At 71.6% G+C, this 57,671-nt stretch carries 46 protein-coding genes, 1 pseudogene and 1 riboswitch (1 of these 48 cut by a window edge); of the genes and pseudogenes, 21 read left to right on the forward strand and 26 right to left on the reverse strand.

Annotation, left to right across the window (positions count from 1 at the left end):
* Positions 1–45: 45 nt before the first annotated feature.
* Together mraZ and C8E87_RS06810 are read right to left on the reverse strand one after the other, a co-directional pair.
* Entirely contained in the window at positions 46–477 is a 432-nt protein-coding gene (gene mraZ / locus C8E87_RS06805) for a division/cell wall cluster transcriptional repressor MraZ (RefSeq protein WP_133872290.1), read from the reverse strand.
* A gap of 832 nt (positions 478–1,309) precedes the next feature.
* Complete coding sequence (locus C8E87_RS06810; RefSeq protein ID WP_133872291.1) at positions 1,310–2,128, reverse strand: C40 family peptidase; 819 nt, start codon at positions 2,126–2,128, stop codon at positions 1,310–1,312.
* 6 nt (positions 2,129–2,134) lie between these two features.
* Positions 2,135–2,313: riboswitch (cyclic di-AMP (ydaO/yuaA leader) on the reverse strand.
* 459 nt (positions 2,314–2,772) lie between these two features.
* Here C8E87_RS06810 and C8E87_RS06815 point away from each other — a divergent pair.
* The 3 genes from C8E87_RS06815 to C8E87_RS06825 are packed head-to-tail and all read left to right on the forward strand — an operon-like array spanning position 2,773 to position 5,470.
* The gene (locus C8E87_RS06815; RefSeq protein ID WP_133876671.1) at positions 2,773–3,993 is read left to right on the forward strand and encodes a MurT ligase domain-containing protein; all 1,221 of its coding nucleotides are present in this window, start codon (positions 2,773–2,775) and stop codon (positions 3,991–3,993) included.
* Positions 3,983–4,696 (forward strand): type 1 glutamine amidotransferase, encoded by a 714-nt coding sequence (locus C8E87_RS06820; RefSeq protein ID WP_133872292.1) that lies wholly within the window; start codon positions 3,983–3,985, stop codon positions 4,694–4,696. The genes C8E87_RS06815 and C8E87_RS06820 overlap by 11 nt, the downstream gene beginning before the upstream one ends.
* A 36-nt stretch (positions 4,697–4,732) precedes the next feature.
* Positions 4,733–5,470, forward strand: coding sequence for a TVP38/TMEM64 family protein (locus C8E87_RS06825; protein ID WP_133872293.1), 738 nt, complete (start codon positions 4,733–4,735; stop codon positions 5,468–5,470).
* A gap of 60 nt (positions 5,471–5,530) precedes the next feature.
* On the opposite strand, the gene leuS is transcribed toward C8E87_RS06825, so the two are convergent.
* Both leuS and C8E87_RS06835 read right to left on the reverse strand, forming a co-directional pair.
* Positions 5,531–8,335: a leucine--tRNA ligase gene (leuS, locus tag C8E87_RS06830; protein ID WP_239080602.1), complete on the reverse strand. Its 2,805-nt coding sequence runs from the start codon at positions 8,333–8,335 to the stop codon at positions 5,531–5,533.
* A 186-nt stretch (positions 8,336–8,521) separates the two neighbouring features.
* Positions 8,522–11,395 carry a M36 family metallopeptidase gene (locus tag C8E87_RS06835; protein WP_239080603.1) on the reverse strand — a complete coding sequence of 958 codons (2,874 nt, stop codon included), beginning with the start codon at positions 11,393–11,395 and terminating at the stop codon, positions 8,522–8,524.
* Between the two features lie 312 nt (positions 11,396–11,707).
* On the opposite strand from C8E87_RS06835, the gene C8E87_RS06840 reads away from it, so the two are divergent.
* Genes C8E87_RS06840 through C8E87_RS06850 form a run of 3 tightly spaced genes read left to right on the forward strand, consistent with a single transcriptional unit; the run spans position 11,708 to position 16,490 of the window.
* A complete protein-coding gene (locus C8E87_RS06840; protein ID WP_133872295.1) occupies positions 11,708–12,757 on the forward strand; it encodes an AAA family ATPase in 1,050 nt (349 codons plus the stop codon).
* Positions 12,758–12,759: 2 nt separating this feature from the next.
* Positions 12,760–14,058: a DUF58 domain-containing protein gene (locus C8E87_RS06845; RefSeq protein WP_133872296.1), complete on the forward strand. Its 1,299-nt coding sequence runs from the start codon at positions 12,760–12,762 to the stop codon at positions 14,056–14,058.
* On the forward strand, positions 14,055–16,490 hold the full coding sequence (locus C8E87_RS06850) for a transglutaminaseTgpA domain-containing protein (protein ID WP_133872297.1): 2,436 nt from the start codon (positions 14,055–14,057) through the stop codon (positions 16,488–16,490). The genes C8E87_RS06845 and C8E87_RS06850 overlap by 4 nt, the downstream gene beginning before the upstream one ends.
* A gap of 364 nt (positions 16,491–16,854) precedes the next feature.
* Here the strand turns inward: C8E87_RS06850 and C8E87_RS06855 are convergent, their stop codons facing one another.
* From C8E87_RS06855 to C8E87_RS06925, 13 genes and pseudogenes are all read right to left on the reverse strand, one after another.
* Positions 16,855–17,244 (reverse strand): SCO2097 family morphological protein, encoded by a 390-nt coding sequence (locus tag C8E87_RS06855; RefSeq protein WP_133872298.1) that lies wholly within the window; start codon positions 17,242–17,244, stop codon positions 16,855–16,857.
* Between the two features lie 100 nt (positions 17,245–17,344).
* A complete protein-coding gene (dinB, locus tag C8E87_RS06860; protein ID WP_133872299.1) occupies positions 17,345–18,640 on the reverse strand; it encodes a DNA polymerase IV in 1,296 nt (431 codons plus the stop codon).
* Between the two features lie 252 nt (positions 18,641–18,892).
* Positions 18,893–20,074: an alkaline phosphatase family protein gene (locus tag C8E87_RS06865; protein ID WP_133872300.1), complete on the reverse strand. Its 1,182-nt coding sequence runs from the start codon at positions 20,072–20,074 to the stop codon at positions 18,893–18,895.
* A 78-nt stretch (positions 20,075–20,152) separates the two neighbouring features.
* Positions 20,153–20,893: a class I SAM-dependent methyltransferase gene (locus tag C8E87_RS06870; RefSeq protein WP_203720923.1), complete on the reverse strand. Its 741-nt coding sequence runs from the start codon at positions 20,891–20,893 to the stop codon at positions 20,153–20,155.
* A 20-nt stretch (positions 20,894–20,913) separates the two neighbouring features.
* A complete protein-coding gene (locus C8E87_RS06875; RefSeq protein ID WP_133872301.1) occupies positions 20,914–21,309 on the reverse strand; it encodes an SSI family serine proteinase inhibitor in 396 nt (131 codons plus the stop codon).
* A gap of 32 nt (positions 21,310–21,341) precedes the next feature.
* Positions 21,342–24,671 carry an error-prone DNA polymerase gene (locus tag C8E87_RS06880; RefSeq protein WP_133872302.1) on the reverse strand — a complete coding sequence of 1,110 codons (3,330 nt, stop codon included), beginning with the start codon at positions 24,669–24,671 and terminating at the stop codon, positions 21,342–21,344.
* 8 nt (positions 24,672–24,679) lie between these two features.
* Positions 24,680–26,947, reverse strand: coding sequence for a DNA polymerase Y family protein (locus C8E87_RS45355; RefSeq protein ID WP_239080604.1), 2,268 nt, complete (start codon positions 26,945–26,947; stop codon positions 24,680–24,682).
* A gap of 637 nt (positions 26,948–27,584) precedes the next feature.
* Positions 27,585–28,352, reverse strand: a pseudogene (imuA', locus tag C8E87_RS06900) (DnaE2-dependent mutagenesis accessory factor ImuA'); the annotation flags it as partial.
* Between the two features lie 560 nt (positions 28,353–28,912).
* Complete coding sequence (locus C8E87_RS06905) at positions 28,913–29,386, reverse strand: SAV_6107 family HEPN domain-containing protein (protein WP_133872303.1); 474 nt, start codon at positions 29,384–29,386, stop codon at positions 28,913–28,915.
* A gap of 1,180 nt (positions 29,387–30,566) precedes the next feature.
* Positions 30,567–31,547: an NAD(P)-dependent alcohol dehydrogenase gene (locus tag C8E87_RS06910; RefSeq protein WP_133872304.1), complete on the reverse strand. Its 981-nt coding sequence runs from the start codon at positions 31,545–31,547 to the stop codon at positions 30,567–30,569.
* 101 nt (positions 31,548–31,648) lie between these two features.
* On the reverse strand, positions 31,649–32,317 hold the full coding sequence (locus C8E87_RS06915; RefSeq protein WP_133872305.1) for a response regulator: 669 nt from the start codon (positions 32,315–32,317) through the stop codon (positions 31,649–31,651).
* Positions 32,318–33,424, reverse strand: coding sequence for a sensor histidine kinase (locus tag C8E87_RS06920; protein ID WP_133872306.1), 1,107 nt, complete (start codon positions 33,422–33,424; stop codon positions 32,318–32,320).
* A gap of 39 nt (positions 33,425–33,463) precedes the next feature.
* Positions 33,464–34,327 carry a bifunctional helix-turn-helix transcriptional regulator/GNAT family N-acetyltransferase gene (locus C8E87_RS06925; RefSeq protein ID WP_133872307.1) on the reverse strand — a complete coding sequence of 288 codons (864 nt, stop codon included), beginning with the start codon at positions 34,325–34,327 and terminating at the stop codon, positions 33,464–33,466.
* A gap of 35 nt (positions 34,328–34,362) precedes the next feature.
* Between C8E87_RS06925 and C8E87_RS06930 the strand changes: the two genes are divergently transcribed.
* From C8E87_RS06930 to C8E87_RS06960, 7 genes are read left to right on the forward strand one after another with little or no spacing between them, the layout of a single operon-like run.
* On the forward strand, positions 34,363–35,154 hold the full coding sequence (locus C8E87_RS06930; RefSeq protein WP_203720924.1) for an SDR family NAD(P)-dependent oxidoreductase: 792 nt from the start codon (positions 34,363–34,365) through the stop codon (positions 35,152–35,154).
* A gap of 44 nt (positions 35,155–35,198) precedes the next feature.
* A complete protein-coding gene (locus tag C8E87_RS06935; protein WP_133872308.1) occupies positions 35,199–35,687 on the forward strand; it encodes a YbaK/EbsC family protein in 489 nt (162 codons plus the stop codon).
* Complete coding sequence (locus C8E87_RS06940) at positions 35,687–36,406, forward strand: monooxygenase (protein ID WP_133872309.1); 720 nt, start codon at positions 35,687–35,689, stop codon at positions 36,404–36,406. Before C8E87_RS06935 ends, C8E87_RS06940 begins: the two co-directional genes overlap by 1 nt.
* Positions 36,403–36,981 carry a GNAT family N-acetyltransferase gene (locus C8E87_RS06945; protein WP_133872310.1) on the forward strand — a complete coding sequence of 193 codons (579 nt, stop codon included), beginning with the start codon at positions 36,403–36,405 and terminating at the stop codon, positions 36,979–36,981. The genes C8E87_RS06940 and C8E87_RS06945 overlap by 4 nt, the downstream gene beginning before the upstream one ends.
* On the forward strand, positions 36,968–37,807 hold the full coding sequence (locus tag C8E87_RS06950; RefSeq protein WP_133872311.1) for a carotenoid biosynthesis protein: 840 nt from the start codon (positions 36,968–36,970) through the stop codon (positions 37,805–37,807). The genes C8E87_RS06945 and C8E87_RS06950 overlap by 14 nt, the downstream gene beginning before the upstream one ends.
* Complete coding sequence (locus tag C8E87_RS06955; protein WP_133872312.1) at positions 37,804–39,000, forward strand: glycosyltransferase family 2 protein; 1,197 nt, start codon at positions 37,804–37,806, stop codon at positions 38,998–39,000. The genes C8E87_RS06950 and C8E87_RS06955 overlap by 4 nt, the downstream gene beginning before the upstream one ends.
* A gap of 37 nt (positions 39,001–39,037) precedes the next feature.
* Entirely contained in the window at positions 39,038–40,468 is a 1,431-nt protein-coding gene (locus tag C8E87_RS06960; protein WP_133872313.1) for a phytoene desaturase family protein, read from the forward strand.
* A gap of 181 nt (positions 40,469–40,649) precedes the next feature.
* Here the strand turns inward: C8E87_RS06960 and C8E87_RS06965 are convergent, their stop codons facing one another.
* From C8E87_RS06965 to C8E87_RS06975, 3 genes are all read right to left on the reverse strand, one after another.
* Complete coding sequence (locus C8E87_RS06965) at positions 40,650–42,371, reverse strand: substrate-binding domain-containing protein (RefSeq protein ID WP_133872314.1); 1,722 nt, start codon at positions 42,369–42,371, stop codon at positions 40,650–40,652.
* A gap of 138 nt (positions 42,372–42,509) precedes the next feature.
* Positions 42,510–43,049 carry a hypothetical protein gene (locus tag C8E87_RS06970; protein WP_133872315.1) on the reverse strand — a complete coding sequence of 180 codons (540 nt, stop codon included), beginning with the start codon at positions 43,047–43,049 and terminating at the stop codon, positions 42,510–42,512.
* A 114-nt stretch (positions 43,050–43,163) separates the two neighbouring features.
* Entirely contained in the window at positions 43,164–44,087 is a 924-nt protein-coding gene (locus C8E87_RS06975; RefSeq protein ID WP_203720928.1) for a LysR family transcriptional regulator, read from the reverse strand.
* A gap of 72 nt (positions 44,088–44,159) precedes the next feature.
* Here C8E87_RS06975 and C8E87_RS06980 point away from each other — a divergent pair, with 72 nt between their 5' ends.
* The 3 genes from C8E87_RS06980 to C8E87_RS06990 are packed head-to-tail and all read left to right on the forward strand — an operon-like array spanning position 44,160 to position 47,583.
* Positions 44,160–44,888, forward strand: coding sequence for a succinate dehydrogenase cytochrome b subunit (locus C8E87_RS06980; protein ID WP_133872317.1), 729 nt, complete (start codon positions 44,160–44,162; stop codon positions 44,886–44,888).
* A 2-nt stretch (positions 44,889–44,890) separates the two neighbouring features.
* A complete protein-coding gene (locus C8E87_RS06985; protein WP_133872318.1) occupies positions 44,891–46,837 on the forward strand; it encodes a fumarate reductase/succinate dehydrogenase flavoprotein subunit in 1,947 nt (648 codons plus the stop codon).
* Positions 46,837–47,583 (forward strand): succinate dehydrogenase/fumarate reductase iron-sulfur subunit, encoded by a 747-nt coding sequence (locus tag C8E87_RS06990; protein ID WP_133872319.1) that lies wholly within the window; start codon positions 46,837–46,839, stop codon positions 47,581–47,583. The genes C8E87_RS06985 and C8E87_RS06990 overlap by 1 nt, the downstream gene beginning before the upstream one ends.
* A 181-nt stretch (positions 47,584–47,764) precedes the next feature.
* On the opposite strand, the gene C8E87_RS06995 is transcribed toward C8E87_RS06990, so the two are convergent.
* Genes C8E87_RS06995 through pknB form a run of 4 tightly spaced genes read right to left on the reverse strand, consistent with a single transcriptional unit; the run spans position 47,765 to position 52,385 of the window.
* A complete protein-coding gene (locus tag C8E87_RS06995; RefSeq protein ID WP_133872320.1) occupies positions 47,765–49,027 on the reverse strand; it encodes an MFS transporter in 1,263 nt (420 codons plus the stop codon).
* A gap of 58 nt (positions 49,028–49,085) precedes the next feature.
* Positions 49,086–49,556: a hypothetical protein gene (locus C8E87_RS07000; protein WP_133872321.1), complete on the reverse strand. Its 471-nt coding sequence runs from the start codon at positions 49,554–49,556 to the stop codon at positions 49,086–49,088.
* Between the two features lie 31 nt (positions 49,557–49,587).
* On the reverse strand, positions 49,588–50,448 hold the full coding sequence (locus C8E87_RS07005) for a deoxyribonuclease IV (RefSeq protein WP_438866016.1): 861 nt from the start codon (positions 50,446–50,448) through the stop codon (positions 49,588–49,590).
* Complete coding sequence (pknB, locus tag C8E87_RS07010) at positions 50,439–52,385, reverse strand: Stk1 family PASTA domain-containing Ser/Thr kinase (protein WP_133872322.1); 1,947 nt, start codon at positions 52,383–52,385, stop codon at positions 50,439–50,441. Before pknB ends, C8E87_RS07005 begins: the two co-directional genes overlap by 10 nt.
* A 159-nt stretch (positions 52,386–52,544) precedes the next feature.
* On the opposite strand from pknB, the gene C8E87_RS07015 reads away from it, so the two are divergent.
* Together C8E87_RS07015 and C8E87_RS07020 are read left to right on the forward strand one after the other, a co-directional pair.
* Positions 52,545–53,198, forward strand: coding sequence for a hypothetical protein (locus C8E87_RS07015; RefSeq protein WP_133872323.1), 654 nt, complete (start codon positions 52,545–52,547; stop codon positions 53,196–53,198).
* Between the two features lie 89 nt (positions 53,199–53,287).
* Positions 53,288–53,638: an Rv2175c family DNA-binding protein gene (locus C8E87_RS07020; RefSeq protein ID WP_133872324.1), complete on the forward strand. Its 351-nt coding sequence runs from the start codon at positions 53,288–53,290 to the stop codon at positions 53,636–53,638.
* On the opposite strand, the gene C8E87_RS07025 is transcribed toward C8E87_RS07020, so the two are convergent.
* On the reverse strand, positions 53,635–54,690 hold the full coding sequence (locus tag C8E87_RS07025) for a polyprenyl synthetase family protein (RefSeq protein ID WP_133876676.1): 1,056 nt from the start codon (positions 54,688–54,690) through the stop codon (positions 53,635–53,637). The two genes, C8E87_RS07020 and C8E87_RS07025, sit on opposite strands and share 4 nt — an antisense overlap.
* A 50-nt stretch (positions 54,691–54,740) precedes the next feature.
* Here C8E87_RS07025 and metF point away from each other — a divergent pair, with 50 nt between their 5' ends.
* The 3 genes from metF (at position 54,741) to C8E87_RS07040 (ending at position 57,176) form a co-directional block, all read left to right on the forward strand.
* Entirely contained in the window at positions 54,741–55,658 is a 918-nt protein-coding gene (gene metF / locus C8E87_RS07030; protein WP_133872325.1) for a methylenetetrahydrofolate reductase [NAD(P)H], read from the forward strand.
* Positions 55,659–55,660: 2 nt separating this feature from the next.
* Positions 55,661–56,317: a CDP-alcohol phosphatidyltransferase family protein gene (locus C8E87_RS07035; protein WP_133872326.1), complete on the forward strand. Its 657-nt coding sequence runs from the start codon at positions 55,661–55,663 to the stop codon at positions 56,315–56,317.
* 391 nt (positions 56,318–56,708) lie between these two features.
* Positions 56,709–57,176, forward strand: coding sequence for a MarR family winged helix-turn-helix transcriptional regulator (locus C8E87_RS07040; RefSeq protein WP_133872327.1), 468 nt, complete (start codon positions 56,709–56,711; stop codon positions 57,174–57,176).
* A gap of 384 nt (positions 57,177–57,560) precedes the next feature.
* On the opposite strand, the gene C8E87_RS07045 is transcribed toward C8E87_RS07040, so the two are convergent.
* Positions 57,561–57,671, reverse strand: the final stretch of a protein-coding gene (locus C8E87_RS07045) for an MFS transporter (RefSeq protein WP_341771730.1). It continues 1,452 nt past the right edge of the window; only the last 111 of its 1,563 coding nucleotides appear in the window; the start codon falls outside the window, past its right edge; its stop codon occupies positions 57,561–57,563.

Here is a 57,671-nt window from a genome sequence, read left to right on the forward strand (position 1 = left end):
AAGCGGCAGCGCCCGGGCCTTCGCGGGCCCGTCCGGGTGCCGTGCCTACAGTCCGCCGGGCAGCACCCCCTCTTCGATGTCGGCGAACTCGTCTTCGCTCGCCGCGAGGTAGTCCTCCCAGGACTGCTTGTCCCAGATCTCCACACGAGTGCTCGCGCCGATGACGACGAGCTCTCGATCGAGGGCCGCATATGCCCGGAGGTGACCCGGGATGGTGACCCGCCCCTGCTTGTCCGGGACCTCGTCGTGCGCGCTGGCGAAGAAGACCCGGCTGTAAGCCCGGGCCGCCTTGTTCGTCACCGGCGCCTCCCGCAGCTGGCCGGCGATGCGCTGGAACTCGGGCATCGGAAACACGTACAAGCAGCGCTCTTGCCCCTTGGTGATCACGACACCTCCCGCCAGCTCATCACGGAACTTCGCCGGAAGGATCAGCCGCCCCTTGTCGTCGAGGCGCGGAGTATGCGTGCCGAGAAACATCGGCCCCTTACCCCCTGCCCCGGGCGGTTCGCGGTCCGCCTGTCAACTCGGGCCGGCAGGCCCCTCAGGTCTGGTTCGACTTCGGCCCTGCCACTGCACTCCACTCTACTCCACTTCCCTCCACCCGCAAGCCGAATGAGCAGGGTCGCGAACCCGATTCGCACACGAAACCCCAGCTCAACGAGGTGGTCACGAAGTGGAGGGCAAGGGCATGATCAACGAGGTCCGGTTTCCGACATCCTCCCGGCCACCCTGTCAAGAACCACCCTGAACACGCCCAAAACCCCCAGACGGCCACGTTGTCAACCCCCACCGGGGAGGAAAGTGGAGCTCTCAGGGGGCTGCGGCCGGAGCGGCAATCCGGCGCCAACGCTGCAAGTACGGGCAGAGCTCGGCACAGACGTGGACCGGGTACAGAGGAACGCCGGGCCGCGTGGGGCGGCCCGGCGTTCCGGGGACGAGCTGCAAGCCAAGCGCCGGCCGCAGAGGCGGGCCGCGGGGATGAGCGACCGGGACAGGCCAGCCGTGGGGATTACGGTTCCGGGGCAGAGCCAACCCCGGGGATGTGACTCACGGCAGGCCGGCCATGGGGCTCCGGCTCAATGATCGGGAGCCGTGCGGAGGAGACCAGTCCGCAGGGCGGGACCGGGTGGGGGCACCGGGGATGTCCCGGCCGGAACGGGTCCATGACGGGGCGGGACCGCTCGGCAGATCCGGACCCCACGCGTACGGAACAAGGAGCGTGACCCGACCGGGCAGGAGTGACCCGCGACCGCCTCGGGGGAACGAGCAAGCGGGACGCACCCGAACCGGGCGCGTCCCGCTCAACTCGTCAGACCAGGCGGCGAACCACGTAGTTCGAGCCGTACATCTTGCGCTTGGACACCCGCGCGCCGGTGTGCGGGGAGTCGTACATGTATCCGCTGCCGGCGTAGATGCCGACGTGGCTACCGTACGAGCCGCTACGGAAGACGATCAGGTCGCCGATCTGCTTCTTGCCCTTGGCGATCGACTTGCCGTACTTCTGCTGCGAGTTGGCCTTGTGCGGCAGCTTCTTGCCGACGGCCTTCTTGTAGACCCACATCGTGTAGCCCGAGCAGTCGAACCGGCTGGGGCCGGCCGCGCCGAACTTGTACAGCGAGCCGACGTGCTTCTTCGCCTCGTTGATGATCTTCGTGCGGGCCGGGACCGACTTCGGCTTGACGGTGACCGAGAACTTGCCGCCGGCCACCGCCTTGTAGGTCGGGGTGCCCACGTAATAGGCGCGAACCGCGCCGCTCACGTGGGGTTCACCGGTAAGCGTGACGCTGCCGGTCTTGCCCAGCGCCTTGGCCGACAGGTTGACCCACTTGCTCTTGCGGAGCGCCTGCAGGCGGACGGTCCCCGAAGTGATCACCTTGCCGTTGGCCGGGTTGATGTACTTCGCGGTGACCTTGATCTTGCCGCCGTACGTGACGGATCGCGTGGAGATGGAGCTGCGGACCGACGGCTTGACCTTCGCCTTGGCGGCAGCCGCCGCGGTGACGATCGGGGCCGCGCCGGCGGGCGAGGGGGCGATCAGCTGGCCTGCGCAGAGGCAGAGACCCAGCGACAGTGCGATGGCGCCGGCGCCGATCGAACGGCGGCCACGGCTCGAACTGTGTTCGTGCACGGTAGAGATGTCCCTCCGGCACGCCTGCGAGGTTAGCTGTCGGGTTCGGGCGGGAAGGTGTGCCCGGTCGCTCACGCGACTTCACCCCAAGGTTCTCCGTGCTCGCCATCGGAGCGGATGGCGCGGAGTGGACCGGTGATGGTTCCCCCGTCCCTGCCCCCGTATGCCTTCGTTGGTTGTAACTGGTGCGGGTGGTCGCTTCGACCGGCCCGGGGCAGGGCTCGGCGTGAACCAGGTCGTCGCGAGCCGGGCAGCGGGTGCTCCCGGCCAGACCTTGCTACACCGATTCCGGGCGGCCCGGGGGAACCGATTCAGTAACAGAGCGTGTTTGGCACAGAGAGTGGTGTCCGATTTGTTACCAGGAGCTGAGAAATGCCATTACGGCTCGTAAGTGCCGAATTACCGAGCGTCTAAGGTTACGGGTGAATCAGAACACATATTTCTTCACGACCATTCGGGTGACGCAGGCCGCAATTTCACTCTTCCGCCGTTCAAACCTTTCTCACCGGCCAAAATGGTTTCCGCCGAATGGTTGATCTCAATGCGACTCCGGATCCGGCCGTACGGGTGCCGGGAACCGGACTCTCGGCAACTCGACGTGACAGCCGGGTCCGGTACCCTCGTCTTCCGTGACGGACGGGAAGATGCCTCTGCGGGCCAAGGTCGCGACCTCGGTGTCGAAAACGGCGGCCGCGCTCTCCAGGGCCGCGGGCCGCGGCGACGGCTCGGTCATCGGCGGCTGGATCGGCCTCAAGATCGATCCCGACCTGCTGCGCAACCTCGCCGCCGGACGCGCGATCGCGCTGATCTCGGGCACCAACGGCAAGACCACCACGACCCGGCTGGCCGCCGCCGCGCTCGGCGTGCTCGGCCCGGTCGCCACCAACGGCTTCGGCGCCAACATGCCCACCGGGCACACGTCGGCCCTGGCCAAGGCGGGTTCGACGCCGTTCGCGGTGCTCGAGGTCGACGAGCACTACCTGGCCCGGGTGATCGACGAGACCAACCCGCGCGTGGTGGCGCTGCTCAACCTCTCGCGCGACCAGCTCGACCGGGCCAAAGAGGTCGCGATGATGGCCCAGATGTGGCGCACCGCGCTGGCCGGGCACCCCGACATCTCGGTGGTGGCCAACGCCGACGACCCGATGGTGGTCTGGGCGGCCCGCGGCGCGTCGCACCTCACCTGGTTCAGCGCCGGCCAGCGCTGGACGGACGACTCGTGGGTGTGCCCCGAGAGCGGTGATCCGATCGAGCGCGCCAACGGCGACTGGTGGTGCACCGGCTGCTCGCTGCGCCGCCCGCAGGCCCAGTGGCGCGTCGAGGACGACGGCGTCATCGACCCGCGCGGCGACTGGCACCTGGTCAAGCTGCAGCTGCCCGGCACGGTCAACCTGGGCAACGCGGCCACCGCGCTGGCCGTGGCAGCCGAGTTCGGCGTACGCCCGATCGAGGCGCTCCCCCGGCTCGCCACGGTGGCCTCGGTCGCCGGCCGGTACGCGCAGGTCGACCGCGAGGGCCGCAACATCCGCCTGCTGCTGGCCAAGAACCCGGCCAGCTGGCTGGAGGCGTTCGACATGGCCGAGCAGGCGCCGACCCTGCTCTCCATCAACGCCCGCGACCCCGACGGTTTCGACACCTCCTGGCTGTACGACGTCGACTTCTCGCCGCTGCACGACCGGCCGGTGCTGATCACCGGCGAGCGGGCCTTCGACCTCGCCGTACGCCTCGAGGTGAACGGAATCGCCTTCCGGCACGTGTTGAGTTTCGAGGAGGCGATCCGGTCGGTGCCGCCGGGCCGCCTCGAGGTGATCGCCAACTACACGGCGTTCCAGGACATCCGAGCGGAGTTGGACCGTGTCAACTGAGAGCGTCCTGCGCATCGTCTGGATCTATCCGGACCTGCTCTCCACGTACGGCGACCGGGGCAACCTGCTGATCCTGGCCCGGCGCGCGGCCATGCGCGGTATCCCGGTCGAGACCTACTCGGTGCGTTCCGACCAGCCCATGCCCTCGACCGCCGACATCTACCTGATCGGCGGCGGCGAGGACGGCCCGCAGGCCCTCGCGGCCCAGCGCCTGATCAACGACGGCGGTCTGCACCGCGCGGTCAACCAGGGCGCGGCCGTCCTGGCGATCTGCGCCGGTTACCAGCTGTTCGGTCACTCGTTCTTCGCCAAGGGAGCCAAGTGCCCCGGCCTGGGCCTGCTCGACCTGCATTCCGACCGCGGCGAGACCCGTGCGGTGGGTGAGATCAGGGGTGACATCGACCCGCGGCTGGGCCTGCCCCCGCTGTCCGGTTTCGAAAATCACGGCGGCCGCACGCATCTGGGCCCCGGAGCTGCTCCCCTGGCCCGGGTGACGGCCGGGGTGGGCAACGACGGGCAGACCGAGGGGGCCTGGCACGGGAAGATCCTGGGTACGTACTCTCACGGCCCCGCGCTGGCCCGCAACCCAGCTATAGCCGATCTGCTACTGCGTTGGGCGATCGGCGCGGATAGCCTTTCACCGGTCGACGACACCTGGCCCGAAAAACTTCGTGCCGAGCGACTCGCCGCAGCCGGCGCCTGACACTTGACCCGACAAAGCAAGGGACGGTACGCCTGCATGACTGACATCCTGATCGCCCCGCGGGGCGTGAACCTCGCGGATCCTCAGGTTTCTCAGACCCAGCAGATCCCGGCCGGCGACAAGCCCTCGATGGGGTGGAAGCGCCGCCTTGTCCGGTTCGGCATCCTTGGCGGCGTCGTCGGCGGCGTGGGTGTGGCCGCAGCCACGCTCCCGCTGTCGCAGATCGCCGGCCAGGTCGCTGCCGTCGGCCCGGCCGCCGCGGTCGCCATCGCGGTGATCGGTGGCCTCCTGCTCTCGGTGCTCGTGCCCCGCACAGCGATCACGCTGGCGTGCGGCGCGCTGCTCGGCGCGGCCACCGGCGCTGCCACGGCCCTGGCCGCCGCCGTGATCGCCGCCACCGCCACCTACTACGCCGGCCGCTGGGTCGGCCGGGGCGCGCTCTCCGCACGTTCCGGGGGCCGGCTCGAGCGTCTCGACGGCTGGCTCAACCGTCGTGGCCTGCTGGCCGTGCTGCTCGTCCGGTTCCTGCCGCTGGCCCCGTTCGGCCTGATCGGCTACGCCTACGGCACCACCAGCGTCTGCCGCAAGCGTTACCTGCTCGGCACCACGCTGGCCTCGATCCCGTCCGCGGTGTCGTACGCGGTGATCGGCGCCGCCGTGGTCCGGCCGGGCGAGATGAGCCCGCTGTCGCTGGCCCCGGCCGCGATCGGGTTCACGCTGACGACCGCGATCGTCCTCTGGTGGAAGCACTCGGGTCGCAAAGCCGCCGCCTGACAAACAGCAGAAGGCCCACCACCCGGCGTACGGGCGGTGGGCCTTCTGCTGTGCGGAGGCTCAGACGACGACGCTGACCAGCCGGCCGGCCACCACGATGACCTTGCGGGGCTCGCGACCGGCCAGCACCTCGGCCACCGCGGCCAGCGCCCGCTCGCGCACCTCGGCCTCGGGTGCGGCCGGCGGCACCTCGACGCGGGCCTTGACCTTGCCGTTGACCTGCACCGGGTACGTGATCGACTCGGCCACCAGCTGCGCCGGGTCGGCCACCGGGAAGTCGGCGTAGGCCAGCGAGCCCGAGTGCCCCAGCTTGGTCCACAGCTCCTCGGCCAGGTGCGGGGCGAACGGCGACAGCATCAGCAACAGCGGCTCGACCGCCTCGCGCGACACCGCGGGCAGCGGCGTCAGCGTGTTGGTCAGCTCGATCAGCTTCGCGATGGCGGTGTTGAAGCGCAGCTCGTCCAGGTCTTCCCGGACGCCCGCGATCGTGCGGTGCAGCGTCTTGCGCACCGCCGGCTCCAAGGGCTCGTCGGAGACGCGTGCCGCCCCGGTCTCCTCGTCGACGACCAGGCGCCACACCCGCTGCAGGAAGCGCTGCGACCCCACCACGGCCCGCGTGTCCCACGGGCGTGAGACGTCCAGCGGGCCCATCGCCATCTCGTAGACCCGGAACGTGTCGGCGCCGTACTGCTCGCACATCTCGTCGGGCGTGACGACGTTCTTCAGCGACTTGCCCATCTTGCCGTACTCGCGGACGACCTCCTGACCGTCGTAGAAGTACTTGCCGTCGCGTTCGACCACCTCCTCGGCCGGCACCACGACACCGCGGGCGTCACGGAACGCGTACGCCTGGATGTAGCCCTGGTTGAACAGCCGGCGGAACGGCTCGAACGACGAGACGTGGCCCAGGTCGTACAGGACCTTGTGCCAGAACCGGGCGTACAGCAGGTGCAGGACGGCGTGCTCGACGCCGCCGACGTACAGGTCGACGCCGCCGCAGTCGCCGTCGCGCCGCGGGCCCATCCAGTACGCCTCGTTGTCCGGGTCGACCAGGGCGTGAGCGTTCTTCGGGTCCAGGTAGCGCAGCTCGTACCAGCAGGAGCCGGCCCACTGCGGCATGGTGTTGGTCTCGCGGGTGTACGACTTCAGGCCGTCGCCCAGGTCCAGCTCGACGTTGACCCAGTCCTTCTTGCGCGACAGCGGGGTCTCGGGCTCGCTGTCGGCGTCGTCCGGGTCGAAGGTGCGCGGCGAGAAGTCGTCGACGTCGGGCAGCACGACCGGCAGCATCGACTCGGGCAGCGCGACCGGCAGCCCGGTCTCGTCGTAGACGATCGGGAACGGCTCGCCCCAGTAGCGCTGCCGGCTGAACAGCCAGTCACGCAGACGGAACGTGGTGGCGCCCTTGCCGTGCCCGTGCTGCTCCAGCCAGGCGATGATCTCGGCCTTGGCCTCGATGACGCCCTTGCCGTTCAGCCAGTCGCTGTTGATCGCCGCGCCCTCGCCGGTGTACGCGCCCTCGAATCCCTCCGGGGCCTGCACCGTACGGATGATCGGCAGCTCGAAGACCTCGGCGAACTCCCAGTCACGCACGTCCTGCCCGGGCACCGCCATGATCGCGCCGGTGCCGTAGCCGGCCAGCACGTAATCGGCGATGAAAACCGGGATGCTCGCGCCGTTGACCGGGTTGGTCGCGTACGCGCCGATGAAGACGCCGGTCTTCTCCTTGCCCTCGGTGCGCTGCTCCTCGGTCTTCGCGGCGGCCTCGGCCCGGTAGGCCCGGATCGCCGCGGCGGGCGTGTCGTACCCGCCTGACCATTTCGGATTCGTCCCGTCCGGCCAGGCCGCCGGAGCGATCTTCTCGACCAGCTCGTGCTCGGGCGCCAGCACCATGTAGGTGGCCCCGAACAGCGTGTCCGGCCGCGTGGTGAAGACGGTGATCTTGTCGGCGCCGACCGCGAAGTCGACGTGCGCGCCACGGGACCGGCCGATCCAGTTGCGCTGCATCAGCTTGACCGGTTCCGGCCAGTCCAGCGTGTCCAGGTCCTCGACCAGGCGATCCCCGTACGCGGTGATCCGCATCATCCACTGCTTCAGGCTGCGCTGGAACACGGGGTAGTTGCCGCGCTCGCTGCGGCCCTCGGGCGTGACCTCCTCGTTGGCCAGCACGGTGCCCAGGCCGGGGCACCAGTTGACCGGGGCCTCGCTGACGTAGGCCAGGCGGTGGTCGTCGATCAGCTTGCGGCGCTCGACCGGCGACAGCTCGGCCCAGGGCCTGCCGTCCGGGGTGGGCTTCGTCCCTTCCTCGTACGCGGCGATCAGCGCGCCGATCGGGCGGGCCTTGCGCACCGACGGGTCGAACCACGAGTTGAAGACCTGCAGGAAGATCCACTGCGTCCACCGGTAGTAGTCCGGGTCGGTGGTCGCGAACGAGCGGCGGTCGTCGTAGGCCAGTCCCAGCCGGCGCAGCTGGGTCTTGTAACGCTCGACGTTGGCCGCCGTGGTCACCGCCGGGTGCGTGCCGGTCTGCACCGCGTACTGCTCGGCGGGCAGGCCGAACGCGTCGAAGCCCATCGGGTGCAGCACGTTGAAGCCGGCCATCCGCTTGTAGCGGGTGTAGCTGTCGGTGCCGATATAGCCGAGCGGGTGCCCGACGTGCAGTCCCGCACCGGACGGGTACGGGAACATGTCCTGCACGTGCAGCTTTGGCGCGCCGGCCCGGGGGTGCGAGGGGTCGGCCAGCTCGCCGGCCGGGTTGGGCGCCTGGAACGTCCCGTTCTCGGCCCAGTAGGCCTGCCAGCGCGGCTCGATCTCATTGGCCAGCGCGGCGGTGTAACGGAACTTCGGGGTCTCTGACTCGCTGCTCATCGTCGGCATCCGTCTTCGTGAGGTCTCGGTGGCTGGACATGAAAAAACCCCTCACGCAGGAGGGGTCGCCGTGCTGTACGCCTAAAGACGTTCGCAGCACGGCCGGCTAAGAAGCAGGAAATGCCGAGCCATGCGTTGCATGATACCGGTCGCCGCCCGAGAGCGGCGACCGGTATTGGATGCGCCTTACGCCGCCGGTCCGTAGACCGCCAGTTCGGTGCTGTCGAGGAACACGCAGCCGCTGACCGTCGGCGGCTGGCCGGCCGGGCAGAGGCCCGCGTCCTGGCCCTGCGAGGTCAGCATCGTGTACCGGACGAACTGGATGCCGTCGCCGGTGCCCGCGGCCAGCGCGACCGGGGTGGGCGTGGCGGCGCCGACCGGGAAGGTGCCGCTCGCGGCGAGCGCCCAGGTCGTGCCGTCGACCGAGGTCTCGACGCGGTAGCCACCGGTGCCGGCGGTCTCGTCGTCACCACAGGTGGCCGACGGGTTGATCACCAGTTCGGAGACGTCGACCGCGCCGGAGAGCCGGATCACGGCGTTCTGTCCGGCCTCGGTCTCGGGCAGGACCGAGCCCCAGCCCGAGATCTGCGACTGGTCGATCAGCTGGGCCGGGCCACACCCGTACGCGGTGTAGTCGTCACCGGTGAAGCTGACGATCCCGGCGCCGCCCGAGGAGGCGGCCCAGTCCTTGCGGACCGTCCAGTTCTCGGTCTTGGCGCCGGAGTTGATCGACAGCGTCTTGACGACGATGTCGTAACCCGCGCCCCGGGCGAAGACCTTCGCGTACGTGCCCGGAATGATCCCCGAGATCGTGTACGTGCCGTCCGCGGCGGTGGTGGCCCGGTAGTCGCCGGCGAAGCCGGAGGCGTGACCGCCGAACGCGACGGTCAGGCCGGCCACGTTCGCGCCGGTGTCGGTGTCGGTCACCTTGCCCTTGAGGGTGCCCCGCGGCGAGTTGGCCGACGGCGGCATCGAGAAGTCCTCGACCGGCTGGGCGTCGTCCCCGTCGATCGAGGCGGCGAAGTACCCCATGCCCCGCTTGGCGAAGACCTTCCAGATCGTCTTGGCGTTCTTGCCCTTGTTGACGACCAGGTCGGCGGCGAGGATCGAGTTGCGCATGTCCAGGAAGGACGGGTTGGCCGGCGAGAGCTCCATGCCGCGCGTCACGATCGACTGCGTGGTCTTGCTGCCGAGCGCCTGACGCAGGTCCCACAGGGTCTGCGCCCAGATCTCACCGTCGGCGTGCACCTCCGGGCCACCGGCATAGATCTTGCCGTAGTCGCCGTAGGTGAAGCCGCCCGGACCGGCGCCCGGGGTGCCCGCGCACTGCGTCGCGGTCGAGCCGACCGGGCAGTCCAGGGCCTCGTAACGGATCGTGCCGCCGGCGGTCCAGTGCTTGCCGACCAGCATCTCGCCCGGCTTGGCGGTGTCCTTCTCGAGGCCCTCGGCGGCCAGGTAGTCCAGGGCGTAGAAGTCGCTCCACGCCTCACCCATCGCGCCGCCCTGCTGGTTGCTGAGCGTCGAGTTGCCGTTCGCGTCGACGACCAGGCGGTTGGACAGGCCGTGGGTGTACTCGTGGTAGACCACGTCGGCCTCGTCGCCGGTGTTGGCCGCGACCGAGCCGGGACCGGGATTCAGCAGGTACATCTGCATGATCGGCGGGATGCCGTCAGGCGGGGTGTTCATGTTGGCGTTGTCGCTGTGCTCGCCGTCGGGCAGGCCGTCGGCGGTGTTCGCGCCGTCCATCGCCTGCCCCTGCACGGCGTCGCCGTCGCGCGCCTCGAAGTTGCCGGCCGCCCGGGTGAAGCCGATCGGGGCGGACTTCAGATGGTCGTGGAAGGTGCCCAGGAAGGCGAAGAGCTGCACCGCGTTCTGCTTGCGGTTGGTCTGCCACGAGTTCGGCGTCTCCGGGTCCCACGAGCACGGGTACGCGTCCGAGCAGAGACCACCGACCTCGTCGTTGAAGTCGACGAACGGGTAGTTCCAGGAACGCACGCCGGAGGGGCCGACCTCTTCGGTGGCGTCGGCCAGGTCGTTGTCGTTGACGTCCGACCACACGTGCGCGACGTTGCCGCTCAGGACGCGCGCGTTGTTGGGGAGCCAGCCCTTGGCGGCCAGGTCGACCGGCTGCTGCTTCCCGCCCTTGGCCGCGCCCGGGTAGTTCTGCCACACGTCGGCACGGTCGTTGGCGATCGTGCTCTTGCGGTAGAGCACCTCGCCGGTGGCCGCGTCGACCACGTGCACGTAGCCCTCGTCGACGACGATCGTCTGCCAGGCCAGGCGCGGGCCCGTGGCGGTCTGGAACCAGACCTGCTTGACGTTGCCCTTGTCGCTGAACGTGGTCTTGCCGGCCTCGGTCTTGGTGACCTTGGCGGTGGACGAGCCGAACACATCCTTGACCGCGGCTGCGCGGGCAGCGGTGGCGGACAGCTTGGCGCCGCCGGCGCTCGACGGCAGCGACTTGAGCGGCGAACCGTCGACCTGCACCAGACGGCCGTCCTTGGTGACGTGCGCCTTGAGGCCGTTGCCGAAGACCGGCACACCGTCGGCCACCTGCACCCAGCTCAGGTGGTGGGCGCCCTCGATGTCGACGTAGTCCTGCCGCAACTCGAGCGTGGCCAGGTCGGCCGCGTCGATGCCGAACACCTCGGGGTGGGCCTTGATGTAGTCGAACGCGATCTTCGCCGGCTTCGTCCTGCTCGGCCCGGTGAGGAAGCCGTCGAGCTTCGCCACCCGGCGCGGGGTGCCGGTCGCCTTGTCGATGTCGACGATGCCCTGGATGCCCAGCGAGTCACGCAGCGTCTTGACCGCGTTCCCCGTGGGCGCCGGGACGACGGCGCGGCTCAGGGTCGCGGTCGGCTGCGCCTCGGCGCGGGCGACCAGGTTCTGGCGGCTGTCGTAGTCGGCTCGCCTCTGCTGCTTACTGTCGGTTGCCCCGGTGACTGCGCCGGGTAGCGGCGCGGCCTGCGCCTGCGCGGGCAACAACGCCGCCAGCAGGACGATGCCGGCGGCCGCCGCCCCGACCCGCCGGGTCGCGGACGGTACGGATAACGGTCTCAATTCAGCCCCTCTCGGCCGGGCTCAGATGCGGCCGCGAGCAGGGAAAAGGCCCGCCGACCGGCACCTCACTCGTGTGGCCCGTCGATGGCTGATGCTCTTGAACATCGGCAAATATAACTAGGGCGATGTCTGATTCTTTACCTATCTGATACTCATGTCCGGTTGACGGTTGTCGAATCAGGCCGATGGCCGACATCGGCGAGTTGCTGTGATCGGGCTAACCTGTGAGTGACGGGCGGCTCGTTCAGCTTTTCGCTGCCCTTTCGCCCCGGCTGCGCAAGATTGGCGCGCACACCAACCTGGAGGAGGCCCGTGACAACCCCGACCTGGGACGAGCCCGGTGGACCGATGCCGAACGAGGACTTCCGCGCCGCGACGCAAGCCATCATGGCCAACATCGAACAGGTCATCGAGGGCAAGAGCGCCACGGTCCGCCTCGCTCTGGCGGTCCTGCTGGCCGAGGGTCACCTCCTCATCGAGGACGTGCCCGGCGTGGGCAAGACCAAGCTGGCCAAGGCCCTCGCCCGATCGATCGACTGTTCCGTGCGCCGCATCCAGTTCACGCCCGACCTGCTTCCCAGCGACGTCACCGGCGTGAGCGTCTACAACCAGGAGCAGCGCGACTTCGAGTTCAAGCCCGGAGCCGTGTTCGCCAACCTGGTGGTCGGCGACGAGATCAACCGCGCGTCGCCGAAAACCCAGTCCGCCCTGCTGGAGTGCATGGAGGAGCGGCAGGTCACCGTCGACGGCACCACGTACGAGCTGCAGGCGCCGTTCATGGTGATCGCCACGCAGAACCCGATCGAGATGGAAGGCACCTACCCCCTGCCCGAGGCGCAGCGCGACCGGTTCACCGCGCGCATCGCGATGGGGTACCCCGACCCGCGGGCCGAGCTGGCCATGCTGGGCGGGCACGGCGCCCACGACCCGCTGAACGATCTGCGGGCCGTCGCCGACGCCGCCATGGTCCGCCGGCTGATCGCCACCGCGCGTGACGTGCACGCCGCCGAGGCCGTCCAGCAGTACGCGATCGCCCTGGTCACCGCGACCCGGGAAGCGCCCGAGATCCGCCTCGGCGCGTCCCCCCGCTCGACGCTGCAGCTGCTGCGCACGGCGAAGGCCGTGGCGGCGCTCGAGGGCCGCGACTACGTGCTGCCCGACGACCTGCAGACGCTGGCCGTGCCGGTTCTCGCGCACCGCATCATCCCGACCGCGGACGCGCAGCTCAACCGCCGCACCACTGACGCGATCGTGTCCGAGATCGTGCACCGGCTGCCGCTGCCGCACGACCGCAACCGGTCGCCGTACGACACCCGGAACAACGTCGCCGGCGGCAACCAGTACGAGCCGCGGGGGCGCTGAGCATGCGGGAGGCCCTGCGAGGGCTGACCACGCGCGGTCGCTCGTTCCTCGCCGCGGCCGCCGCGGCCGGCATCTCCGCGATCATCCTCGGCGAGCGTGACCTGCTGCGGGTGGCGATCCTGCTCGCCGCCCTGCCGCTGCTCGCCGCCGCGTACGTGGGCCGCAGCCGGTACAAGCTGGCCTGCACCCGCTCGCTCGACCCGGGCCGCGCGCCGGTCGGGTCCAGCGCGCGGGTCATCCTGCGCCTGCAGAACATGTCCCGCCTGCCCACCGGCACCCTGCTGCTGGAGGACAGGCTCCCGTACGCGCTGGGCAGCCGCCCCCGGGTGGTGCTCGAGCGGCTCGGGTCGCACCAGGCCAGCAGCGTGGCGTACACGGTGCGGGCCGACGTGCGGGGCCGCTACCCGATCGGGCCGCTGGTGATCCGGCTGACCGACCCGTTCGGCCTGTGCGAGCTGACCCGCTCGTTCCCCAGCATCGACAAGCTCACGGTCATCCCCCAGGTGTTCACGTTGCCCCCGGTCCGCCTCGCGGGCGAGTACGCGGGCACCGGCGAGAGCCGCGCCCGGTCGGTGGCGGTGCACGGCGAGGACGACGCCGCCACCCGGGAATACCGCCGCGGCGACGACCTGCGCCGTGTGCACTGGCGCTCCACCGCCCGTACGGGTGAGCTGATGGTGCGCCGCGAGGAACAGCCCTGGGAGAGCCGGGCCACCGTGGTGCTCGACACCCGGGTCTACGCCCACCGGGGCGAGGGCCCGACGGCCAGCTTCGAATGGGCCGTCTCGGCCACCGCCAGCATCGCCATGCACCTGCGCCAGCAGGGTTACAAGCTGCGGCTGGTCACCGGCTCGGGCATCGACATCGACGCGGCCGAGGCCACCGGCGAAGGCATCATCCTCGACACCCTGGCCGATGTGAAGCCCGCCCAGAACGGCGACATCTCGGTGCTGGTCGAGCAGGTGCGCCGCCGCTCCGACGGCGGCCTGGTGATCGGCATCTTCGGCACCCTGACCGTGCCCGAGGCCGAGCTGCTGGCCGGCCTGCGCGGCAACGGCGCCACCTGCATCGGCTTCGCGATCGACAGCTCGACCTGGGTCTCCATGAGCCCCGGAGAGCGCTCGGAGGCCGACCGGGAACACTCGGCGGCCGCACTGGCCCTGGTGCACAGCGGCTGGCGTTCGGTGCCGGTCGTGCACGGGTCGACGCTGCCCGCGCTGTGGCCGGCGGCTGCCCGCGGCTCCAGCGGCTTCGCGTGGCGGGCGGCGATGGCCGAAACCGTGAGCGGGGTGAACCGATGAGCGGCCGGCGCCGTCTCGGGCTCGTCGCGGCGGGGGCGACCCTGCTCGCGGCCGCGCCCATCGTCTCCATCTTCGACAGCTACACCTGGCTGATGCAGTGCCTCGTCACCGTGGGCCTGATCGCCGGAGCCGCCGTCGGGGCCCGCACGCTGCGGTTCCCGACGTGGGCCCAGGCGCTCAGCATGATCCTGGTGCTGCTGCTCACGCTGACCTGGCTGTTCCCCAGCGGCGAAGAGTTCCTCATCCCGACGCCGAGCACGTTCGGCCACTTCGCCGATCTGTTCACCCAGGCCGGGCAGGACACCCGGTCGTACGGGGTGCCGGTGCCCGACCGGGACGGCCTGCTGTTCGTCACCGTGCTCGGGATCGGCTCGGTCGCGATCGCGGTCGACCTCCTGACCGTGGTCGCGCGCAAACCGGCCCTGGCCGGCCTGCCGATGCTGGCGATCTACTCGGTGCCGGTCGCGGTCTACATCGACAGCGTGCCGGTGCTGCCGTTCATCATCGGGGCCTTCGGCTTCCTGTGGCTCCTGGTCAGCGACAACATCGACCGCGTACGCCGGTTCGGGCGCCGCTTCACCGGCGACGGGCGCGACGTCGACGTGTGGGAGCCGTCGCCGCTCGCCGCGGCCGGCCGGCGCCTGGGCGTCATCGGCGTGGTCGCGGCCGTGTTCCTGCCGCTGCTGGTGCCCACGATCAACGGCGGGCTGCTCTCGCGGCTCACCCAGACCGGCACCGGGGTCGGTGTCGGCCCCGGCAACGGCACCGGCGGGCGGATCAACCTGTTCGCCTCGCTGAGCGGCCAGCTGACCCGCACCGACGTGGTCGAGCTGGTGCGGCTCAGAACGGACGAGCAGACACCGTACTACCTGCGCTTCGGGGTGGCCGACCAGCTGACCAACAACGGGTTCGGCAGCCGCACCCCCAACGGCGAGAGCGTCACGCAGGGCCTGCCCGACCCCCGCACCACGACGCCGACCGCCAACTTCAGCAACCACCGGGCCCAGGTGCAGGTCAGCGACAGCCTGCAGCAGGGCATGCTGCCGCTCTACCAGAACACGGTGGCCGTCGACGGGCTGCAGAGCGGCTGGAACTTCGACGACAACCAACAGGTTGTCTTCTCCAACCGCAGGTCCACCAAGGGCCTTGCCTACACCTTCGAGTACGTGCGGGCCAAGCCGACCGCCGCCCAGCTGCGGCAGGCCGAACCGCTGAGCCCCGACGACCCGATCGTGCGGCTCAACACCGCGCACCCGGACGACGAGGCGGTCACCAAGCTGGTCGACCGGCTGACCGCGAACAAGCGCACCGAGTACGACAAGATGCGGGCTCTCTACGAGTACTTCTCGACCAAGAACGGCTTCACCTACCGGCTGTCCACGCAGTCCGTCGGGGCCAGCTCCGAGATCGCGGCGTTCCTCGAGACCAAGGTCGGCTACTGCCAGCAGTACGCGGCGGCGCTGGCCTGGATGGCGCGGGAGGCCGGGATCCCGGCCCGGGTGGCGTTCGGCTTCACCCGGGGCCAGCGCGAGGGCGACACGTACGTGATCACCAACCGCAACGCCCACGCGTGGACCGAGGTGTACCTGCGCGGCTTCGGCTGGATCCCGTTCGACGCCACCCCGGCGGCGAGCGTGGCCGGCGCGGCCCGCTCGGACTACGCACCCGACGTCGACCTGCCCACCGAGGCCCCGACGGCGGCCGAGTCGCAGGCGGCCCCGGGCGCCGACCCGTCCGCGGCGGGCGGCGCCGAACGGCCCGACCGTAGCGACTTCAACGAGCCGGGCGCGGCCGGCCCGATCGACGGCGGCTCCTCCGGCGTCTCCGGCAGCGCCCTGCTGATCATCGCCCTGGCCGCCCTGCTGCTGGCGTTGCTGCTGGTCCCGGCGTTGCGACGGGTCCTGCTGCGCCGGCACCGGCACGCGGCCACCGTCCCTCCCGACCCGAAGGTCACGACGCTCAGCGGCCCCGCCGACATCGTGGTCACGACCGAGACGGTGCAGGCCCGAGCCGACGCGCACGCGGCCTGGGACGAACTGATGGACACGATGATCGACTTCCGGATCCCGATCGACCCGACCGAGACGCCGCGGGTCACCGCCCAGCGGCTGATCAAGGACGCCGTGCTGCTGGCGGAGCCCGCCTCCGCGGTGACGCTGCTCGGCACGGCGGAGGAAAGGGCCCGGTACGCCCGCAAACCCCTGCAGGGTGGCGAGCTGACCGTGGCGCTGGGGCAGGTCCGCAAGGGGCTGTCCCGGTCGGCCAACCGGCGGACCCGGATCAACGCTGTCCTGCTGCCGCCTTCGGTGCTGATGCGGTGGCGGCTCGGGCTGGCCGAGACCTCGGCCCGGCTGGTCGGGGCGAGCGGGCGGTTGCGGGACGTGCTGGCCAAGGCCAGTCCTCGTCGGCTGTTGCCGCACAAGGGACGCTGACGTCGCTCAACAGAAATGCCGCCCCTTGGTGGGGGCGGCATTTTCTTTGCCTCGGCGGCTCGCTGCGTACCCTCGGCAAAGCCACGGGCCCCACTGCCTCACATCTCACCGTGCCCGTCGCCGCCGCTTTCCAGGGGATTCCTGCTCCGGCCGGCCGCCGCGTGGGCTGGTGTCGGCGCGGACCGCTTCCGGCGCGGACGGCCTCGGCGCGGGGCACTTCGCGTATGGCTCTCGGCGAGCGGGCGGCTCCTGGCGCGGGCGTCGCAAAGACCGATGGCGGCTCGGTTGGCCGCCATCGTGGTCGTTGAGTTGTGGTGAGAGATCCGCGGCTGCCGTCGCCGTCAGCCGCGGGTCCGCGGGACCGTCAGCGATGCCCCTCGGGGCGCCGGCGCCAGCGATCCTCCAGCCGGTCGATGAAACCGCCCTTACGGGTCTGACGGGTGCGACGCGTGGCGGTGCCGCCCACGGCCTGCAGGTCGGCCGGGGCCGAGCTCTTGCGGCGGGACTGCATCGCGAAAGCGGCGGAACCCAGCATGACCACGAAGCCCGCGACACCCAGCGGCGTGTTGCTGCTGACCGTGCCATAGACGACCAGCGCTAGGCCAAGGACGATGACGAACGCGGCGACCAGCAGCCGGCGCCGTGCGTGAAAACGCGGGTCGCTGGCCCGCACAGCCGAGGCGAACTTAGGGTCCTCGGCAAGCGACCGCTCGATCTGATCGAACAGCCGCTGCTCGTGCTCCGAGAGCGGCACGGCATTCCTCCCCGGGCGCAGATCCAACCCCCCAGGCGGGGTCGGGGTGTCACTAAGGTAAGTGGCGCGGGACAGCCGTCGGCTGCCTTACCAAGCAAGTCTACGAGGGGGTTGGCGGGTCGGAAAGCGGGACGACCGCCGAGTGCGGGTGATTTTCGGTTCTTCGCAGATCGCTTTGTCCCAAAAGACTGGCCGGACCGACACTCGTACGACCGAAACGGGCGATTACTGCGTCCCTGGCCGCTTCCGCCTCGCGCCACCCCCGCTCCGGCTCACCCAGGCTGAGCTGCCGCGACGTCGTGGCGGCGGGGGTCAGCCCCTCGACCCGCACGCCGACGAGCCGGATGTGGTCGCTCGCGGCGAGGGCGGTGAACAGCGACCACGACGTCTCGAAGATCTCGCGTGCCACATCGGTGCTCGTGGGCATCGTGCGTGACCGGTTGACCGTGCGGAAGTCGGCCAGGCGCACCTTGATCGCCACCGTACGGCCGACGAAGCCGCTCGCCCGCAGCCGCGACCCGACCTTGTCGGCCAGCGCCAGCATGCTCCGGCGCAGCACCTCGGGATCGGCCACGTCGACGTCGAAGGTCATCTCGGCGCCGATCGATTTCTCCTCGCGCTCGGGGCTGACCCGGCGGGGGTCCCGGCCCCAGGAAAGCTCGTGCAGGTGGGTGGCGGCGGCCTCGCCCAGGGCCCCGCGCAGCATCCCGGCCGGGGCATGCGCGATCTCGCCGACCGTGGTGAGCCCGAGCCGGCGCAACGTCTCGGCGGCACGCTCGCCGACCCCCCACAGGGCCTCGACCGGCAGCGGATGGAGGAACTCGAGCACCAGCCCGGCCGGGACGACCATCAGGCCGTCGGGTTTGGCCCGGGTCGAGCCCAGCTTGGCCACGAACTTGGTCGGCGCGACCCCGACCGAGCAGGTGAGCCGCTGTTCCTCCTGCATGCGACGGCGGATCAGCCGGGCGATCCCGGTGGGCGGCCCGAGCAGGCGCTGGGCGCCGGCGACGTCGAGAAAGGCCTCGTCGGACGAGAGCGGCTCGACCAGCGGGGTGACATCGCGGAAGATCGCCATGACGGCCTCGGACGCCGCGCTGATCGCCGGCCCGTCAACCGGCAGGAAGATGCCGCGCGGGCAGAGGGCCCGCGCTCGCGCTGTCGGCATGGCGCTGCGTACGCCGAAGCGGCGGGCCTCGTAACTGGCCGAGCTGACCACGCCGCGGGGGCCCACACCGCCCACGATCACCGGCTTGCCCCGCAGCTCGGGCCGCGCCCGCACAGCCACCGAGGCGAAGAACGCATCCATGTCGACGTGCAGGATCGTGCAGCCCGCGTCATCGGCACCCGGCCCGAAACGCGGGTCACGCCCCCTCGGCACCGCCTGGCTACGCCCCACGCCAGGAGGTTAACCGCACCCCCCGACAAGATCGCCCGCCAGCTACGACTTTCCGGACATGAAGCATGAATCGCCCGGTGCTGCCATCCCCACCCCCCACCCGCCTCGGGGAGATGGGTGAAGACCCTACGCCTTGTCAAGGTGGCGATGAGGGTTGTCCACAATGGCGGGCTGTCCACGGGGCCGGGTGCGGCCGGGCGCCGGATGTGCATACCCCCCGACATCGTGAGCCGCGCGCCGGCCGGACCCAGGTCAGCGGGCGATCAGCAGCGGGACCTGCATCTCGGCGGCGGTCACGGAGGCGTGGTAGGCGATCAGGCGGCCCACGGCGGGCGGCTCCCACCCCCCGGCCAGGGCGACCACGCGGCCCAGGCAGACGATCACCACGTCACCGATCCGGTTGCGGTGGGGCGGGGCGACCGGGCCGAACCAGCCGCCGTCGATGACCTCGTCCCGGGTCAGGACCCACGCCTGGTCGCCGAGGATGCCGCGCCAGGTGGTAACCACGTCGTCGAGGGCGCCCGGCGCCGCGTAGAGATAGCGGACGCGCGGCTCCCCCGCGACCCCGGTGACGCCCGCGCGGAGGTCCGGAATGTCGGCCATGTCGTAACGCGCGTCGGCGGGGACATTGAGCTGGCCGTGGTCGGCGATCACGAGCAGGGCCGAGCGGGGCGGCAGCCCGTGCACGATCCGGTCGACCAGCATTTCGACGCCACGGGCCGCGGCCCGCCACGACGGGGAGTCGACACCGTCCTCGTGGCCGCTCTTGTCGAGGTCGGCGTGGTAGCCGTAGACCAACGTGGGGCCTTCGGCGGCGGACAGGGCCGCGATCATGTCGGCCGCGAGGTCGCTCTCGCCGGCGAAACGGGCGCCGCCGTACGCGGAGACGGTCAGGCCGCTGCCCTCGAACTCCCGCTTGCTGATGGCGGTCACGGCCACCCCGGAGGCCGCGGCGGCGGCGAAGCGGGTGGGCGCCGGCTGCCACTGGACGGGGTCGGGGTCGTTCTTCCAGTGGATGTGGTTGAGCGTCCGGCCGTCGGGGCGCCGCACGGTGAAACCGAGGATGCCGTGCACGCCCGGGGGAACACCCGTGCCGACAGTGACGAGGCTGACCGGGGTGGTCGAGGGGAAACCGGCGGTCAGGGTGCGGGCCGACGTGGCCAGATCGGCGACCGTGGGGGCGTACGGGGAAAGGACCGGGAGGTTGTGGGTGCCGAGCCCGTCGATCAGCAGGACGCCTACCCGGGTCACCCCGTCGAGCCGGTCGCGCAGGCCCAGCACGTCGCCGGCGCCGGGCACGCCGAGCACCGAGCACACGCTGGGCAGGACGTCGGCCAGGCTGTGTGAGCCGTACGCGGGACGCACCGGCTCGAGCGCGGCGGCGGGCAGACGGTCGGCGGGCACCACGAGCGGCTCGGTGGTCACGCCGGTCATCCGATCACGTCCCGGCGCCCGGCGCGACCGTTCGCCCCTCGCCCGGGGCACGGCGGCGGGGTCAGCGCGGCGAGACGGTCAGGGCTTGCGGGCGAAAAGGTGCAGCTGGGAGGCGATGTCCCGGAACGGCGGCCGCGACGACAACTCGAGTTCCAGGTCGAGCAGCGTCTGCGGATCCTCCTCGACCACCGCCGCCGGCAGCAGATCGGCCAGGACCCGTACGCCGTGGATCTGCTCGACCGTGAGGCCCGCCGCCCCGAGCAGCGCCGTCGCGCTTTCCGCGTCGTAACGCCGCCGCAGTGTGTCGCGGGTCCCGGCGCGCCCCTCGGGGTCGGACGCGACCGCGGTGGCCGCCCGCAGGTGCCCGTTGATCGCCCGGCCCAGGATCGCCGCCGCCCGGCTCGCCACCAGCACGCTCGCCGCTCCCCCGGGACGCAGCGCACCGGCGATCGCGGCGACCACACCGGCCGGGTCGTCGACGACCTCGAGCACCGCGTGGCACAGGATCAGGTCGGCGCTGGCCGGCGCGACCAGGGCGGCCAGCGCGTCGCCGTCGCCCTGCACGGCGCGGACCCGGTCGGCCACTGCGGCGTCGGCGGCGCGGCGGGTCAGGGCGGCCAGCGCGTCGGGGCTGGCGTCCACGACGGTGACGGTGTGTCCGGCCTCGGCCAGCGGCACGGCGAACCCGCCGGTGCCACCGCCGACGTCCAGCACGGTCAGCTCGCGGCCGGGGTGACGCTCCAGCTCACGCCGCAGCACGGCCCAGACGGCGGCGGTACGGGCGGAGGGGCGGGCTGCCCGTGTCGATGCGATTTCCACACGGGCAGCGTAACGGCCGTTCAGAACCGGAACAGCACTCCCGTGGCACGGCGCATCTCGCAGGTGTTGCCGTAGCGGTGCTTCCAGCTCACCTCGCGGCCCTGCCACGTGCCGGTGAGCTCGGCCGTCACCGGCTGGTAGAGCAGGATGCAGGCGCGGTTGGCGGGCTTGATCCGGTCCGGGTCGGCGTCGACCTCGGCCAGGGCCGCGCAGGCCTCGGCGGGTTCGGGGTGTCCGCCGCCGGGCGGGTCGCAGGTGAGCGTGACCGTCACCGCGGACCCGGTGTCGGCGACGTGGCTGAGCTTGAGCTGCTCCTGCGGTGCGGGGCGCGGGTGACCCCCGTACGGGGGCCTGGGGTCGGGAAGTGGGCCGAGGACGGCGGTGACGGCGGCTGCGGCGAGAACGACAGGAAGCATGCCGCTAAAGGTACAAAATCGGGCAAGTCGAATCAGCGGAAGTCCCGGGAGGCCGGCGAAACCGGTGGGGTGACCGCCTCCAGCCGGTCGGCCACCAGGTTGAGCACCCCCTCGGCCTTCTCGAGCCGGCCGCGCACGAGCAGCGCCGAGCTGGTGCGCGCGACCCGCCGGTAGCGCTGCCACAGCCCCGGGGAGCAGGTCACGTTGAGCATCCCGGTCTCGTCCTCGAGGTTCACGAACGTCACCCCGCCCGCGGTGGCCGGGCGCTGCCGGTGGGTGACGATCCCCCCGACCCGGATGCGGGCGCCCGCCTCGACCCGGCTCAACCGGTTGATCGGGATCGCGCCCGCCCTGTCGAGGTCGGCCCGGATGAACTGGGCCGGGTGCGAGTCGGGCGACAGGCCGGTGGCCCACACGTCGGCGACCAGTTCGTCGACCGCGCTCATGCCAGGCAACATGGGCGCGTCGGTGCCGGTCACCGTGCCGGGCAGCCGGTCGGGCCGGTCCTGCGCGGCGGCTCCGGCGGCCCACAGCGCCTCCCGCCGGGTCAGCCCGAACCCGGCGAACGCGTCGGCGGTCGCCAGCGCCTCCAAGTGGGCGGTCGTGCAACCCGTGCGGCGGGCAAGATCGGTCATTCCCCCGTACGGGCCGTGGGCGCGCCGTTCCTGCTCGATGCGCTCGGCCAGCTCCTCCCCCAGCGAACGGATGCTGCCCAGCCCCTGCCGCACGGCCGGGCCGCCCAGCCCCCACGCGTACGGGGGCTCGCCGGGCAGGGCGCCCCACCGGGTCTGGGGTGCCGACTCGAGGGTGGCCTTGGCGTCGCTCAGGTTGATGTCGGGCCGGCGCACCTCGACCCCGTGCCGCCGGGCGTCGTCGACCAGCGACTGCGGCGAATAGAAGCCCATCGGCTGCGCGTTCAGCAGCGCCGCGCAGAAAGCGGCCGGGTGATACCGCTTGAGCCAGGCGCTGGCGTAGACCAGGTAGGCGAAGCTCATCGAGTGGCTTTCCGGGAAGCCGTAATTGGCGAACGCGGACAGTTTCACGAACAGGTCGTCGGCGAGCTCGCCGGTGATGCCGTTGGCGGCCATCCCCTCGTACAGGCGCTTCTTGATTCTCTCCATCTTCTCGATCGACCTTTTCGAGCCCATCGCGCGGCGCAGCTGGTCGGCCTCGGCCGGGTCGAAACCGGCAACGTCGATCGCCAGCTGCATCAACTGCTCCTGGAAGAGCGGCACGCCGAGCGTCTTCTCGAGCGCGTTGCGCATCAACGGGTGTGGATAGGTGACCTCTTCCTGACCGTTCTTGCGCCGGATGTACGGGTGGACCGAGCCGCCCTGAATGGGTCCGGGGCGGATGAGCGCCACCTCGACCACCAGGTCGTAGAACACACGCGGTTTGAGCCGGGGCAGGGTCGCCATCTGGGCACGGCTCTCCACCTGGAAAACGCCCACCGAATCGGCCCGGCAAAGCATTTCGTAGACCTCGGGATCGGTCAGGTCCATGGTGGAGATGTCCAGGTCGGACTCGATCATTTCGTACGCGTACCGCAGCGCGGACAGCATGCCCAGCCCCAGCAGGTCGAACTTGACCAGCTCGATCGCCGCGCAGTCGTCCTTGTCCCACTGCAGCACCGTGCGGCCCGGCATCCGGCCCCACTCCACCGGGCACACCTCGATGATCGGGCGGTCGCAGATCACCATGCCGCCCGAGTGGATGCCCAGGTGCCGCGGGAAGTCCTGCACCTGGTTGGCGAACTCGACCACCTGCGGCGGGATGTCCTCGACGTCGACGGTGGCCACGCTGCCCCACCGGTCGATCTGCTTGCTCCAGGCGTCCTGCTGGCCCGGCGAGAACCCGAACGCCTTCGCCATGTCCCGCACCGCCGACCGCGGCCGGTACGAGATCACGTTGGCGACCTGGGCCGTGTGCTCGCGCCCGTACTTGCGGTAGACGTGCTGGATGACCTCCTCACGCCGGTCCGACTCGATGTCGACGTCGATGTCGGGCGGGCCGTCGCGTTCCGGGGCCAGGAACCGCTCGAACAGCAGGTTGTGCGCCACCGCGTCCACATTGGTGATGCGCAGCGCGTAACAGACCGCGGAGTTGGCCGCGCTGCCCCGGCCCTGGGCATAGATGCCCTGGTCACGGCAGAACTGGACGATGTCGTAGACGACCAGGAAGTAACCCGGGAACCCCAGCTCCTCGATCATCCGGAGCTCGTACTCGATCTGCTCGTACGCCCGGGGGTGCGCCTCGGGTGGGCCGTAACGGTCCCGGGCGCCGCGCATCGTGAGCTCGCGCAGCCAGGTCATCTCGGTGTGCCCCGGTTCGGGGATGTCGAAATCGGGCAGCCGCGGCGCGATCAGCTCGATGTCGAACGCCAGACCCTCGCCGAACATCGCGGCCGCCTCGACAGCCCCCGGGTACGCGGCGAACCGGCGGGCCATCTCGTCGCCGCTGCGCAGGTGGGCGGTGCCGGCCGCGGGCAGCCAGCCGTCGATCTCGTCAAGGCCGCGGCGGGACCGGACAGCGGCCAGCGCGGTGGCGAGCCGCCGCCGGGCCGGGGTGGCGTAGTGCACGTTGTTGGTGGCCACGACCTCCAGGCCGCGGCTCTTGGCCAGCGCGAACAGGACGTCGTTGCGGTCGTCGTCGTACGGGTCGCCGTGCGCGGTCAGCTCGACGGCGACATTCGGCCGGCCGAACAGGGCGACCAGACGATCGAGCTCGTACGCGGCGGCGTCGACCCCCTCGGTGGCCAGCGCGAGCGGGACGGGGCCCTTGCGGCAACCGGTGAGGATCAGCACATGGTCACGCAGGGTGGCCGCGATCTCCTCCAGGTCGCCGTACTCGGGCTTGCCCTTCTCGCCGCCGGCCAGCTGCGCGCGTGACAGGGTGGCGGCCAGACGCGCGTACCCCTCGTGACCGTGCGCGAGGGCGAGCAGGTGACGGCCCTCCGGGTCGGCCTCGCCGTTCTGCGGCTTGGTGAGGTCGAGGGAGAGCTCGGCGCCGAAGATCGTGGGCAGGCCGAGTTCGCGGGCGGCCTGCGAGAAACGGACCACGCCGTAGAAGCCGTCGTGATCGGTGACGGCCAGGCCCCGCAACCCCAGGCGGGCGGCTTCCTCGGCGAGTTCCTCGGGGTGACTGGCCCCGTCGAGGAAGCTGAAATTCGAGTGACAGTGCAATTCCGCGTACGGGGTGACGCTCTGTTTCCTGATGAGGGCGGGGGCCGCGTACGCCTGACGCTTGCGCGACCACGCGGGCGAGTCACCGCCGTCCCCGTCGATCGCCAGCGGGTCGACCACCTTGCCGGTGAGCGTCTTCTCGAGCTCCGACCACGAGATCTTGGGGTTATGAAAGCCCACGGAAGCCCCTAGTCATAGATCGCCTCGACGGCCCAGTGCCCCCCGGAGAGGCTGAGCAGAAACGCCCGCCCGTCGGAGAGCAACACCTGGAACCGCGCCCGCCGCCGCGCCTGCTCGGAGTCCCACCAGCGCTCGTCCACCGGCCACGGCCCGGCCCACCCCGCGATGGCCACGGGCCGGGCACGCTCGACGATCAGGGCCGCCGGGCTCCCGGTGAGATCAAGCCGCGCGCTGACCCCCACGGCCTCCCCGTCCCCGTCGAGCACCACCGCCGGCACGCCGTGCCCCAGCACGATCGCCGGCGCCGGCCTGGGCACCCGCCCCGGCCACGGCGGTTCCTTCTTGACCTTCTTCCGCCCCTTGCCCGCCTTCGCCTCCGCCCGCTGGGCCGCTTTCCCTTCCTCCATCCCACCGGGCTTCTCACTCCCTGACGCCCGCGCCGGCGTTTCCGTCCCGTGCCCGGCGCCTTGTCGCCCACCCGGCACCACCCCCAGCACCGGCCGGCCGGCTGCCCCTACCAGCTCCAACCCAGGCCGCTCGCCTTTGCCTCCCGCCGATACCCCTTCCTCCTCCAGTGCCTCTTTCTGTCGGCCACCGTCCCTCGTCCCCTCTTGCTTCTCCTTTCGCCGGCCTTCATCCCGCGCCTTCTCTCGCCGGCCCCTGTCCCACAGCCCATCCCCCGTCTCCCTGTCCTGTCTCTCCCTATCCCCCGTCTCCCCGTCCTGCCTCTCCCCGTCCCACACCTCACTCCGCGAACCCCCGTCCCGTAGTCCTTCCCGCCACATCTCCATTTCGGACAAATGCGAAATGGGAGTTATTGCACCCTGGGGATCGCGGAAGGGGCGACGGGTGAGCTCCGCACCCTCCACGGGTGGCCAGGGGAACGCCCCTTCTTCGGGGGCGGGCTCATCGCGTACGGGGGATGGTGGGTTGGGGAGATGCAGCGTGAGCTCGGCCTGGGTGTGGCGGGACAGCACCGGGACGGTGGTTATGCCCGGAATCGGGTCGGCGTGGGGGGCCGCGGGCCGGTGCGGGTCACGTTCGTCGCCCCAGGGGACCAGGCGGATCTGGTCGTCGGCGTTACGGCCACCGCCCAGCACGGGGGTGACCACCGACTCGGGTCCGAGCAGGCCCTGCACCCGGCTGAACGCGCGATGCGCCCGTTCCCGGTCGGCCCCGGCGTCACCCCACAGGCCGGGCTGAAGTCCGAGGTGGACGAGCACACCGTCGGGGATCAGGCGCAACCGCACCAGACCCGCGGTCGGGCGTGCCGGAGCACCGCGGCGGGCGCCGGTGAGCCAGCCGTCCAGCTGCCAGCGGACCCGTTCGGCGATGGCGGCCGAGGTCAGCGTGCCGTCGTGCCGCCAGACGCGGTGCAGTTCCTGGCCGTTCGCGGTGACCGCCTCGATGCCCAGGCGGGTGCAGGCCAGCCCGTACGCGGCGAGTTTGTCATGCAACCGCTCGGCCAGCGCACGCCCGGCGAAGGCGGCCACGTCGACCCGTTCGAGCGGTTCGTCGTACGTCTCGGAGACCTCCAGGTCGGGCGGCGGCCGGCGCACCGCGAGCGGACGATGGTCGAACCCGGCCGCGAGCCGATGCGCCAGCGCCCCGTCGAAGCCGAACCGGGTCAGCACGTCCCCCGCCGGCAACGCCGCGAACTCGCCCAGCGTCTTGAGCCCGAGCCGCTTGAGCAGATCGGTCAGCTCGGGCCGTTCGAGCGCCTCGATCGGCTGCCCCCGCAGGAACTCGGCCGTCCCGCCGGGCGCGATCACCCGGCCGGCCCGAGCCGCGAGCCCCGCCGCGAACACCCCATCGGCGATGCCGACCTGACTCTCCACCGCACACGACTCGGCGACCTGCTCGACGATCCGCTCGGCCGCGGTTTCCTCCCCGCCGAAGTAGCGCGACGGCCCCCGAGCGGCGACCGCGCACGCCCCCGGCCGGATCACCTCGACCCCGGCGGCCACCTCCTCGACGGCCGCGACCACCGGCTCGAACGCCCGCGCGTCCCGGCCCGGATCATGCTCGACCGCCTCGACCTGCGGGCATCTGCTCTGCGCTTCCCGCCGCCGGAGCCCCCGCCGTACGCCCTCCTGCCGCGCCGCCTCCGAACAAGCGATCACCCGGTTGCCGTGCAGCACGACAACCGGCCCCGCGGACGGCACCCCGAGCACGATCTCGGCCGCGATGACCGGCCAGTCCGGGCACCAGAGCAGCATGGTCCGCGCCCCGACCGTCCCCGCCACGGCCCGGCTGCCCGCCTCCCGCCCCGCCATGTCACATCACCGCCGTCATGTGCGCGTCGTTCTTCTTCCCCCGAAAAGCCACAACCCGCCCATCCCCGGCAACCGCTTGCTTCCCCGTACGGGTTCTGCCGCCGGCACCCGCTTCCCCGCCGACAGCCACCTGCTTTCCCGTACGCGTCTCGCCACCACCCGCTTCCCCGGCTGCAGCCGCTTCGTTTCCAGTGCGCATTTCCCCACCCGCTCCCGCACTCGACCCGGCACCCACTTCCGGAGCGCCGAACCCTCCCGCTCCTGTACGCGTTTCCTCGCCGTCATCCGCACTCGACCCAGCACCCACTACCGGAGCGCCAGACCCTCCCGCTCCTGTACGCCTTTCCTCGCCGTCGCCCGCACTCGACCCAGCACCCACTACCGGAGCGCCGGACCCTCCCGCTCCCACGTCCGCACCTCTTCCCCTTCCGGCGTTCGGCAGTTCGCTTCCCACCAGCGGGATGACCAGGGACAGCCGGGGCGGAGGGGCGCTCACAGTCGAGACGGCCCTCACAACCGGGGCGGGCCCCACAACCGGGGCGGCACTCGCAACCGGGACGGCACTCGCGGCCGGGGCGACACTCGCGGCCGGGGCGACACTCGCGGCCGGGGCGACACTCGCGGCCGAGGCGGCACTCGCGGCCGAGGAGGTGGTTCGCGGGGTTGGCGAGGGAACGGCGCTGAGGTGCGGCTTGGCCGGACGATCCACGGTGGAGTCCCCGCGGGAAGGCGCCGGCGGCAGGGTCAGCGGGCGGATCGTGACCCCCGGCATCCACATGGTGATCTCTTTGGGGCGGGCCGCCGCGCCCCGACCACGGGCCAGAACCCGCACCTCGCGTCGGCGCAGGCGGCCGTGACCCCGGTCGAGCCCTTCCCAGCGGGCTTCGAGAACACTCAGGGTCACATCGGCGCCGGCCCAATCGCCGTACGGGACCAGGACACTTCCCCGCTGCCGGGCCCGCGCCACCAGGCGGGAGGCGATCGAGGCGGAGACTCCCCCGGGGACGGCCAGCACGATCACGTCCACGCCGTCGATGAGCGCGGCGACGACGGTGGGCCACTCGGGCCCCGGATCGGGCACCAAAGCCAGCCGGTCGAGGGCGATGCCACTTTCGGCGGCGGCTGTCGCACCCAGCGACGGCACGCCGACGACAGCACACCACGACCCCGTACGGGATGCCTCGGCCAGCAACGCCAGCACCAGTGACGTCCCGCCCGCTGCCGCAGCGGACCGTCCCGCGGCCACCGCCACCGTGCTGCCCCGGCGCAGTCCGTGCCCCGGCAGCAGCGCACTCAACTCGGGCGCGACCGGCAACGTCCGATCAAGACCCGACGTCTCGGTCTCACCCGCCGCCCGAACCAGCTCAGCAAGGGCGGCCGCACCGCTGATCATGCGTCCCGCCATGTGTTGCCTCACTCTTGTTGCTCAGCTCTTCCCCTCACCCCGCCACCCGGCAGGCCGCCCACCCGTCACCCCTGCGGCCGTCCTGCCCTTCATCCCGCCGGGGCCGCCCACCCGTCACCCTGCAGGCCGACCTGCCCTTCATCCCGGTCAGGGCCGCCCACCCGTCACCCTGCAGGCCGACCTGCCCTTCATCCCGGTCAGGGCCGCCCACCCGTCACCCTGCGGACCGCCCTGCCCTTCATCCCGGCAGGGCCGCCCTGCGGGGCGTCTCGGCAAGTCCGACGGGCCGACCTGCCCGTCTTTCCTGGCAGGTCGACCCGCCCCGATCACTCCGCCCGATCGCCCGGCGGGCCGCTCTGCCGGCGTCCCGCGTCGTGTCAGGGCATGACTGATCAGCGGCCTCCGGGAAGGAAGCCGCCGAGCAGTGGGGAAGAACTGCCCGGACAGATCCGGGTCACAAGCCGTCGCCCCACCGGCCACTTCGGACCGGCGGACGCGGCCGGAGTCAGGCAGCCGGCGCCGCCGTCCGGGCCACCACCGGGGCCGCACCGGCCGACGGGTCAGGCGGCCAGTGTGGGCTGGTAGGCCAGGCCCAGCGACGACTCGACCACGGCCACGAACTGTTCGGCGGCGCGCAGCAGGTCGTCGGCCTCGCGGGGAGTCACCACGCGTGGGATGCCGGCCTCGGCCGCCGCGCGTTTGGAGGCTCCGAGAGCGAAGTAGTTGGCCCATTCGCCGAAATCGGGCGCCACCAGCACCAGCAGCGACCAGACGCTGGTCACCTTGCTGCGCCGGCTGGCCGGGGCGGGGCGGGCCCGAGCCGCGAGAACAGCGGCCGCGGCTCGCAGCGCGGCCAGGTGAGCCGTCGCGTAACGGATGCCGTCGGGCTGCGTGCGCGCCGCCTCGGCCAGCCCGTCACGGGCGATGGCCAGCAACTGGGCGGGCGTGCGCTGCGGAAGCATGTGAGCCGGAACGGTCGGGGCATCAGCCCGGGCCGCCGCCGTCGGCGCATGCGCCAACCCGGGCACGGTCATGCCGGAAACATCCGCACCGGACGAAACCCGCCGGGAAGCCACCCCCGCGGAAGCCCTCGCGGAAGCCCCCGAGCCGTTCCCGGCCTGACGAGCCCCGTCCTGCCGGGAAGGCGAAGCTTGTGACGGCACAGCCTGGGACGGCACAGCCTGGGACGACACAGCCTGAGACGGCACAGCCTGGGACGACACAGCCTGGGACGACACAGCCTGAGACGACACAGCCTGAGACGACACAGCCTGAGACGACACAGCCTGAGACGACACAGCCGGGGACGGCACAGCATGCCGGGGCACATCCCGTCGGGGTGCCGCTTGTTGAGGCGCCTGGCGGGGCGCGACCCACCCGGAAGCCGCCTGGCGAGCCATGATCGAACCGGAGGGCTCCGGCTGGACGGCGGCGGCCGAGGATGCCGGCGCGCCGGCGAAGGCAGCCGGGTCGATGAGAGCCGTGTGCGTGGCCGCCGGGCCACCGGAAGCCGAGCGCGACGCCGCTTCCACGCAGGCCGGGCCGTGGCCCGAAGCGGCGGTATGCGTCACGCCGGGGATCGCGGGATGCGCATAGGGCATGCCGGACCCGGACGAAAGCGCAGTGCCCGAACCGATCGGCGGAGTGCCCGGCGGAGCCGAGCGCGCAGAAGCCAGGGCCGGACCTGCAGAAGCCGGGGCCGAGCGCGCAGAAGCCGGAGCCGGCGGGGCCGGGGGCCGGCCGGCGTGGGCCAGGTCGGGAGCCGGTAGAAGGCTGGGCGCCGTGTGGCTCGCCATGTGTTTCTCCTCGCGTGTCTCGCATCCGACGTGCCGGGTCGAACCGAGGCGCTGCGGAGGAAGAGCAGCCGCCCCGTCGTGGTGGTAGTGACCGGCCGGGTGTGAAGCTTCCCCACACCACACCCGGCCGGACCTGCCGGCGGGTCCGTCGCCCGCCACCCGGGGGTCGGGGGCAGCGGACGACGGTCCTGCCTTGTCTGAAGGCTCCGGACCCGCGAATGCCCGGAACCTCACGCGCGGCACTTCGCGGGTGCCGCACTGTGGGAGCCACGCCGCGAAACACGGCCCCCGTGTCAGCCCGGACGTGCGAAGCGCCTGAAGGTTCGAAGCGTTCGAACATCCGTTCTAACTACGAGAAGACTAGCACTGACGTACGACAAAAACGCAAGACGAAGCGGAGGAGCCGAGCCGCAAGAGTTCACACTGTGATGACGACCTTGGCCCGGACGTGCTCGGCCTCCATGTAACGGATCGCCTCGGGCACCTCGGCCAGCGGATAGGTGCGGTCGATCACCGAGGTGAGCCGGCCCGCCTCGACGAGTTCCCGCAGCCCGGTCAGCAGCGCGCGGCTGGGCGGGACCGACAGCACGACCATGCGCAACCGGCTGAACCGCGCCGCGAGCTGCGCCCCGAGGATCAGCTTCATGGGCCCGAGCAGCGTGGGCCGCCCCCGGAAGGTGCCGCCGCCGGAGAGCACAAGCGTCCCGCGGGGGGCCAGCACCCGCCGCAGATCCCGCAGCGACCGGTTCCCGACGAGGTCGAACACCACCTCGTACGGGGTGACAGCGGTAGCGAAATCCTCGACCTTGTAATCCACGACCTCGTCAGCGCCCAGAGACCGGACGAGGTCGACATTCCGGGTGCTGCAGACCGCGGTCACGTGGGCGCCGAGGGCTTTCGCTATCTGAACGGCATACGTGCCCACCCCGCCGGAGGCGCCGTTGATCAGGACCCGGGCGCCGGGGCGGACCCGGCCCACGTCCCGCAGCCCCATCAGGGCCGTGCTGCCGGCCAGGGGCAGGGCCGCGGCCTCGGAGAAGCTGATCCCGGCCGGCTTGAACTCGATCGTCTCGGCCGGCGCGCACACCAGCGACGCGAACGCGCCGTGCGCGTCACCCAGGTCCCCGAACACCTCGTCACCGGGCTGGAAACTGTCGACCCCGGCGCCGACCGCCTCGACCGTGCCGGCGAAGTCCGTGCCCCGGATCCTGGTACGCGGCCGGCGCGCGCCCATCATCGTGAGCCGGGCCAGATAGGGGTCGCCGCGCATGATGTGCCAGTCCCGCGCGTTGATCGACGCGGCCCGCACCCGTACGAGGACTGTGCCCGGCTCGCAGGTGGGCGGCTCGATCTCCGCGAGCCCCATGACGCCGTACTTCTCTTGTGTGATCGCCTTCATGCCGTCGATCGTCGCCGTCCCGACCGGCCCGGCGGATCGCCACGAAGGCCCGTCCCGTCCCGTTCCCCAGCAGGAGCGGGCCCGGCCGAAAGTACGGCCGGTCAGGCGCGATTCGCCGTGCGGCCCGTCTCGTACGCCCACATGGCGATCTCGACCCGGTTTCGCACCACCAGCTTGGCCATCAGGCTCGTCACGTGGGTCTTGACCGTGCTCAGGCTGATGTGCAGCTCGTGGGCGATCTCGGCGTTGGTCCACCCCCGCGCCACCGCCAGCAGCACCTCTTCCTCGCGGTCGGTGAGGGCCTCGATCGGCTGGGTCGGCGGCCCGGCCGGCCCGGTGTCGGCGAACGCCTTGAGCAGCCGCGTCGTGACGTTCGGGGCAATCAGCGCGTCACCGCGGGCGGCGGCGTGCACGGCCTGGCTCAGCAGGTCGGTGCCCGCGTCCTTGAGCAGGAAACCGCGGGCGCCCGCGCGCAGGGCGGAGTAGACGTACTCGTCGAGGTCGAACGTGGTGATGACGACGACGGCGAGCGGGTCGGTGACGGCGGGACCGGCCAGGCGGCGGGTGGCCTCGATGCCGTCCATGCCGGGCATGCGGATGTCGAACAGGCACACGTCGGGGCGCAGCCGCTGGGCCAGCTCGACGGCCCGCCGCCCGTCGGGGGCCTCCCCCACCACCTGAATGTCCGGTTCGGCGTTGAGGATCATGGTGAGGCCGGTGCGGACGATTTCCTGGTCGTCGGCGACGACCACGCGGATGTTGTCGCTCATCTAGGCGGCCGCTCCGGTGCGGGGCAGCGCCGCGGTGACCGTCCACCCTCGACCGGGTGCGGGCCCGGCCTCGCACGTGCCGCCGAGCAGGCCCGCGCGTTCGCTCATGCCGACCAGGCCGAATCCGCTGGAGCCGGCCGGGTGCCCGCCGACCCCGTCGTCGCTGACCCGCAGGCGCACGAACCCGTCGTCGGCGGTGACCCGCACGTCGATGCGGGTGGCCTGCCGGGCGTGCCGCCGCGCGTTGGTCACCGATTCCTGGGCGAGGCGGTAGATGGCCGTGCCGACCGTGGCCGGCACGTCGTCGAGGTCGCCGGCCAGCTCGACCTCGACGACCGGGCCGGATGACGAGCGGCCGGCCAGCCGGGGCAGCTCGGTGAGCCCGGGGCTGGGCTCGAGGCCCGCGTCCTGGGCGTGGCGCAGGGCCCGCACCATCGTGCGCATCTCGGCCAGGGCGCTCTTGGCCTCGGTCTCGATGAGCCGCAGCGCGTCGACCGCGGCCTCGGGCCGCCGCTGCGCCACCGCAAGACCGGCCTGGGCGCGGATGGCCATCGCCGAGACGTGATGGGCGACGGTGTCGTGCAGGTCGCGGGCGAGCCGTTCGCGTTCGCGGAGTTTGGCCTCGGTGAGCCGGCGGTCGAGCAGCCGGGCGCGATAGCGGAACGTGGTGGCCAGCGCGAACGCCGCGGTCATGGCGACGAAGCCGAGCAGCATGTCGGCCGCGGTGATCTCGCCGATCACGGCCGAGGCCACGATCTTGGCCAGGATCAGCCCGGCGCCGATCACCGACTCGCGCCCGGAACCCCAGCGGAACAACGCGTACGGAAGCAGCAGCAGATAGGCCAGCGAGGCGTTTTCCGGCTGGGGCAGCCAGACGAAACAGGTCACGAACGCGATCGCGACCACGGGCAGCGGATGAGTACGCCGCCAGAGCACCGTCGGGGCCAGCAGGAGACCGAGCGCCAGGCCGGAATAGGCGCGGGTCAGGATTCCCTCGACGAGGGTGGCCACCACGATGACGCCCAGGAGCACCCAGTCTCGCCGGAGGCGGACGGGCGCGCCGGGAAACCGGGGTTCCCGCCACACCGAGCGGAGCAACTCGCGCACGAACCGATCGTACGAAGGATGCGCCGCCCGCGGACCCGCCTAAAGTACTACCTCTTTTTCGAAGGAGAGCTGGTTGTACGGCGAGGTGTCGTAGGACGGGATCTCGCGATAGCCGGCCGCCCGGTACAGCGCGATCGCCTCGGTCAGCGCCGGGTGGGTGCCGAGCCGCAGCCGGGTGACCCCGTGGGCGGCCGCGTCCTGTTCGAGCGAACGCAGCAGGCGCGCGCCCAGGCCGTAACCGCGGGCGGCGGGGCTGACCCAGAGATGCCGGATCTCGGCGAACGAGCCCGACGGAATCCACAGTCCACACCCGACCGGCGCCCCCTCCTCACGAGCCAGCAGGAACGTCCCGTCGCCGAGCGTCCCGGGCGGGGTCAAGGTGGCCGGGTCGTAGCCCTCAGGAAACCGAAGAGCCAGTTCCGACGCGTACGCGGTGAGGCAGCCCCGCCCGTCGGGATCGTCATCGGCGACCGCCTCGATCGCGACCCCGGCCAGGCGCACCAGCCGGCGGATCCGCTCCTGCGCCTCGATCAGCCGCGCCCTCTGCTCCTCGGTCAGCGGCTCGAGCAGCGCGGCGACGCTGTCGCGCGAACGGGACTCGAGGTCGGCCCGTTCCCGCCGCCCGGCCTCGGTCAGGGTGGCGACGCGTACGCGGCGGTCGGCGGGGTGCGGACCGACCGACACCAGACCCTGATCGCCGAGCGAGCGCAGCAGCCGGCTCAGATAACCCGAGTCGAGCCCGAGCCGGCCGCGCAGGTCACGCAGGTCGGCGCCGGCGCCGATCTCGAACAGCAGGCGCGCCTCGCCGAGCGGCCGGCCCTGCCCCAGGTAATGATCGTGCAGGACGCCCAGCCGTTGCGTGTAGAACCGGTTGAAGTCCCGCACCACCTCGATCTGATCCATAATCTCTGACCATAGTCAGACAACTGGAGGACCGCATGCCCCGGACCATCGTGATCACCGGCGCGAGCTCCGGGGTCGGCCTGGCCGCCGCCGAGCAACTGGCCGCGACCGACACCGTCGTGCTGGTCGGCCGCACCCCGCAACGCCTGGAGGCAGCCGCGCGGCAGGTGCGCGACGCCCACGTGTTCCGGGCCGACTTCGAAGACCTCGACCAGGTACGCGACCTGGCCGCCCAGCTCCGCGAGGCGTACCCGAAAATCGACGTCCTGGCCAACAACGCGGGAGGCATGGTCGAGCCCTACCGGCGTACGAAGGACGGTTTCGAGGCCACGATCCAGGGCAACCACCTGGCGCCGTTCCTGCTGACCCACCTGCTGCGCGACCGGCTGACCGGCGGCGTGGTGATCGGCACGGCCTCGCGGGCGCACATGCGCGGCGTCCCCGACCCGGACGACCTCGTCGGCGACCCGGCCCGCTACAAGGCGTTCCCGCAGTACGGCGCGGCCAAGGCGGCCAACATCCTGTTCGCGGCCGAGGCGGCCCGCCGCTGGCCCGAGATCACCAGCGTGTCGTTCCACCCCGGCGTGGTGCGCACCAATTTCGGCGCCGGCAAGGCCACCCGGTTCTTCTACAAGTACGCGCCCTTCCTGGTCACGCCGGAGAAGGCCGGCGCCCTGCTGGTCTGGCTGGCGAACAATCAGCACCTGGTCAACGGCGCCTACTACGTCGGGCACAAGGTGAGCACGCCGTTCCGGCACGCGGGTGACCCGGCCCTCGCCGCGCGTCTCTGGGACGCGAGCGCCGAGGCCACCGGCGTACGAGGGTGACGGCCGCTTTCGCCGTGAGCCGTTCGCGTGGTGAGAATGGGCTGGTGAGAGAACACCCCAACGTCATCGCCGTGCAGGACGCCCTGGACTCCGCGGGCGCGCACACCGCCGACGACGCGCCGAGTCAGGTGATCGTGCTGGACGCGGCCGTGCACACCGCGGCGGCGGCTGCCGAGGCCCTGTGCATCGAGGTCGGTCAGATCGCGAACTCGCTGATCTTCGACGCCGACGGTGAGCCGTTGCTCGTGCTCACCTCGGGCGCCCACCGGGTCGACACGGCCAAGGTCGCGGCCGCGCTGGGCGTCGCGAAGCTGAAGCGGGCCACGCCGGAATTCGTCCGTGAGCACACCGGGCAGGCGATCGGGGGCGTGGCGCCATTGGGACACCCCAAGCCCGTACGCACCCTCGTGGACACGGCGCTCGAGCAGTATCGCGACATCTGGGCGGCGGGCGGCGTGCCCCAGGCGGTCTTCCCGATCACGTACGCCGAACTGGTCCGCGTCACCGCCGGCACCCCGGCCGACGTGGCCTGATGCCGGTCACCCTGCACGTCTGGCGGGTGCCGCGACGGCGGGTCGCGGCGGCGATGATCCGGATCGCGTTCCCCGGCGTACGGGATGTGCGGTTTGCGAAATTCGTCGGGACGTCGGCCGGTTTTCTGCCTCGGGATGCCGACCTGACCCGGTATGCGGCGATCACCGTCAGCGAGACGCCCGTCCGACTGGACAAATGGGACAAGCTGGCCGTGGCGTCAGCCAGGGTGGAGCTAGAACCGCTGCTCAGCCGGGGCTCATGGTCAGGACAGCGGCCCTTCACCGTTCCCGACAGGTCCGAAATATCGGGCTCGGGGATCCCGGGCGGGACGGACAACGCGGCGGACGGCGGGGTGCACGGCCCGATGGTGCTCGCGCTGACCCGGGCCCGGTTGCGGCCCTCGAAGATGCGGACGTTCTACCGCGCGGTGCCCGCCGTCGTCCCCGAGGTCGAACGGGCGCCCGGCCTGCTGGCCCGCTTCGGCATCGGTGAGGCGCCGATCGGCTACCAGGGCACAATCAGCCTGTGGCGCAATGCGGCGGACCTGGCCCGATTCGCGTACCGTCAGCCGGAGCATCGGGCGGTGATCGCGCGGACGCCGGCCGATCGGTGGTACTCCGAGGAGCTTTTCGCCCGGTTCGCGGTGCGTGAGATCAGCGGGGACCGTGTCGTGCTCGGCTGGGTGGCCGGCGATGAGAGAGGCGTGACTCAACGATGAGGCTCGTGGCGTGGCAGCCCGACGATCTGCTGCGGCGGCTCGACGACGTGGTGAGCGTCTACGGCGAGGCCATGGGCTATCGCCAGGAACTGCTGCAGACCCGGCGCGGCTACATCGGCGCCCACGTACGCCGGGCCGGTTTCCGCGCCGTCGCCACCCTGACCACCGAGGGGCGACTGGCCGGCTTCGGTTACGGCTACACCTCGGGCCCCGGCCAGTGGTGGCACGACCAGGTCCGCGCGAGCCTGCCCGACCCCGATCGCCTGCGCTGGCTGAGCAACTGTTTCGAGGTCGTCGAGCTGCACGTCCGCCCCGCGGCCCAGGGGCACGGCGTCGGCGCCCGGCAGCTGCGCGCGCTGCTGGCCATGGCCGAGGGCGAGACCGTGCTGCTCTCCACGCCCGAGGCCGACGAGCAGAAGTCGCGGGCCTGGCGGCTCTACCGCCGGTTCGGTTTCAGCGACGTGCTGCGTCAGTTCCTGTTCCCCGGCGACGAGCGCGCGTTCGCGATCCTCGGCCGCGACCTGCCGCTCGTGGAGCGCCCGGCTGAGGACGCGCCCGGCATTGTCGGTCTCTAGAGCCACGCCCTGGGCCCTGCTCGGGGCGCTGATCCTCGCGCAGATCTGCTACCCGCTCACCTCGGGCGACACCCGCGCCGCGTTCACCGTGGCCACGGTCGTGCTCGGTTACGTCCTATCGGTCACGCACGCGTTCCTCACCCGCGGCCCCCGTACGGCCCTGGCCCTGGTCGGCACGGCCACGCTGGGCGGTTTCGCGGTCGAGGCGCTCGGCGTCGCCACCGGTTTCCCGTTCGGCACGTACGACTACTCGGGGGAACTGGGCCCGAAGGTGCTGGGCGTCCCGCTGATAATCCCGCTCGCCTGGACCTGGATGGCGTGGCCGGCCTGGCTGGCGGCGCAACGGCTGCCGATCGCGCGCTGGGCCCGCGTCGCCGTGGCCGCCTTCGGCCTGGCCGCGTGGGACCTCTTCCTGGACCCGCAGATGGTGGCCGAGGGCTACTGGCGGTGGCAGTCTCCCACCCCCGCGCTGCCCGGCCTGACCGGCATCCCGATCAGCAACTACCTGGGCTGGCTGGGCTTCGCCGTCCTCCTGATGACCGTCCTTGATCGCCTGGCCCGCAAGATCGTTTCCCCCGTGCCGCCATCCCTAACCCCCACCCGCCCGGGGGAAACAGGAAGGGACGATACCGCTTGTCAAGCGGGGGGACCGGAGTTGTCCACAGGCAGCGACGCGCCCATCATCGTGCTCTGGATCTGGACGTACGCTTCCTCCGTGCTCGCCCATGCCGTCTTTCTCGACCTCCCCGCCTCGGCGGCCTGGGGCGGCGTGCTGATGGGCGCGGCCGTCCTCCCGCTCCTGCCCCAGCTGCGGCGCCGGACATGAGGTGGCTCGCCCTGCTGCCCTGGGTGGCCCTGACCGCACACACGATCGCGAACGCGCTGCTGCTGCGCCGCCTCCCCCGCCCCTCCGCGGCCGCCACCCTCCCGGCCGCTTGCACCCCCACGGCGCCCACCCCCGCCGCCTCCACTGCGGAAAATGACGGCGCAAGAGATGACGGCGTGGGCAGCCACCTCCCGGCCGAGCGGGTCGCGATTCTCCTACCCGTGCGTGACGAGGCCGAGCGGGTCACCGCGTGCCTGGAGTCGCTGCTGGCCCAGCGCGGCGTCGAGCACCTCACCATCTACGTGCTCGACGACGGCTCCACCGACGGAACGGCCGACGTCGTACGGGCCGTCGCCGGCGACAAGGTCGTGCTGCTCACCGGCGAGCCCCTGCCGCCGGGCCGGCTGGGCAAACCGCATGCCTGCGACCAGCTCGCCCAGGCGGCCCTTGACGCCACCGTTCTGTCCTACATAGACGCCGATGTCGTACTGAATCAGGACGCAACAGCCGCAGCCGTGACCGAGATGCGCCGCATCGACGCCGACCTGCTCTCCCCGTACCCGAAGATCGTCGGCGCCGGCCGCCTGGTCCAGCCGCTCCTGCAGTGGTCATGGCTGACGTTCCTGCCGGTGCGGGCCATGGAACGCTCCCCCCGCCCCTCCCTGGCCGCGGCGGGCGGTCAGTGGCTGGTCATCGACGCCGTGGCCTACCGCCGAGCCGGCGGTCACGCGGCCGTGCGCACCGAGATCCTCGAGGACATCGCGCTGGCCCGAGCGGTCAAGCGCAGCGGCGGACGGATCGCGCTGGCCGACGGCTCCGCCATGGCCACCTGCCGCATGTACGACTCGTGGCGCGAGCTCACCACCGGTTACACCAAGTCGCTCTGGGCCTCCTTCGGTTCGTCGTCCGGCGCGGCCGCCGTCGTGGTCCTTCTCCTTTCCCTGTACGCGGTCCCGCCGCTCGCAACCGCAGTCCTGGCCGCGACCGGGGAGCTCGGGTGGGCGGGCGTCGCCCTGGCGGCCTACGCGCTCGGCGTGCTGGGCCGCGTCGTCACCGCCCTCGCCACCGGTGGGCGCGCCTGGCCGGACGCCCTGGCCCACCCGCTCTCGATCGTGCTGTTCGCGTGGCTGATCACCCGCTCGTTCCACCTGCGCCGCCGCGGCGCCCTGAGCTGGCGCGGACGCCCGGTATGACCCACCCACCCGCACACGACGAACAGTGGTGCCCGCTATGAGCCGAGTCGTCGTCATCGGAGCCGGCGTGGGCGGGCTGACCGCGGCCGTACGGCTGGCCCGGACAGGTCACGCGGTGACGGTGTTCGAGCGGTCCGGCTGCCTGGGCGGCAAGCTCGGCGTGTACGAGCGGGACGGCTTCCGCTTCGACACCGGACCCAGCCTGCTGACGCTCCCCCAGGTGTTCACCGAGGCCGCGCTCGATCTGGAGCCGCTCGACCCGGTGGTGCGGCACGTCTTCGGCGACGGCACGGTTCTCGACTCGTCGCCGGTGCACGCCGAGTTCCTCGACCGCATCCGGGACGCGCTGGGCGCCGAGGCGGCGTACGACTGGGACCGGTTCTGGCATCGGGCCCGGCGCATCTGGGACGCGTCGTGGCGGTCGGTGCTGCGCAATCCGGTCACCCCCGCGTCGCTGGCCGGGTTGTCGTGGCGGGTCGGGGACCTGGCCGCGATCGCCCCGGGACGCACGCTGCGGTCGCTGGGGCGGCGCTACCTGCGCGACCCGCGGCTGCGGATGATGCTCGACCGGTACGCGACCTACACCGGGGCCGATCCGCGACGGGCGCCCGCCGCGCTGGCTGCGGTGCCGTACGCCGAGCTGGCGTTCGGGGGCTGGTATGTGCCGGGCGGGCTGGGCAGGCTCGCGACCGCGCTGGCGTCGAACTGTGCCGAGGCCGGGGTGCGGATCGTTCCGGGCGCGCCGGTCGAGCGGATCGAGACGGCGCGGGGGCGGGTCACCGGCGTACGGCTGGGGGACGGCTCTTTCCACGCCGCCGACGAAGTGGTCTCGAATGTGGACGCGCTCACGGTCTATCGCGACCTGCTGCCCGAGCCGCGCCGGCTGACCGGGCTCGCCGATCGCAGCCTGGCCGGGTTCGTGCTGCTGCTGGGCGTGCGCGGGGAGACTCCGGCGCTGGCGCACCACACCGTGTTCTTCCCGTCCTACTACGACGCCGAGTTCGACTCGATCTTCGGTTCGGCCTCGCGGCGGGCACGACCGGCCGCCGACCCGACCGTGTTCGTCACCCGGGCCGCCGACCCGAGCGTGCGCCCCGACGGTTGTGAGGCCTGGTTCGTGCTGGTCAACGCGCCGCGGCACGGTCTCGGGTGGCGAGCCGTCGACTGGCGGCGGGAAGGGCTGGCCCAGGCGTACGCGGATCAGGTCCTCGATGTGCTTGCCGCGCGTGGTCTCGACGTACGGGATCGGCTGGTCTTCCGGGAGACACGGACGCCCGCCGACCTGGCAGAGGCGACGGGCGCGCCGGGTGGGGCCATCTACGGCACCGCGGGCGGGCTCGTGCGGCCGGTCAACCACGGCCCGGTGGGCGGGCTGCACCTGGTGGGCGGTTCGGTGCACCCCGGCGGCGGCCTGCCCATGGTCACCCTGTCGGCCCAGATGGTGGCCGACCGCATCGGCCCCGCGTAGGCAGACACGGAGGAGCGAGCGCGGCCGGGCCGCGCAGACCCCAGCGGTCCGCCCCGCCCCCGCGGCCGCGGCCCCCGCGGGCGCGGCATCTGCGGGCGCGGCATCTGCGGGCGCGGCATCTGCGGGCGCGGCAGCCGGCTACCCCGAGGGCGTGGGTGCAGCTATCGGGGCGTGGGGGCGGCTATCGGGGGGCGTGGGCCGCGAGGAACGCCTTGGCGATGGCCGAGGAGAGGTCGGCCGGGTTGGTGGCCGGGAACGCCTTGCCACCGGTGGCGGCCGACATGTCGTTGAGCGCCTTCATGTCGACGTCGGGGCCGTAACCGACCGCGATGATCGGCACCGGGCGGCTCGGGTCCTGCTCACCGGCCAGTTTGGCCATGAACTGCTGCTGGGTCATCTTGAAGGTGGACTCGCCGTCCTCACCGTCGGTCAGCACCACGACCAGCGTCACCGTGCCCGGCGCGACCTTCTCCCGCATCTCGGCGACCCCGTCGAGCACTGTCTGATAGAGCGGGGTGCCCGAGTTCTCGGCGGCCCGATACGTGTCCATCGCCTTGACCAGCGCGTCGCGACGGGTCTTGCTGCCGTCGACCTGCTCGGTGATCGGTCCGTAGGGGACGATCTCCCGATGGGCCGGGCTGGTCGGCGTGGGCTGCCCGAAATACCACATGCCGACGGTGGTGTCCTCGGAGAACAGGTCGGCGGCGAACCGGCCCGACTCGCGCAGCAGCGCGGCCCGGGTGAGGCTTCGGCCACCGGGCGCCTCGATCTTCTGGTTCATCGAGCCGGAGGCGTCGATGAGCAGCAGCACCTGGGTGGCGAGCGACTTGTACTCGCTCCACATCGTGGCCGGGGTGAGCAGGTCGCCGGGCTGGGCCGGCAGCGGCAACGCGTCCGGCATGGGGGCCGGGCGGAAACCGGCCTGCACGAGCGACGAGCGGGTGATCGCCGCCCGCAGCTGGGCGGTCAGCTCGACGTCCTGGTTGTTCTTGGCCACCGCGAACGGGTAGTCGGCCTGGACCAGCCCGTCGGCCGGGTACGCGCCCTTGAGCTGCACGGTGTGCTTGCCGCGCTGGTAGGCCTTGAGCTGCTGCTCGACGACCGGGAAGACGCCCACGTCGTAGACCACGCCGTTGGTGTTCCACTGCTCGGCGATCTTGGCGATCACCTTGGCCGGGTCGGCCGAGGCCTCCTTGAGCCGGCTGCGCAGGGTCAGCGCGCGCAGCTGGGCGATGCCGCTGTCGGGGGTGGTGCGGGCCATGGCGGCGTTGACGCCGTGGACCGACAGCAGGCCGACCGTGCTGGTCCGGGCGTCCGGCATGGTGACCGATACGATCCGGCCGGCGGCGACGGCGCCGGTGAGCTGGGCCCAGGACGTGCGGCCGGCCTTGCTGAGCGAGTCGGTGACGGCGGTCGGGGCGGCCAGCATGATCGGCGAGTACGCCATCGGCTTGCCCTGGGCGGCGAAGGCGGCGCCACCGGCGTTGGCGATGTTCAGCCAGGCGCTGCTGGAGGGGATCCAGACGTCGGGCTTGGCCGCGGCGGCGACGGTGTTGCCGGGTTCCTCGGCCACGACGGTGATCAGGTCGCACGGGTCGGCCGGGCTGTCGTCGAGCCGCTTGGCCGCGGCGCGCACGATCGGCGCGATCTCGGGGGCGGCGGCCACGCGCAGCTTGACGCCGGGGCAGGCGGGCGGGGTCGACGGCTTGACGGTCGTCGCGGTGTTCGTGGTCGGGGCCGGCTCCCGGGTGTACATCCACCAGGTGGTGCCGCCGGCCACCGCGACCAGCAGGAGCACGATCGCGGCGGCGAGCAGGACGCGCCCGGCGCCGCCGCCCGGGGGTCCGTGGTGCGTCACCGGCTCGTCCGCCGACGGCTGATTGCGCCCGGTCAGTTCCGACATCGCACCCACCTCTCCCTCGACTCCGACGCGCTCCGCGACGCGGCCGGCCTTCTCCGACCTTGATCACGACATCGAGCGGTCTCTCTGCAACGTGAGCGAATAGTAATCACATCTCGGCGGCCGACAACCGCCCGCCCCCTATTGGCACATTGCCGACAGTCCCGCCGGGACGGACCACGCACCCCGCGGCCGCGCCGCCGCGGCCACGATCAATTCCCCATCTTCACCTGTGCCGACGGGCTCTTTCGGCCACCCGCCGCAGCCCCGGCCGACATCGAGGCGGGCCGCTTCAACAGTTGTCCTGATCTCATTTTCGAAGTGGAAACGTAACGTGGCCGAGCCGGTCAACTCGTCACCCTGCGTGAACACGTAGTGGCGCCTGAAATCGGTTGCCCCATCGTCCAATAAATTCACCTCTGTCCATGTATCGATCTGGTCACCATCATCGGTGATCACGGTCCGACGTGAGCCGACGGGACTCCGCCGCTCCCCTCGACGGTCCTCCGGATCCCGGCCGCCGAAGACCGATCGCACGCCGGCGACGAGCGACCGGCGCAACGCCTCCAAGGTCGACAGCCACTGCTCGTCACGGACGAGGAACTGCGCGACGTGACTTGTGAGCAGTGCCGGGTCGAACACCTCGACGCGGCGCGGATCCTCGAACTCGCCATGCAGCACAGCGACGATGCTAAGTCCGCTTTCCGGTACGCAACTGCACACAGAATTCGCACCGGCTTGCCGGAAGCCCCTCGGGGACGCGGCGCGCCCGACGAGGCGTACGGGGGAATGGGGTCAAAGAGGACGAACGCCCAGCGGCAGCTTCTGGGTGGCGACGTGATGGAGCAGGGTGGCGCGCAGGGCCTGGGCGGCGTGCGGCAGCACCGAACGTTTCCGGTGAGCCAGGGCGATGGTGCGGCGCATGCCGGGCGGGGCCAGCGGGGTGGCACGCAGCAGGGGACGGTTGGCCAGCACCATGCTCGGCACGAGCGCGACCCCGAGGCCGGCCTCGACGAAGGCCAGCACCGCGTCCATCTCGCCGCCCTCGACGGCGAACTTCGGGGCGAAACCGGCCTTCTGGCAGGCCTCGAGGGTGACGCCGCGGATGTCGTAGCCGGCGCGGAACATGACCAGCGGGGTGTGCTCGAGCTCGGAGAGGGCGATCTGCGCGTGCGGCGTGGGCGGCGGGCCGTCGGCCACCGAGGCCACGACCAGGCTCTCGCGCAGCACGGGGGTGGTGCTCAGGGAGTCGTCGACGCCCTCCTCGGGCTGCACGATCAGGGCCAGGTCGAGGGTGTGGGCCTGCAGGTTCTCGATCAGGTCCTGGGAGCCGCCCTCGTTGACGTAGAGCTGGATGTCGGGATGGGCCGCGCGGAACGTGCGCAGCACCTCGGGCACGAGCGACGAGCACAGGCTCGGGGTGGCGCCCAGCCGCACCTCGCCGCGGCGCAGGCCGACGATGTCGGAGACCGCTTCCTGGGCCGCGTCGGCGTCGGCCACCATGCGCTGGGCGAGCGGGAACAGCGTCTGGCCCGCCGCCGTCAGGGACACACCACCACGAATCCGCTCGAAAAGCGGCGCTCCGAGGGTGGCTTCGAGCGTGTGAATTTGCTTACTGAGGGTCGGTTGCGAGACGCCCAGAATGTCCGCTGCTTGGGTGAAATGCCGGGTTTTCTCCACCATGAGGAAGTACCGGAGCTGCTGGAGCTGCACATCGATAGCTTATCTCTATGATGACTGCTTCGATCATGCATTAGACGAATCGCATACAGCTTCATACCGTCGGTCGGTGTGGCGGTAGATACTTCGACCCGGAAGTCGGCGGCGGTTGCGCCCGCTCCGGGCAGACCAGCTAAGCGGCGCTCCTCGGTCGCGCTCAAGATCTTCATGGCGGTGACGGGCTTCCTGCTCGTCGCCTTCCTGTACGTGCACATGATCGGCAACCTGAAGATCTTCTTCGGCGAGGAGAGCTTCGACCACTACGCGCACTGGCTGCGGTCGGTCGGCACCCCGGTGCTGCCCGAGGCCTGGTTCCTCTACATCCAGCGCGGCGTGCTGACCGTGGCGGTGGTCGGGCACATCGCGGCCGCGGTGATCCTGGCCCGGCGGGCGCGGCTGGCCCGGCCGGTCAAGTACGTGCACCGGCAGAAGGTGCAGGGCAGCTACGCGGCCCGCACGATGCGCTGGGGCGGCGTGATCATCCTGCTCTTCGTGATCTACCACATCCTCGACCTGACCACGCTGAACCTGAACCCGCACGGCGTCACCGGCGAGGTGTACCGCAACGTGGCGGAGGACTTCGCGCCGTCCCGCTGGTACGTGACGCTGTTCTACACCCTGTCGATCGTGGCTGTCGGCTTCCACCTGCGGCACGGGCTGTGGAGCGCCGTACGCACGCTCGGCCTGCAGAGCCCGCGCGGCGAGTTCTACGCCCGCGCGACGGCCCTGGTGCTGTCGGTGGTGCTGGTTGTCGGCTACCTCTCGGTGCCGTTCGCGGTTCTCGTCGGATTGGTGGACTGAACATGGCTGACTTCTGGAACGACGGCGACCCGATCGCCGACACCGCCGCCCCCGAGGGCCCGATCGAGACGCGCTGGGAGCGCCGCAAGTTCAACGCCAAGCTGGTCAACCCGGCCAACCGCCGCAAGCTGACCGTGATCGTGGTCGGCACCGGCCTGGCCGGCGGCTCCGCGGCGGCGACGCTGGCCGAGGCGGGCTACCACGTCAAGTCGTACTGCTATCAGGACAGCCCGCGGCGGGCACATTCGATCGCCGCGCAGGGTGGCATCAACGCCGCCAAGAACTACCGCAACGACGGCGACTCGATCTACCGCCTGTTCTACGACACCGTCAAGGGCGGCGACTTCCGCGCCCGCGAGTCGAACGTCTACCGGCTGGCCACGGTCTCGGTGAACATCATCGACCAGTGCGTCGCGCAGGGTGTGCCGTTCGCCCGCGAGTACGGCGGCCTGCTCGACAACCGCTCGTTCGGCGGCACCCAGGTGTCCCGCACGTTCTATGCCCGCGGCCAGACGGGTCAGCAGCTGCTGCTCGGCGCCTACCAGGCCATGGAACGGCAGATCGGCCTCGGCAACATCGAGATGAACTCGCGCCACGAGATGCTCGAGCTGATCGTCGTCGACGGCAAGGCCCGCGGCATCGTCGTCCGCGACATGGTCACCGGCGAGATCACCACCGAGATGGCCGACGCCGTCGTGCTCGCCTCGGGCGGCTACGGCAACGTCTTCTTCCTCTCGACCAACGCCAAGGGCTGCAACGTCACGGCGTCGTGGCGTGCGCACCGCAAGGGCGCGCTGTTCGCGAACCCCTGCTACACACAGATCCACCCGACCTGTATCCCGGAGTCGGGCAACCACCAGAGCAAGCTCACGCTGATGAGCGAGTCGCTGCGCAACGACGGCCGGGTCTGGGTGCCCAAGCGCGCCGAGGACTGCAAGAAGCCGGCCGCCGAGATTCCCGAGGAGGACCGCGACTACTACCTCGAGCGGATCTACCCCTCGTTCGGCAACCTGGTGCCGCGGGACATCGCCTCGCGCGCGGCCAAGAACGTCTGCGACGAGGGCCGCGGCGTCGGGCCCGGCGGTCTGGGCGTCTACCTGGACTTCGCCGACGCGATCAAGCGCCTCGGCAAGAAGGCCGTCGAGGCCAAATACGGCAACCTGTTCGAGATGTACCAGCGGATCACCGGCGAGGACCCGTACGAGGTCCCGATGCGCATCTACCCCGCGGTGCACTACACAATGGGCGGCCTCTGGGTCGACTACGACCTGCAGTCGACCATTCCGGGCCTGTTCGTGGTGGGCGAGGCCAACTTCTCCGACCACGGCGCCAACCGGCTCGGCGCGTCCGCGCTGATGCAGGGGCTGGGCGACGGCTACTTCGTGCTGCCGACGACGCTGGGCAACTACCTGGCCAACGGGCCGTTCGAGAAGGTCTCGGCGGATCACGAGGCGGTCGCCGAGGCGCGCAAGTCGGTCGAGGATCGCATCGAGCGCCTGCTCAAGATCAATGGCGACCGTACGGTCGACAGCTTCCACCGCGAGCTCGGGCAGATCATGTGGGAGTACTGCGGCATGGAGCGCACCGAGGAGGGCCTGACCAAGGCCATCGGGCTCATCCGCAGCCTGCGCGACGAGTTCTGGCAGCGGGTCAAGGTGCCCGGCACCGGTGAGCAGCTCAACCAGAACCTGGAGAAGGCCGGCCGTGTCGCCGACTTCTTCGAGCTGGGCGAGCTGATGTGCATCGACGCGCTGCACCGCCGCGAGTCGTGCGGCGGGCACTTCCGCGCCGAGTCGCAGACCCCCGACGGCGAGGCGCTGCGCCACGACGACGAGTTCAGCTACGTCGCGGCCTGGGAGTACGCCACCGGCGAGAGCGCCAAGCCCATCCTGCACAAGGAACAGCTCGAATTCGAGTACGTCCACCCGAGCACCCGGAGCTACAAGTAATGGACATCCAGGTACGCGTGTGGCGCCAGTCCGATGCCACGGACTCCGGCCGCATGGTCACGTACGACGTCAAGGACATCTCCCCCGACGCCTCGTTCCTGGAGATGCTCGACGTTCTCAACGAGAAGCTCATCCTCGACGGCGACGACCCGATCGCCTTCGACCACGACTGCCGTGAGGGCATCTGCGGCGCCTGCAGCATGGTGATCGACGGGGTGGCCCACGGCCCCGAGAAGAACACCACCGCCTGCCAGCTGCACATGCGGCACTTCTCCGACGGCGACAAGATCGACGTCGAGCCGTGGCGGGCGGCCGCCTTCCCGGTGATCAAGGACCTGGTCGTCAACCGCGGCAACCTCGACAAGATCATCGCGGCCGGCGGCTACATCACCGCCCCGACCGGCGCCGCCCCCGAGGCGCACGCCACCCCGGTGCCCAAGAAGGACGCCGACCTGGCGTTCGAGGCCGCCACCTGCATCGGCTGCGGCGCTTGCGTGGCCGCCTGCCCGAACGGCTCGGCAATGCTGTTCACCGCGGCCAAGGTCGCCCACCTCGGCCTCATGCCGCAGGGCCAGCCGGAACGCGACACCCGCGTGATCGACATGCTGCAGGCGCAGGACGACGCCGGCTTCGGCGGGTGCACCAACATGGGCGAATGCTCGCAGGTCTGCCCCAAGGGCATCCCGCTCACGCTGATCGGCCGCCTCAACAGCGACTACCGCAAGGCCGTCCGCAAGCAGCTCTGACGCACGTTCATCGAGGCCGGTCCCGCACGGGGCCGGCCTCGATGCCGTTGCGGCCTCGCCGTCGCCCGCCCACCGCGCGGCCACGCTCGAACCCGCCGCCGGCGTTCCTCATGCGGGCGCCGACAGACCCCATCGCCTCCGCGTCGATGCCGGCTCGGCACCCCAGCGTCCCGGACCCCGATCACGTCGGCGTCGATGCCGGCTGGGGCACGCGGGCGGCGCGAACCGCGGCAACGGCGGCGGCGGCACTGGCCGCCGCGGCGACAACCAGCGGGACCACGGCGCCGATGTGGATGGCGGCGGCGCCCAGCGGGATGCCGAGGGCGACCGGGCCGAACATGACCGTGTTGGAGGTCGCGGCCACCCGGCCCAGCAGGTGATCGGGGGTCAGCGTCTGCACAGCGGTTACGGCGGCGATCAAGGTCCAGGGCAGCCCGACGCCGATCACGACGCTCCCGGCGACCATCGCGGGGAACCACGGCAGCGCCTGCGAGACACACCCCGCCGCGAAGACAACCGCGCCGATGGCGGCCACGGTGATCGTGCTGCGCCGGGCCAGCACACGACCGACGATCAGCCCACCGACGATCGAGCCGGCGCCCTGAGCCGTGCCGAGGAAACCCAGGTGTGTGGCCGGCAGATGCAGGTCGTGCACCAGGTGGGCAAGCACCGCCGCATCCTTCAGCCCCGACCCGCCAATGGCGACGGCGGCCAGCAGCACCGGATTGCGCACGGCGGGCACGCTGAACAAAACCCGCAAACCCTCCCTGAGCCCCGGCCGCCCGGCGCCCGCCACAGCCGAGAGGCCCTCTTCGCCACCGCCGACCGCCTCGATACGCGCGGACGAATGGTGGGGTGGGGTGCCGGCTGTGGGCTGCGGCCGAGTGATGAATGCCGGGTGGAGCTTGACTGCCGCGTAGCAGGCGGCGGTCAGCAACGGCATGGCGGCGCCCAGCAGGATCACCGCCGTCGGGCCGTGCCAGGCGTACAGGGTGGCCCCGGCCAGCGGGGCGATCAGCTTGGTGCCCTCCTGGGCGCTGGAGCGCCAGCCGTTGACGTCTCCCAGCATGGACGCGGGCAGGGCGGACGGCATGATCGCGGACTCCCCCGCCTCGATCAGCACGTAGCTCGCGCCGCGGGCCAGCAGGACGGCGAAGATGAGCCACGCCGCCGGCGCCGAGCGGACGGCCAGCAGGGTGAGCAGCAGCAGGCCCAGGCCCAGGTCGACACCGATCACCAGCGGGCGGCGGGGCACGCGGTCGACCAGCGCACCCAGCCAGGGCGCGGCGAAGGTCGGCGCGTAGATGCAGATCGCGGTCAGGGCGGCCAGGCTCACCGAACCGGTCAGGTCGAGCACCCAGATGCCCGCGGCGAGCGTCATGATCGTGCTGCCGAAGCCGGACAGCAGCGAGATCAGCACGAAGAGGACCGCATTGCGCCGCATGACGCCTCCGGAGTTGAGTCGCGAGGACTCACATCGTGCAGAGTTGAGCGGCAATCTGTCAACGTCTTGGTGACGCGGCCTCCAGTGCGGCGCGCAACCGGCCGACGGCGGCCCGGGTCGGCGCGGGCAACGGGGCGGCAACGTCGGCGAGGTCGGTCAACACGGCCTCGGCCAGGGCGAACAGGGCCCCGCCCGCGGCGCCGGGCACTGCCGACAGCGTCTCGCGCACCAGCACGGCACGGGTGAAGCGCCGATCCCAGCGCCGGTCCGCCCCGACCCGTCGATGCAGCTCAAGCGCGGCTTCCCGGAGGGCGGACAGGCCGTACGAATCGGGGACCGCAGGCGGCACGGCGGTGGCCAGACGCAATCGGCGCTGCTCGGCGGCCTGCCGGCTGCGCAGCCCGAGCGCGCCGGCGATCTCGCCCCAGGTCGCGCCCGCACGCCGGGCCCGGTCGATCAGCTCCAGCTCCTCGCGATCGAGCCGGGCTCGCGCGGCCGGGATCTCGCGCAGCTTGCTCAGGTCCGCCATGCCGCCAGTGTAGTCAACAAAATGTTGACAACTAGCGGAGCGACTTCAGCAGCGCGATGTCGGCCGCGTGCCCCTCGTGCTCGACCGTCGGGGTCTCCACGATGATCGGGACCCCGGCCGTGGCGGGATGGCTCATCAGCTCCGCGAAGGCGGCCGTGCCGATGCGGCCCCGGCCGATCGTCTCGTGGCGGTCCCGGGTGGAGCCGCAGTCGTCCTTCGAGTCGTTCGCGTGGATCAGCCTGAGGCGTTCGCGGCCGACGGTCTCGATCAGCGCGTCCAGCGTCGCCGTCATGCCGCCCGGCGTGGCCAGGTCGTGCCCGGCCGCCCACGCGTGGCAGGTGTCGAAGCAGACGCCCAGGCCGGGGTGGTTGTCGACGGCGTCCAGGTAACGCCCGAGATCCTCCACCTTGGAGGCCAGGCTGCGCCCGCCCCCGGCACTCGGCTCGACCAGCAGCTGGGGCAGGCCGGGCCGGTCGAGCAGCGGCAGCAGCACCTCGTGGAGCTGGTGGAACGCCTTGTCCTCGTGCGCCTCGTCGACCGAGCTGCCGGCGTGGAAGACCACGGCGGTCGCCCCGATCGCCTGCCCCCGCTCGAGCGCATGGGCCAGCACGGCGGCCGACCGCTCCACCGTGAGCTCGGTCGGCGAGCCCAGATTGACCAGCAGAGAGGCGTGGATGTACGCCGGGATGTCGCGCTCGCCGATGCCGTCGCGGAACAGCACGTCCTGCTTCGGGTCGCCCGGCGGCATGGCCCAGCCGCGCGAGTTCGAGACGTACACCTGCAGCGTCTCGGACCCGGCGGCGTCCACGTAGGGCAGGGCGGCCTTGGCCAGCCCACCCGACGTCTTGGTGTGCGACCCGACCCGGCGGCCGGGCGGGGAACTCAGAAGCACTGGATGGCAACCTCGGTCTGCGGGGGCACCTGCGTGTTGCCGGGCGGCTGCTGGCTGCGGACGACGGCGTTGGCGTTGAAGTCGATGCGCACGCGCAGCCCCTGGCCCTCCAGCGCGGCCTTGGCCTGCTGGCACGGCTGGTTGGTCACGTCGGGCACGGTGACCAGCGGCGGGCCCTTGCTGACGTCGAGCGTGACCGTGTCGTCCTTGGTCGCGCCGGTGTTCGGCTTCGGGTTCTGCCCGATGACCGTGTCGGCCGGCTGATCGCTGTCCTTGTAGACCTCGGCCGCGGTCAGGCCCAGCCGCGCCAGCTCGCCCCGGGCGTCGTTGATGTTCTTGCCGGTCAGGTCGGGCACCCGGATCGGTGCGCGGCCCTTGCTGAGCACGACGGTGATCGTCGCGCCGCGCTTGAGCTGCGTGCCCTGCTTGGGGTCGGAGGAGATGACCGCGCCCTCGGGGACGGTGTCGCTGTACTGCCGCGCACCCTCCTTGAGCTTGAGGTTGATCTGCTCCAGCTCGCCGCGCGCGGCCGACAGCTCGAGGCCGGCCAGGTCGGGCACGGCGAAGCGCTCCGGGCCCAGCGACAGGTTGACCGTGAGGACGCCGCCCCGGACGATCCGCTCGTTGGCCGGCGGGTCCTGTGAGACGACGGTGTCCTTGGGCAGGGTCTCGCTGTAGGCGCCGTCGCCGATGAGCAGCTCGAAGCCGTTCTGCTGCGCGTACAGCTCGGCCTGTGCCCTGGTCATGTTGACCATGGGCGGCGAGTCGGTGTAGCGCCCGAGGGTCACCCACCACGTGCTGCCGATCACGACCAGCACCATCACCGCGACGGCCGCGGTGAGCAGAATGCGCCGCCGGTCGGCGCCGGCGCCCAGCGAGCGCGACCTCGACCGGGGCACTCGTCCCGCGGTGTACTGCTGGCCGCGGGGGGCCTGGTTGGGCAGGCGGGCCCAGTTCGGACGGTCGCCCGCGCCGACGGCGGGCACGATGGTCGTGGCGTCGGCGACGGGGCCGCGCGAGGGCGGGACCTGGCGCAGCAGCGCGGTCTCGACGTTGGCCGCGCCCAGGTCGTCGCGGACCGTCTGGACCTCGGCCAGCAGCGCGCCGGCGTCGGTGGGCCGGGCGCCCGGGTCGCGGCGGGTCGCACGGGCGGTCAGGTCGTCGAGCACCGAGGGCAGGCCGCGGACGATGCCGGACGGGGCCGGGACGTCGTTGTCGACGTGCTCCCAGGCGACCGCGACGGGGTCGTCGCCGTCGAACGGCACCCGGCCGGTGAGCATCTCGAACAGCACGATGCCGGCCGAGTAGACGTCCGTACGCGCGTCGGCGTGGCCGTCGGTGACCAGCTCGGGCGCGACGTAGGCAACGGTCGCCATCAGCTGGCCGCCCTCGTCGGCGCTGCTCGCCTCGACCGCGCGGGCCAGCCCGAAGTCGGCCACCTTGACCACGGCGTCGACCAGGTTGGCCACGCCCCCGCTGGGCGCCTCGGCCACCAGCACGTTCTCGGGCTTGACGTCACGGTGCACGAGGCCGGCGCGGTGGGCGGCGGCGATCGCGGCGAGCATCTGCTCGAGGATCGCCAGCGCCTCCACCGGGTTGAGCCGGCGGCGCTGGGTGAGCAGGTCGCGCAGCGTGCGGCCCTGCACGTACTCCATGACCAGATAGGGCAGGCCCTGGTGGCGACCCTGGTCGTAGACGGCCACGACGTTGGGGTGGGTGAGCCGGGCGATCGTCTTGGCCTCGTCGGTGAACCGGTCGACGAAGTGGGCGTTGGCCGCCTGCGACGGGTGAATGATCTTCAGAGCGACGGTGCGCTCGAGTCGTTCGTCGGTGGCGGTGTAGACGGTTGCCATGCCACCACGGGCCACCCGACCGGTGATCCGGTAGCGGCCGTCAATCGTCGTGCCGATCAACGTGTCGGCGACTGTGGTGTCCATCGGCGTGAAGTGTATGTGGCTTTCGGTTGGGGGCAGTCCAGGATGTCACAGCTGAGTCCAAACGGGTACGACCGATCACCGCAGCCGCCGGATCTGCCCCGGCAAAAGCGGATTTAGTGCCTCCGCTTGTGGTGTCGGCCATGCCACGACCGGCTCGGTGTGACGGATTCACCGGGCTCGGCGGAGTCGCTCGGGGACGGCTCGGCGCTTCCCGGATCGGACGAAAGCGACGGGGACGGCGACGGCGACGGGGTCGGCGAGGGCGACGACGTCGGGGCCGTCGGCGTCGGAACGGGCGGCTTGCAGTGGCATTCCGGATTTGCCGGTTTCGCGGGAGTCCGGTGCGGACTCCTGGGAAGCGAGCCCGGCGAGCCCGGCGAGCCCGGCGAGCCCGGCGGCAAGGGTGCCACGGCGACCGGCGCGGCCGGGCCGGCGGGATCGACCGGCGCCGGCACGGGCGGCGCCGGATCGGCCGCCCCGGCCGTGGCACGCCGGACGGAGCCGGGCGCCGAGGACGGCCCCATCCCGGCCGCGGTGGTGACCGCGGCCCGCGGCGGCGTCGTGCCCGCGGCGGCCGTGCTCTCCGACATGATCGAGCCCAGCCCGTTCACCACGGCCAGGTACGCCCCGGCCGCCCCGACCACGGTCAGGGCGCCGAAGGCGGTGACCGCCACGGCGCGCCGGGGACGCCGGTGCGCGGGCGACGGGGTGGTGTCGCCGATCGGGACGTGCAGGCCGAAGGTGCCCATCCCGGTCGAGGTCATGTCGGGTCCGCCCGCGGGCGGTTCCGGCGGCACCCGGCCCATGTCGTAGCGCAGTGAACGCCACGCGCCGGCAAACTCCGTACGGGTCCTGCGCAGCAGGCTCATCGGGTTCCTTCTCCACTCTCGTACGCTGTAGGTGTGAGCGATTCCGTAACCGCCGGACCGACCGAGTGGATCAACCTGCCGGACGTGTCCGCGAAGCTCGACGTGTCGATCAGCAAGGTGCACCAGATGATTCGCGACGGGCACCTGCTCGCCGTGCGCCGGGACGGCATCCGCGTGGTCCCGGCCGAACTGGTGGCCAACAGCACGGTGCTGAAGCACCTCCCCGGCGTCCTGAACTTGCTGCGCGACGCCGGGTACAACGAAGAAGAGGCCCTGCGGTGGCTGTACGAGCCGGATGACACGCTCGACGGGAACGCGGCGACGAGCCTCGGCGGGGACCGCGCCCGCGAGGTGAAAAGGCGCGCCCAGGCCCTCGGCTTCTAGACGATTCGCCTGGTCGCGGCGTCGGCGAGGCGGTGCAGCACCTCGCGTGCCTCCGCCTCGACCGGCGCGGCGTCCAGGGCGGCCAGCGAGGCGGTCATCAGCTCGTCGATGCGGCGCTCGGTGGCGGTCAGCGCGCCGCTGTCGCGGATCAGCGCCCGCAGCCGTTCCACGCGCGCGTCGTCGAGACCCTGGTCGCCCAGGCCGGCGTCGAGCTCCGCGCGTTCCTTCTCACCCAGGGCGGCGAACGCGGCCGCCACGAGATAGGTGCGCTTGCCCTCGCGCAGGTCGTCGCCGGCGGGCTTGCCGGTCTGCGCGGGGTCGCCGAAGACTCCGAGCACGTCGTCACGCAGCTGGAACGCCTCACCCAGCGGCAGGCCGAAACCGGAGTACGCCGCGCACAGCTGGGCATCGGCCCCGGCCATCGCCGCGCCGAGCAGGAGCGGGCGCTCGACCGTGTACTTGGCCGACTTGAACCGGGCGACCTTGCCCGCCCGGTCCAGCGACGTGTCGGCGGTGGCCTGGGTCAGCACGTCCAGGTACTGCCCGACGGTGACCTCGGTGCGCATCTCGTCGAAAACCGGCCGGGCCCGGGTCAGCTCGCCGGGCCCGAGCCCCGAGGTGTGCAGCAGCTCGTCCGACCAGACCAGCGCCAGGTCGCCCAGCAGCACGGCCGCGCTGTCGCCGAACGCCGCCGCCCCGCCGCGCCAGCCCGCCGCCGAGTGCCGCGCCTCGAACCGCCGATGCACCGAGGGCTCACCGCGCCGGGTGTCGGAGCGGTCCATCAGGTCGTCGTGGATCAGCGCGCTGGCCTGCACCAGCTCGAGCGCGGCGACCGCGGCCACGACCCGGTCGGAGTCGGCGCCGCCGGCCCCGCGGAAACCCCAGTAGGCGAACGCGGGCCGCAGCCGCTTGCCGCCCTTGAGCACGAAGTCCTCGAGCGCCTCGGCCACGGCCGACAGAGCGGGGTCGATGCCGATGAGGCGGGCACGCTGCTCACCGAGGAAGGCGGCCAGCGCCTTGTCGACACGGGCACGCAGGTCGGCGGCTTCCAGGGGCGAGGTCACGGGACGACGGTAGCGGAGTGCCTCGGTAGAGTGATCGCATGGCTCTCGGACTTCCCTCACGGCTTCCCGCGACGCCTGCGATCGGTGAGCTCGTCCGGGGGGCCACCCCCACGTTCTCGTTCGAGTTCTTCCCGCCCAAGACACCCGCGGGCGAGCAGCTGCTGTGGCAGGCGATCCGCGAGCTCGAGCCGCTGCGCCCGAGCTTCGTCTCGATCACGTACGGGGCCGGGGGCACCACGCGGGACACGACGGTGGCCGTCACCGAGCGGGTGGCGACCGAGACCACTCTGCTGCCGATGGCCCACCTCACAGCGGTCAACCACTCGGTGGCCGAGCTGCGCAACGTGATCGGGCGGCTGGCCGGGGCGGGCATCCGCAACGTGCTGGCCGTACGGGGCGACCCGCCCGGCGACCCGATGGGCGAGTGGGTCCGGCACCCCGAGGGCGTGCTGTACGCGGAAGATCTCGTACGCCTCGTCAAGGAGTCCGGCGACTTCAGCGTCGGGGTCGCCGCCTTCCCGTACAAACACCCGCGCTCGCCCGACGTCGAGGCCGACACCGCGAATTTCGTCCGTAAATGTCGCGCCGGGGCCGACTTCGCCATCACGCAGATGTTCTTCGAGGCCGACGAGTATCTGCGCCTGCGTGACCGGGTCGCGGCGACCGGCTGTGACACCCCGATCCTGCCCGGCGTGATGCCGGTGACCCGGATGGCCACCATCGAGCGGTCGTCGCAGCTGACCGGCGCGCCGTTCCCGCCGGCGCTGCTGGCCCGCTTCGAGAAGGTCGCGGACGACGAGACCGCCGTACGGGCTCTCGGGGTCGAACTGTGTGCCGAGATGTGCGCGCGGCTGATCGACGAGGGCGTGCCGGGCATCCACTTCATCACGCTCAACCGTTCGACGGCGACCCGTGAGGTGTGGCAACTGCTGGCGCCCGTGCCCGCTGCCGCATAACCGTGCTCTGGGACGACTACGCCACGGCCTGGTCGGGGCTGCACGGCGGCTTCGACCCGAGGCGGGCGTCCTTCCTCGTACGCGGGTGGGTCCGGATCGCGTACGGGATCGGCTCGTGGCTCGCCCGGCGAGGGATCAGCCCGATGGCCGTGACCACCGCGGGCCTGCTCGTGTGCCTGACGGTACCGGCCGCCGTGCTGCTGGGCCGCTGGGGTGGGCTGCTCGCCGCCGTGCTGGTGCTGGTGGCCGCGCTCGCCGACGGCCTGGACGGGGCCGTCGCAGTGATCACCGGCCGCACGACCCGCCTGGGCTACGTCTACGACTCGGTGGCCGACCGGCTCGGCGAGTTGGCCTGGCTGACCGCGTTCTGGCTGGCCGGCGCCCCGGATTGGCTGGTCGTGGCGGCTGGGGCGGTGTCCTGGCTGCAGGAGTACGGCCGGGCCCGCGCCGCCGCGGCGGGCATGTCCGAGATCGGCGTGGTCACCGTGGCGGAACGGCCCACGCGTGTGCTGGTCGCCATCTTCGGCCTGCTGCCGACCGCGCTGATGACCGCCTCGACCACCGTCGCCGCCGCGGTCTGGCTGGCCCTGTCGCTGGTGGGCGGCGTCCAGCTCGCGATCGCCGTACAGCGGGCGCTGGGCCGCTCCGACCCAGGGTGACCTCAGCCGGCCATCGCACTCGCGATGGCCGGCTCGACCATCGTCTCCACCGCACCGCGTGATCGTCCGTACCGTCACGCGCGTAGCCGGCCGCAACGCGCACCTTCCCCGCGTAACCAGCCGCCTCAGCGCGCCTTTCCGCGTGATCATTCTCGAGCCGCCGCGCCGCGCGAGATCGTCCCGCTGAGCGCTGCTGCGGCGCGTGATCGCTGAGCTCGACGCCTCCGCGGACTGCGTGATCGTTAATCGGTTGTGAGCACGCGGTCGCCGACCGTACGGTTGTCCACATCGGAGCCGCCGGGTCGGGCGGCGGGCCGACACGGGGGCAGGTCCGCCGACCGTCCCGGCCCCGGATCATCCACTACCGGATGATCCGAGTTACGCTGGACCGATGTCCGCCCCGGAACGCACCGAGCGCGACGTCACCGGCTTGCTCAACATGGCCGGGCACGCGCTCTCCAACCGCCTCGCGGCCGCCCTCGCCGGCATCGACCTCACGCCGCGCATGCAGTGCGTGCTCGTCCACGCGCTCGAGGAGGAACGCACCCAGATCCAGCTGGCCGCCCTCGCCGACCTCGACAAGACCACCATGGTCAGCACCATCGACGAACTGGAACGCCGCGGACTGGCCGAACGCCGCCCCTCCTCCACCGACCGCCGGGCCCGCATCATCGCCGTCACCGAGAAGGGCCGTCTCGCCGCCGCCGAGGGCCAGCGAATCGTCGACGAGGTGCACACCGACGCCCTGAGCGCGATGCCCGACGCCGCCCGCGCGGCTTTCGTCGAGGCGCTCGCCCAGCTGGCCGACACCACCAGGGACCAGGGCCCCCAACCCGTACGCCGGCCCCGCGGCCGCTGAGGCCACGCCGCGCCCGAGCGTCACGGCTTCCGTCCGGCGTTCAGCCTGGCCGCCCGTCTCCTCGGTACGGCGGACAACGCGACCGCCGGACCGCCCGTCCCCCGGTACGGCCGACAACGCGACCGCCGGACCGCCCATCCCCCGGTACGGCCGACAACGCGACCGCCGGACCGCCCATCCCCCGGTACGGCCGACAACGCGACCGCCGGACCGCCCATCCCCGCGGTTCAAGGCGGCGATGCCGATGGCGAGGCCGGTCGTCCCCGAGGTGTGGGGGGTTGTGCCGGCCGGAACGGCGCGACGGCGTCGTGGGTGACCACCGGGAACGTCCCGGTCGCGCGCTACGGCCCGGCCTACCGCCCTGGTCGCGAGGAACCCCCAGGGCTACCCCGTTGCGGTTGGCGCCTCGACGAGGCGTACGGAAAGCGGGGTTCTCAAAGCGAAAGTCGTGATCAGCAGGGCCGTCAGCACGAACCCGGACGCCACCAGGAAGGC

This window comes from Paractinoplanes brasiliensis (assembly GCF_004362215.1).
GTDB classification, from domain to species: Bacteria; Actinomycetota; Actinomycetes; order Mycobacteriales; family Micromonosporaceae; genus Actinoplanes; species Actinoplanes brasiliensis.

Excerpts from the sequence above, each read along its gene's own strand:
- mraZ (WP_133872290.1), bottom strand. The coding sequence starts at position 477 with ATGTTTCTCGGCACGCATACTCCGCGCCTCGACGACAAGGGGCGGCTG.
- C8E87_RS06815 (WP_133876671.1), top strand. The coding sequence starts at position 2,773 with ATGCCTCTGCGGGCCAAGGTCGCGACCTCGGTGTCGAAAACGGCGGCC.
- C8E87_RS06825 (WP_133872293.1), top strand. The coding sequence starts at position 4,733 with ATGACTGACATCCTGATCGCCCCGCGGGGCGTGAACCTCGCGGATCCT.
- leuS (WP_239080602.1), bottom strand. The coding sequence starts at position 8,335 with ATGAGCAGCGAGTCAGAGACCCCGAAGTTCCGTTACACCGCCGCGCTG.
- C8E87_RS06845 (WP_133872296.1), top strand. The coding sequence starts at position 12,760 with ATGCGGGAGGCCCTGCGAGGGCTGACCACGCGCGGTCGCTCGTTCCTC.
- C8E87_RS06850 (WP_133872297.1), top strand. The coding sequence starts at position 14,055 with ATGAGCGGCCGGCGCCGTCTCGGGCTCGTCGCGGCGGGGGCGACCCTG.
- C8E87_RS06865 (WP_133872300.1), bottom strand. The coding sequence starts at position 20,074 with ATGACCGGCGTGACCACCGAGCCGCTCGTGGTGCCCGCCGACCGTCTG.
- C8E87_RS06875 (WP_133872301.1), bottom strand. The coding sequence starts at position 21,309 with ATGCTTCCTGTCGTTCTCGCCGCAGCCGCCGTCACCGCCGTCCTCGGC.
- C8E87_RS45355 (WP_239080604.1), bottom strand. The coding sequence starts at position 26,947 with ATGGCGGGGCGGGAGGCGGGCAGCCGGGCCGTGGCGGGGACGGTCGGG.
- C8E87_RS06905 (WP_133872303.1), bottom strand. The coding sequence starts at position 29,386 with ATGACCGTGCCCGGGTTGGCGCATGCGCCGACGGCGGCGGCCCGGGCT.
- C8E87_RS06910 (WP_133872304.1), bottom strand. The coding sequence starts at position 31,547 with ATGAAGGCGATCACACAAGAGAAGTACGGCGTCATGGGGCTCGCGGAG.
- C8E87_RS06915 (WP_133872305.1), bottom strand. The coding sequence starts at position 32,317 with ATGAGCGACAACATCCGCGTGGTCGTCGCCGACGACCAGGAAATCGTC.
- C8E87_RS06925 (WP_133872307.1), bottom strand. The coding sequence starts at position 34,327 with ATGGATCAGATCGAGGTGGTGCGGGACTTCAACCGGTTCTACACGCAA.
- C8E87_RS06930 (WP_203720924.1), top strand. The coding sequence starts at position 34,363 with ATGCCCCGGACCATCGTGATCACCGGCGCGAGCTCCGGGGTCGGCCTG.
- C8E87_RS06940 (WP_133872309.1), top strand. The coding sequence starts at position 35,687 with ATGCCGGTCACCCTGCACGTCTGGCGGGTGCCGCGACGGCGGGTCGCG.
- C8E87_RS06945 (WP_133872310.1), top strand. The coding sequence starts at position 36,403 with ATGAGGCTCGTGGCGTGGCAGCCCGACGATCTGCTGCGGCGGCTCGAC.
- C8E87_RS06955 (WP_133872312.1), top strand. The coding sequence starts at position 37,804 with ATGAGGTGGCTCGCCCTGCTGCCCTGGGTGGCCCTGACCGCACACACG.
- C8E87_RS06960 (WP_133872313.1), top strand. The coding sequence starts at position 39,038 with ATGAGCCGAGTCGTCGTCATCGGAGCCGGCGTGGGCGGGCTGACCGCG.
- C8E87_RS06965 (WP_133872314.1), bottom strand. The coding sequence starts at position 42,371 with ATGTCGGAACTGACCGGGCGCAATCAGCCGTCGGCGGACGAGCCGGTG.
- C8E87_RS06985 (WP_133872318.1), top strand. The coding sequence starts at position 44,891 with ATGGCTGACTTCTGGAACGACGGCGACCCGATCGCCGACACCGCCGCC.
- C8E87_RS06990 (WP_133872319.1), top strand. The coding sequence starts at position 46,837 with ATGGACATCCAGGTACGCGTGTGGCGCCAGTCCGATGCCACGGACTCC.
- C8E87_RS06995 (WP_133872320.1), bottom strand. The coding sequence starts at position 49,027 with ATGCGGCGCAATGCGGTCCTCTTCGTGCTGATCTCGCTGCTGTCCGGC.
- C8E87_RS07000 (WP_133872321.1), bottom strand. The coding sequence starts at position 49,556 with ATGGCGGACCTGAGCAAGCTGCGCGAGATCCCGGCCGCGCGAGCCCGG.
- pknB (WP_133872322.1), bottom strand. The coding sequence starts at position 52,385 with ATGGACACCACAGTCGCCGACACGTTGATCGGCACGACGATTGACGGC.
- metF (WP_133872325.1), top strand. The coding sequence starts at position 54,741 with ATGGCTCTCGGACTTCCCTCACGGCTTCCCGCGACGCCTGCGATCGGT.
- C8E87_RS07040 (WP_133872327.1), top strand. The coding sequence starts at position 56,709 with ATGTCCGCCCCGGAACGCACCGAGCGCGACGTCACCGGCTTGCTCAAC.